53 protein-coding genes and 1 pseudogene (2 of these 54 running past the window's edge) are annotated in these 56,417 nt (G+C 66.4%); 29 read left to right on the top strand and 25 right to left on the bottom strand.

All coding sequences use genetic code 11. The features are described from left to right. On the top strand, positions 1-973 hold the 3' portion of the coding sequence (locus NMQ03_RS00565) for an alpha/beta hydrolase (RefSeq protein ID WP_255173925.1). 2 nt of this gene lie to the left of the window's left edge; only the last 973 of its 975 coding nucleotides appear in the window; the start codon is cut by the window's left edge — 1 of its three bases falls inside, at position 1; the stop codon is at positions 971-973. Between the two features lie 16 nt (positions 974-989). Here the strand turns inward: NMQ03_RS00565 and NMQ03_RS00570 are convergent, their stop codons facing one another. The 3 genes from NMQ03_RS00570 to NMQ03_RS00580 form a co-directional block, all read right to left on the bottom strand. Further along, positions 990-3,359: an excinuclease ABC subunit UvrA gene (locus tag NMQ03_RS00570; protein WP_255175701.1), complete on the bottom strand. Its 2,370-nt coding sequence runs from the start codon at positions 3,357-3,359 to the stop codon at positions 990-992. 111 nt (positions 3,360-3,470) lie between these two features. Continuing rightward, complete coding sequence (locus tag NMQ03_RS00575) at positions 3,471-3,890, bottom strand: VOC family protein (protein ID WP_255173926.1); 420 nt, start codon at positions 3,888-3,890, stop codon at positions 3,471-3,473. After that, positions 3,887-4,336, bottom strand: a complete 450-nt coding sequence (locus tag NMQ03_RS00580; RefSeq protein WP_255173927.1) for a helix-turn-helix transcriptional regulator — start codon at positions 4,334-4,336, stop codon at positions 3,887-3,889. The genes NMQ03_RS00575 and NMQ03_RS00580 overlap by 4 nt, the downstream gene beginning before the upstream one ends. A 256-nt stretch (positions 4,337-4,592) precedes the next feature. On the opposite strand from NMQ03_RS00580, the gene NMQ03_RS00585 reads away from it, so the two are divergent. After that, positions 4,593-4,982, top strand: coding sequence for a YgjV family protein (locus NMQ03_RS00585; RefSeq protein ID WP_255173928.1), 390 nt, complete (start codon positions 4,593-4,595; stop codon positions 4,980-4,982). Between the two features lie 23 nt (positions 4,983-5,005). Here the strand turns inward: NMQ03_RS00585 and NMQ03_RS00590 are convergent, their stop codons facing one another. From NMQ03_RS00590 to NMQ03_RS00615, 6 genes are all read right to left on the bottom strand, one after another. Beyond that, positions 5,006-5,698 (bottom strand): PAS and ANTAR domain-containing protein, encoded by a 693-nt coding sequence (locus NMQ03_RS00590; RefSeq protein ID WP_255173929.1) that lies wholly within the window; start codon positions 5,696-5,698, stop codon positions 5,006-5,008. 74 nt (positions 5,699-5,772) lie between these two features. Beyond that, the gene (locus NMQ03_RS00595; RefSeq protein ID WP_255175702.1) at positions 5,773-6,648 is read right to left on the bottom strand and encodes an NAD(P)-dependent oxidoreductase; all 876 of its coding nucleotides are present in this window, start codon (positions 6,646-6,648) and stop codon (positions 5,773-5,775) included. 65 nt (positions 6,649-6,713) lie between these two features. Further along, positions 6,714-8,063, bottom strand: a complete 1,350-nt coding sequence (locus NMQ03_RS00600; RefSeq protein WP_255173930.1) for an MFS transporter — start codon at positions 8,061-8,063, stop codon at positions 6,714-6,716. Positions 8,064-8,223: 160 nt separating this feature from the next. After that, positions 8,224-9,021, bottom strand: coding sequence for an IclR family transcriptional regulator (locus tag NMQ03_RS00605; RefSeq protein ID WP_255173931.1), 798 nt, complete (start codon positions 9,019-9,021; stop codon positions 8,224-8,226). Positions 9,022-9,112: 91 nt separating this feature from the next. Then, positions 9,113-9,850 carry a fumarylacetoacetate hydrolase family protein gene (locus NMQ03_RS00610; protein ID WP_255173932.1) on the bottom strand — a complete coding sequence of 246 codons (738 nt, stop codon included), beginning with the start codon at positions 9,848-9,850 and terminating at the stop codon, positions 9,113-9,115. 17 nt (positions 9,851-9,867) lie between these two features. Continuing rightward, complete coding sequence (locus tag NMQ03_RS00615) at positions 9,868-10,920, bottom strand: D-2-hydroxyacid dehydrogenase (RefSeq protein ID WP_255173933.1); 1,053 nt, start codon at positions 10,918-10,920, stop codon at positions 9,868-9,870. A gap of 439 nt (positions 10,921-11,359) precedes the next feature. Between NMQ03_RS00615 and NMQ03_RS00620 the strand changes: the two genes are divergently transcribed. After that, the gene (locus NMQ03_RS00620; RefSeq protein WP_255173934.1) at positions 11,360-11,932 is read left to right on the top strand and encodes a hypothetical protein; all 573 of its coding nucleotides are present in this window, start codon (positions 11,360-11,362) and stop codon (positions 11,930-11,932) included. Positions 11,933-12,019: 87 nt separating this feature from the next. Here NMQ03_RS00620 and NMQ03_RS00625 read toward each other — a convergent pair whose 3' ends face one another. Genes NMQ03_RS00625 through NMQ03_RS00635 form a run of 3 tightly spaced genes read right to left on the bottom strand, consistent with a single transcriptional unit; the run spans position 12,020 to position 15,210 of the window. After that, positions 12,020-12,997 (bottom strand): hypothetical protein, encoded by a 978-nt coding sequence (locus tag NMQ03_RS00625; RefSeq protein ID WP_255173935.1) that lies wholly within the window; start codon positions 12,995-12,997, stop codon positions 12,020-12,022. A gap of 9 nt (positions 12,998-13,006) precedes the next feature. Then, positions 13,007-14,113, bottom strand: a complete 1,107-nt coding sequence (locus NMQ03_RS00630; protein WP_255173936.1) for a GTP pyrophosphokinase family protein — start codon at positions 14,111-14,113, stop codon at positions 13,007-13,009. Positions 14,114-14,160: 47 nt separating this feature from the next. Continuing rightward, the gene (locus NMQ03_RS00635) at positions 14,161-15,210 is read right to left on the bottom strand and encodes a LacI family DNA-binding transcriptional regulator (RefSeq protein ID WP_255173937.1); all 1,050 of its coding nucleotides are present in this window, start codon (positions 15,208-15,210) and stop codon (positions 14,161-14,163) included. A 208-nt stretch (positions 15,211-15,418) separates the two neighbouring features. Between NMQ03_RS00635 and NMQ03_RS00640 the strand changes: the two genes are divergently transcribed. From NMQ03_RS00640 to NMQ03_RS00650, 3 genes are read left to right on the top strand one after another with little or no spacing between them, the layout of a single operon-like run. Continuing rightward, the gene (locus tag NMQ03_RS00640; protein ID WP_255173938.1) at positions 15,419-16,540 is read left to right on the top strand and encodes a nucleoside hydrolase; all 1,122 of its coding nucleotides are present in this window, start codon (positions 15,419-15,421) and stop codon (positions 16,538-16,540) included. Continuing rightward, positions 16,541-17,971: an MFS transporter gene (locus NMQ03_RS00645; RefSeq protein WP_255173939.1), complete on the top strand. Its 1,431-nt coding sequence runs from the start codon at positions 16,541-16,543 to the stop codon at positions 17,969-17,971. Then, entirely contained in the window at positions 17,968-18,933 is a 966-nt protein-coding gene (locus NMQ03_RS00650) for a ribokinase (protein ID WP_255173940.1), read from the top strand. Before NMQ03_RS00645 ends, NMQ03_RS00650 begins: the two co-directional genes overlap by 4 nt. A gap of 136 nt (positions 18,934-19,069) precedes the next feature. On the opposite strand, the gene NMQ03_RS00655 is transcribed toward NMQ03_RS00650, so the two are convergent. From NMQ03_RS00655 to NMQ03_RS00675, 5 genes are all read right to left on the bottom strand, one after another. After that, positions 19,070-20,152, bottom strand: coding sequence for a LacI family DNA-binding transcriptional regulator (locus NMQ03_RS00655; RefSeq protein WP_255173941.1), 1,083 nt, complete (start codon positions 20,150-20,152; stop codon positions 19,070-19,072). A gap of 38 nt (positions 20,153-20,190) precedes the next feature. Next, complete coding sequence (locus tag NMQ03_RS00660; protein WP_255173942.1) at positions 20,191-21,096, bottom strand: carbohydrate ABC transporter permease; 906 nt, start codon at positions 21,094-21,096, stop codon at positions 20,191-20,193. Further along, positions 21,093-21,974, bottom strand: a complete 882-nt coding sequence (locus tag NMQ03_RS00665; RefSeq protein WP_255173943.1) for a carbohydrate ABC transporter permease — start codon at positions 21,972-21,974, stop codon at positions 21,093-21,095. The genes NMQ03_RS00660 and NMQ03_RS00665 overlap by 4 nt, the downstream gene beginning before the upstream one ends. A 9-nt stretch (positions 21,975-21,983) precedes the next feature. Further along, positions 21,984-23,318, bottom strand: a complete 1,335-nt coding sequence (locus NMQ03_RS00670) for an ABC transporter substrate-binding protein (RefSeq protein WP_255173944.1) — start codon at positions 23,316-23,318, stop codon at positions 21,984-21,986. 64 nt (positions 23,319-23,382) lie between these two features. Then, entirely contained in the window at positions 23,383-24,834 is a 1,452-nt protein-coding gene (locus NMQ03_RS00675) for a family 43 glycosylhydrolase (protein WP_255173945.1), read from the bottom strand. Between the two features lie 277 nt (positions 24,835-25,111). Between NMQ03_RS00675 and NMQ03_RS00680 the strand changes: the two genes are divergently transcribed. After that, positions 25,112-26,680 carry a glycoside hydrolase family 32 protein gene (locus NMQ03_RS00680; protein WP_255175703.1) on the top strand — a complete coding sequence of 523 codons (1,569 nt, stop codon included), beginning with the start codon at positions 25,112-25,114 and terminating at the stop codon, positions 26,678-26,680. Positions 26,681-26,685: 5 nt separating this feature from the next. Here NMQ03_RS00680 and NMQ03_RS00685 read toward each other — a convergent pair whose 3' ends face one another. From NMQ03_RS00685 to NMQ03_RS00700, 4 genes are all read right to left on the bottom strand, one after another. Then, positions 26,686-27,426: an SDR family NAD(P)-dependent oxidoreductase gene (locus tag NMQ03_RS00685; RefSeq protein ID WP_255173946.1), complete on the bottom strand. Its 741-nt coding sequence runs from the start codon at positions 27,424-27,426 to the stop codon at positions 26,686-26,688. A 43-nt stretch (positions 27,427-27,469) separates the two neighbouring features. After that, positions 27,470-27,820 carry a hypothetical protein gene (locus NMQ03_RS00690; RefSeq protein WP_255173947.1) on the bottom strand — a complete coding sequence of 117 codons (351 nt, stop codon included), beginning with the start codon at positions 27,818-27,820 and terminating at the stop codon, positions 27,470-27,472. Between the two features lie 88 nt (positions 27,821-27,908). Next, a complete protein-coding gene (locus NMQ03_RS00695) occupies positions 27,909-28,874 on the bottom strand; it encodes a hypothetical protein (RefSeq protein ID WP_255173948.1) in 966 nt (321 codons plus the stop codon). 123 nt (positions 28,875-28,997) lie between these two features. Beyond that, entirely contained in the window at positions 28,998-29,654 is a 657-nt protein-coding gene (locus NMQ03_RS00700; RefSeq protein WP_255173949.1) for a cyclodeaminase/cyclohydrolase family protein, read from the bottom strand. Positions 29,655-29,828: 174 nt separating this feature from the next. Between NMQ03_RS00700 and NMQ03_RS00705 the strand changes: the two genes are divergently transcribed. Continuing rightward, complete coding sequence (locus NMQ03_RS00705; RefSeq protein WP_255173950.1) at positions 29,829-30,623, top strand: alpha/beta hydrolase; 795 nt, start codon at positions 29,829-29,831, stop codon at positions 30,621-30,623. A 42-nt stretch (positions 30,624-30,665) separates the two neighbouring features. Then, positions 30,666-31,607: a carbohydrate kinase gene (locus tag NMQ03_RS00710; protein ID WP_255173951.1), complete on the top strand. Its 942-nt coding sequence runs from the start codon at positions 30,666-30,668 to the stop codon at positions 31,605-31,607. A 38-nt stretch (positions 31,608-31,645) separates the two neighbouring features. On the opposite strand, the gene NMQ03_RS00715 is transcribed toward NMQ03_RS00710, so the two are convergent. Then, positions 31,646-32,476 carry a ThuA domain-containing protein gene (locus NMQ03_RS00715; RefSeq protein ID WP_255173952.1) on the bottom strand — a complete coding sequence of 277 codons (831 nt, stop codon included), beginning with the start codon at positions 32,474-32,476 and terminating at the stop codon, positions 31,646-31,648. Between the two features lie 151 nt (positions 32,477-32,627). Between NMQ03_RS00715 and NMQ03_RS00720 the strand changes: the two genes are divergently transcribed. Together NMQ03_RS00720 and NMQ03_RS00725 are read left to right on the top strand one after the other, a co-directional pair. Then, positions 32,628-33,920 (top strand): DUF6379 domain-containing protein, encoded by a 1,293-nt coding sequence (locus NMQ03_RS00720; RefSeq protein ID WP_255173953.1) that lies wholly within the window; start codon positions 32,628-32,630, stop codon positions 33,918-33,920. Between the two features lie 28 nt (positions 33,921-33,948). Then, on the top strand, positions 33,949-35,424 hold the full coding sequence (locus NMQ03_RS00725; RefSeq protein ID WP_255173954.1) for a DUF6379 domain-containing protein: 1,476 nt from the start codon (positions 33,949-33,951) through the stop codon (positions 35,422-35,424). Here NMQ03_RS00725 and NMQ03_RS00730 read toward each other — a convergent pair. Further along, positions 35,421-36,365, bottom strand: coding sequence for a LysR family transcriptional regulator (locus tag NMQ03_RS00730; RefSeq protein ID WP_255173955.1), 945 nt, complete (start codon positions 36,363-36,365; stop codon positions 35,421-35,423). The two genes, NMQ03_RS00725 and NMQ03_RS00730, sit on opposite strands and share 4 nt — an antisense overlap. Before the next feature lie 236 nt (positions 36,366-36,601). Here NMQ03_RS00730 and NMQ03_RS00735 point away from each other — a divergent pair, with 236 nt between their 5' ends. From NMQ03_RS00735 to NMQ03_RS00790, 12 genes are all read left to right on the top strand, one after another. Beyond that, positions 36,602-37,885 (top strand): ABC transporter substrate-binding protein, encoded by a 1,284-nt coding sequence (locus tag NMQ03_RS00735; RefSeq protein WP_255173956.1) that lies wholly within the window; start codon positions 36,602-36,604, stop codon positions 37,883-37,885. 59 nt (positions 37,886-37,944) lie between these two features. Further along, the gene (locus NMQ03_RS00740; RefSeq protein WP_255173957.1) at positions 37,945-38,904 is read left to right on the top strand and encodes a carbohydrate ABC transporter permease; all 960 of its coding nucleotides are present in this window, start codon (positions 37,945-37,947) and stop codon (positions 38,902-38,904) included. A gap of 3 nt (positions 38,905-38,907) precedes the next feature. Next, on the top strand, positions 38,908-39,744 hold the full coding sequence (locus NMQ03_RS00745) for a carbohydrate ABC transporter permease (RefSeq protein WP_255173958.1): 837 nt from the start codon (positions 38,908-38,910) through the stop codon (positions 39,742-39,744). 6 nt (positions 39,745-39,750) lie between these two features. Then, positions 39,751-40,122, top strand: a complete 372-nt coding sequence (locus NMQ03_RS00750) for a nuclear transport factor 2 family protein (protein WP_255173959.1) — start codon at positions 39,751-39,753, stop codon at positions 40,120-40,122. Between the two features lie 67 nt (positions 40,123-40,189). Then, on the top strand, positions 40,190-40,966 hold the full coding sequence (locus tag NMQ03_RS00755; protein WP_255173960.1) for a TIM barrel protein: 777 nt from the start codon (positions 40,190-40,192) through the stop codon (positions 40,964-40,966). Beyond that, positions 40,963-42,543: a GMC oxidoreductase gene (locus NMQ03_RS00760; protein ID WP_255173961.1), complete on the top strand. Its 1,581-nt coding sequence runs from the start codon at positions 40,963-40,965 to the stop codon at positions 42,541-42,543. Before NMQ03_RS00755 ends, NMQ03_RS00760 begins: the two co-directional genes overlap by 4 nt. Before the next feature lie 61 nt (positions 42,544-42,604). Beyond that, positions 42,605-43,000 (top strand): DUF6379 domain-containing protein, encoded by a 396-nt coding sequence (locus NMQ03_RS00765; protein ID WP_255175704.1) that lies wholly within the window; start codon positions 42,605-42,607, stop codon positions 42,998-43,000. Then, positions 42,997-44,100 (top strand): sugar phosphate isomerase/epimerase, encoded by a 1,104-nt coding sequence (locus NMQ03_RS00770; protein ID WP_255173962.1) that lies wholly within the window; start codon positions 42,997-42,999, stop codon positions 44,098-44,100. Before NMQ03_RS00765 ends, NMQ03_RS00770 begins: the two co-directional genes overlap by 4 nt. Positions 44,101-44,119: 19 nt before the next feature. Next, a complete protein-coding gene (locus tag NMQ03_RS00775) occupies positions 44,120-45,184 on the top strand; it encodes a sugar phosphate isomerase/epimerase (RefSeq protein WP_255173963.1) in 1,065 nt (354 codons plus the stop codon). Between the two features lie 9 nt (positions 45,185-45,193). Continuing rightward, positions 45,194-45,592: a DUF6379 domain-containing protein gene (locus NMQ03_RS00780; RefSeq protein WP_255173964.1), complete on the top strand. Its 399-nt coding sequence runs from the start codon at positions 45,194-45,196 to the stop codon at positions 45,590-45,592. Continuing rightward, positions 45,589-46,776 (top strand): Gfo/Idh/MocA family protein, encoded by a 1,188-nt coding sequence (locus NMQ03_RS00785; RefSeq protein ID WP_255173965.1) that lies wholly within the window; start codon positions 45,589-45,591, stop codon positions 46,774-46,776. The genes NMQ03_RS00780 and NMQ03_RS00785 overlap by 4 nt, the downstream gene beginning before the upstream one ends. A gap of 12 nt (positions 46,777-46,788) precedes the next feature. Next, positions 46,789-47,793, top strand: a complete 1,005-nt coding sequence (locus tag NMQ03_RS00790; protein WP_255173966.1) for a sugar phosphate isomerase/epimerase — start codon at positions 46,789-46,791, stop codon at positions 47,791-47,793. An 82-nt stretch (positions 47,794-47,875) separates the two neighbouring features. On the opposite strand, the gene NMQ03_RS00795 is transcribed toward NMQ03_RS00790, so the two are convergent. Next, the gene (locus NMQ03_RS00795) at positions 47,876-48,880 is read right to left on the bottom strand and encodes a restriction endonuclease subunit R (protein ID WP_255173967.1); all 1,005 of its coding nucleotides are present in this window, start codon (positions 48,878-48,880) and stop codon (positions 47,876-47,878) included. Between the two features lie 140 nt (positions 48,881-49,020). Between NMQ03_RS00795 and NMQ03_RS00800 the strand changes: the two are divergent. Continuing rightward, positions 49,021-49,185, top strand: a pseudogene (locus NMQ03_RS00800) (hypothetical protein); the annotation flags it as partial. 25 nt (positions 49,186-49,210) lie between these two features. Here the strand turns inward: NMQ03_RS00800 and NMQ03_RS00805 are convergent. Next, a complete protein-coding gene (locus NMQ03_RS00805) occupies positions 49,211-50,641 on the bottom strand; it encodes an ROK family protein (protein ID WP_255173968.1) in 1,431 nt (476 codons plus the stop codon). 104 nt (positions 50,642-50,745) lie between these two features. Between NMQ03_RS00805 and NMQ03_RS00810 the strand changes: the two genes are divergently transcribed. From NMQ03_RS00810 to NMQ03_RS00830, 5 genes are all read left to right on the top strand, one after another. Continuing rightward, positions 50,746-51,786: a Gfo/Idh/MocA family protein gene (locus NMQ03_RS00810; RefSeq protein WP_255173969.1), complete on the top strand. Its 1,041-nt coding sequence runs from the start codon at positions 50,746-50,748 to the stop codon at positions 51,784-51,786. Continuing rightward, positions 51,783-52,598 carry a hypothetical protein gene (locus NMQ03_RS00815; protein WP_255173970.1) on the top strand — a complete coding sequence of 272 codons (816 nt, stop codon included), beginning with the start codon at positions 51,783-51,785 and terminating at the stop codon, positions 52,596-52,598. Before NMQ03_RS00810 ends, NMQ03_RS00815 begins: the two co-directional genes overlap by 4 nt. A 193-nt stretch (positions 52,599-52,791) precedes the next feature. Continuing rightward, a complete protein-coding gene (locus NMQ03_RS00820) occupies positions 52,792-54,243 on the top strand; it encodes an MFS transporter (RefSeq protein ID WP_255173971.1) in 1,452 nt (483 codons plus the stop codon). A gap of 16 nt (positions 54,244-54,259) precedes the next feature. After that, the gene (locus tag NMQ03_RS00825) at positions 54,260-55,825 is read left to right on the top strand and encodes a GMC oxidoreductase (protein ID WP_255173972.1); all 1,566 of its coding nucleotides are present in this window, start codon (positions 54,260-54,262) and stop codon (positions 55,823-55,825) included. A 74-nt stretch (positions 55,826-55,899) separates the two neighbouring features. Further along, positions 55,900-56,417, top strand: partial view of a LysR family transcriptional regulator gene (locus tag NMQ03_RS00830; protein WP_255173973.1) — the 5' portion only. 439 nt of this gene lie beyond the right edge of the window; 518 of the gene's 957 nt are visible here — the first part of the coding sequence; it begins with the start codon at positions 55,900-55,902; the stop codon falls past the right edge of the window.

Raw genomic sequence — 56,417 nt, forward strand, 5'->3', positions numbered from 1 at the left:
GGAGACCACACCCGCCGGCCAAGCCAGCGCGCCGCCCAGGAAACGGACGGCCCTTTTCTGGGCATCGGCAGGGTGCGCTGCCGCCCTGACCGGGGTTGCGCTGTGGATGCTGGCAGGGAACCCCGCCGTCCTGGGCGGCCACCCGCTGCTGCCGGGCATCCTCCTGGCAGCGGCTGCCGCCGGTGCCGGCTGGGCAGCTCTGCTCTGGCGCCGCCGCGATGTCCCCCGGCCCCGCTCCCGCGTCCGGGCCGTCGCGGCGTGGGCCGGCAGGGTTGCCGTCCTGGCGCTCGCCGCCGGGCTGGCCTGGCTCAGCCCCTTCGCCTACCAGCCGGGCCCGACGGCGGAGGCCGGGCCGGCGTCGGACCTCACCGTCACCGAAACCAGCACCGCCATCACCATGTCCCCCGAGGCAGCCAACACCACCAAGGGACTGGTCTTCTACCCGGGCGCACGCGTGGACGCCCGGGCCTACCAGGACATCCTGGGCCCCGTGGTGGGCGCCGGGTACCGGGTGGTCATCCTGAAGGAGCCGCTCGGGCTGAGCCTGCTGGACGGCAACCAGGCCCGCAGCGCCATCGAGGACAACCCGGACATCACCACGTGGGCGGTGGGCGGCCACTCCCTGGGCGGGGTGTCCGCATCGTCATTCGCCCTGGCGAACACCGACATCAAAGGCCTGGTCCTGTACGCCTCCTACCCGGTGGAATCGCTGCGGGGACGGCCCGGCCTCTCCGTCCTGTCCGTCTCCGGGACCAAGGACGGTCTCAGCACGCCGGACAAGATCCAGGCCTCCCGGGAACTCCTGCCCCCGGACACGGAGTTCGCCGCGGTCCAGGGCGGAGTGCACGCGTTCTTCGGTGACTACGGTGCACAACCGGGCGACGGCGAGCCCGGCATCAGCCGCAGCGCCGCCCAGCAGCAGGTCGCCGCCGCCACCGTCAGCTTCCTGGGTCAGCTGCCGGGCGGACGCTAAGCAGGGTCCAGCGGCTTCAGGCCCCGACGTACGCCGCCAGATGCTGGCCGGTGAGCGTCGCCCGGCTTACCACCAGGTCAGCCGGGGTGCCCTCGAAGACGATCCTGCCGCCGTCGTGCCCTGCTCCCGGGCCGATGTCGATAATCCAGTCACCGTGCGCCATCACCGCCTGATGGTGCTCAATGACGATCACGGACTTTCCGGAATCAACCAGCCGGTCCAGCAGCCCCAGCAGCTGTTCGACGTCCGCCAGGTGCAGCCCCACCGTGGGCTCGTCCAGGATGTAGACGTCCCCGGCCTCCGCCATCTGGGTGGCCAGCTTGAGCCGCTGGCGCTCGCCGCCGGACAGGGTGGTTAGCGGCTGGCCCAAAGAAATGTAGCCCAGGCCCACGTCCGCCAGGCGTTCCAGGACCTTGTGCGCGGCGGGTGTTTTGGCCTCGCCGTCGGCAAAATACGCCAGCGCCGCGTCCACGGACATGTCCAGGACGTCCGCAATGTTCTGGCCGCCCAGAGTGTATTCGAGGACGGCGGGCTGGAAACGGCGCCCCTCGCAGTCCTCGCAGGTGGACTCGACCGTGGCCATGACGCCCAGCTCGGTGAAGATCACGCCGGCGCCGTTGCAGGTGGGGCAGGCACCCTCTGAGTTGGAGCTGAAGAGCGCCGGCTTGACGCCGTTGGCCTTGGCGAACGCCTTGCGGATGGGCTCCAGCAGCCCCGTGTAGGTGGCCGGATTGCTCCGCCGGGACCCCTTGATGGCGCCCTGGTCGATCACGACCACCCCTTCGCGCTTTGCCAGCGAGCCGTGGATCAGGGAGCTCTTGCCGGACCCGGCTACGCCCGTCACCACGCAGAGCACGCCGAGCGGCACATCGACGTCGACGTCCTGCAGATTGTTGGTCGAGGCGGCGCGGACCTCGAGCGCGCCGGCGGCCTTCCGGAAGGAGTCCTTCAGGCGGGCGCGGTCGTCCAGGTGCCGGCCGGTAATGGTGCCGCTGGAACGCAGCCCGTCCACATTGCCCTCGTAGACAATCTCGCCGCCGCCGGTACCGGCCTTGGGACCGAGGTCGACGACGTGGTCGGCGATGGCGATCATCTCCGGCTTGTGCTCCACCACCAGGACCGTGTTGCCTTTGTCGCGCAGCTGCAGCAGGAGCGTGTTCATCCGCTCGATGTCGTGCGGGTGCAGGCCGATGCTCGGTTCATCGAAAACGTAGGTGACATCGGTGAGGGAGGAGCCCAGGTGCCGGATCATCTTGGTCCGCTGCGCTTCACCGCCGGATAGGGTGCCCGCCGGGCGGTCCAGCGACAGGTAGCCCAGGCCGATCTCGGCGAACGAATCCAGCAGGTCCCGCAGCCCGGCGAGCAGCGGCCGGACGGAGGGCTCGTCGAGCCCGCGGATCCACTGGGCCAGGTCGCTGATCTGCATGGTGCACAGGTCCGCGATGTTCTTGCCGTTGATCCGGGAGTTGAGCACCTCCGGGGTCAGGCGGGTCCCGCCGCAGTCCGGGCAGGTGGCGAACGTGACGGCGCGCTCCACGAACCGCTTCACGTGCGGCTGCATCGCCTCCACGTCCTTGGAGAGCATGGACTTCTGGATCTTGGGGATGACCCCTTCGAACGTGAGGTTGACGCCTTCCACCTTGATTTTGGTGGGCTCGGCGTACAGCATCGTGTCCAGCTGCTTCGCCGTGAACTTGGCGATCGGTTTGTCCATGGGCAGGCCCATGCCCTCGAACAGGCGGCCGTACCAGCCATCCATGGAGTAGCCGGGAACGGTCAGCGCGCCTTCGGACAGGGACTTCGACTCGTCGTAGAGGGCGGTCCGGTCGATGTCGCTGATGTTCCCCATGCCCTCGCAGCGCGGGCACATGCCGCCCAGATAGGTCACCTGGCGCACCACGTTCTTCTCCACCCGGCCGCCTTTCTCGGTGCTCATGATGCCGCTGGCCTTGCGGGTGGGCACGTTGAAGGAGAAGGCCGTGGGCGGGCCGACGTAGGGCTTGCCCAGCCTGCTGAACAGGATCCGCAGCATGGCGTTGGCGTCGGTGGCCGTGCCTACGGTGGAGCGCGGGTTGGCGCCCATCCGCTCCTGGTCCACGATGATCGCCGTGGTCAGGCCCTCCAACCGGTCCACGTCCGGCCGGGCCAGGCTGGGCATGAACCCCTGGACAAAGGCGCTGTAGGTTTCGTTGATCATCCGCTGCGACTCGGCGGCGATGGTGGCGAACACCAGCGAGCTCTTGCCGGAGCCGGAAACACCCGTAAACGCGGTCAGCCGGCGCTTGGGCAGCTCCAGGCTCACGTCCTTCAGGTTGTTCTCCCGGGCGCCCTGGACCCGGATCAGGTCGTGGCTGTCGGCAACGTGCGCCGCCTGCCTGGTTTCCATGTCTGCTTCCGTGCTCAAGGTGTCCCCCTCTTCCTGGAGCGGCGCCGAAGCGGAGCTGCGCTGGCAGCCCCGTTCCGGCGTCGTCCGGTATATACGTGTCTGTTTATATGCCTAGGGCTGCTGGTTGATGCGGACCGTGTTGCCGGCGGGGTCGCGGAAGGCGCAGTCGCGGATGCCGTAGGGCTGGTCGATGGGTTCCTGCACGACGTCGGCCCCGGTTGCCTCCACCTTGGCGAACGCGGCGTCCACGTCGGGGGAGGAGAGGACGATGGTGGCGTAGGTGCCTTTGGCCATCATCTCGGTGATGGTGCGGCGCTCGTCCTCGGTGATGCCCGGGTCCACGGCCGGCGGGTGAAGGACGATGGAAACGTCCTTCTGGTAAGCGGGGCCCACGGTGATCCACCGCATGCTGCCGCGGCCTACGTCGTTGCGGATTTCGAAGCCCAGGGCGTCGCGGTAGAACGCCAGGGACGCATCGGGATCGGTGGCGGGAAGGAAGGTTGAGGAAATGTTGATGTCCATGGCAGTCATGCTAGTGACGGCTCACGGGCCGGCGCTTCTCGATTCCTGACCGGTCTGGTGACCTGTTTCGCCACGCAGGCCGGGATTCCCGCCGTCGACTCCGCTGCCTCCTGTTTGTAGACGCTCGGCGGCATGCCCACCAGTTCGCTGAAGCGGGTGCTGAAGGTGCCCAGCGAGGAACAGCCGACGGCGAAGCACACCTCGGTGACGCTGAGGTCGCCCTTGCGGAGCAGCGCCATGGCCCGTTCGATTCGGCGGGTCATGAGGTAGCTATAAGGGGATTCGCCGTAGGCCAGCCTGAAGCGGCGGCTGAAATGGCCGGTCGACATGTGGACGTCCCGGGCGAGGGATTCGACGTCCAGCGGCTGCGCATATTCGCGGTCCATCCGGTCCTTGACACGCCTCAGCTGGGTGAGTTCGCGGAGGTAGGGATCGGAGGCAGGACTGCTGGTCACAGCTTCGATCGTGCTACGCCGCGCGGGCCTTGTCCAGACGTGGGGAGTATCACGTATCGGCAGTAATTTGGGCGTCCGCGCGCGGGATATGATTATGCCGCCGGTCAGCGTAAGAGGTCCTCGCCCGAACAGGGCTCGAGTCAACGCAGAGCTGGATGATGCAGGTTCCCACGGAACGGCATCCGGCGAAACCAACCTTGAACCACCTCTTGAGCCCTGCCCTGATACTGCGCAGGTACCACCTTGGAAGGACGCCATGGAACTGCTGTGGGAAATTGCCGGCTGGGCAGGCGCGGTTGCGATTCTCAGTGCTTACCTGTCTGTTTCCATGGGGTGGCTGAAGGCCGGGAAGGGCTTCCAGACCGCCAATCTGTTCGGTTCGGTCGCCTTCATCATCAACGGAACGCTGCACGGCGCCTGGCCGTCAGTGGTTACCAATATTGCCTGGTTCCTGATCTCTGCCGTGGCGCTGGTCCGCATGCGTTCGGAGGAAGCGGCCGCCGAGCCGGTTGAAGCCGCGTATGTCCAGTATCCGGGTGTTCCGGACTCCACCGGCCAGTTGGCCGTCGTCGAGGCATTCACTGACGCCCTGCCCGTAGTCAGTTCCGCGCCCGTCCTGTCGGACGGGCCCCGGCTGGCCGTCTAGGCCAATGACGGCGGTCCCGGCGGTTACAGCAGGGGATGGCTCTGGCTCTCCGGATCTCCGGCGCGAACGGTGGCGCGGTCAACGATGTCCTGCGCAACAGCGTAGACCTTGCGGTTTGTGTCCTGGCTCAGTTGGTTGATGAGCCCGTAGGCCTGGTCGGCGGTGACTCCGGTGCGGCCCATCAGGACGCCCTTGGCTTGTTCGATGACCGCCCGGTTGAGGGCCGACGCCGCCACCGCCTCGGTGGCAAGCTGGTGCCGGTCCGTATGGATTGACGTGGTGAGGTCCACCACCACGCCCCAGACGCCGATCGGGGTGTCTCCGTCCATGATGTAGTCAGCAGAGTAAAGCAGCTTGTGCTGGCGGTCCTTGCGGTCCCGGATGGACAGGTAGAGGGATGACGGTCCGCCATGGGTGGACACATGGTCCCAGTATGCCTGGACCCTTGGCCGGTCTTCGGGCTCGACGTGGGGAAGAACCATCTCCATGGTCGGGACCACCTCGCCCCGTTCGTACCCGTACATCCGGTACAGCCCGTCTGACCAGCGGAAGACGCCGTCCGCGAAGTAGTACTCGACGAATCCGGTGGGGCAGTTGAGGAAATCGGTGGGCGGGACTTTCCCCTGTATGGAGTCTGGGTGTGCACTGTTGGGAATCACTGAAGGGCCGTTCGACGTGCTGTAGCCCGGCTCCCCTGCGCCCAGGCCTGAAAACACCAGAATATAGCAGCGGGCCCGCGGCTGGGCCCGCAGGCCCGGGCGGCTTAAACAGGGCCGGGCGAACAGCGGACTTAGTGCGGAGACTCCTCGGCGGAGGCGGTGCCCAGATTGGCAATGGCCTGCCGTACCGCGGCCAGGTCCTGGTCGCCCAGGCCCTGCGCCACCAGTTCCGCGTACAGGTCGACGCCAGCGGAAGCCATGGGTGTAGCGGTGCGGGCATTGGCGGCGCTTTCCAGCACGAAGGACAGGTCCTTGTGCATGAACTTCGCCGGTCCCGTCGGCGTGTAATCCTTTGCCGCGAGCCGGGGGCCCACCAGATCCAGCACCCTGCTGGCAGCGAGGCCGCCAGCCAGGACCTCGAAGAGGGCACTGACGTCCAGGCCGGAGCGTTCCGCAAGCTCGGCAGCTTCGGCGAGTGCCGCCGTCGTGGTTCCCACGATCAGCTGGTTGCATGCCTTGGCCAGCGAGCCGGCACCCAGGTCCCCCAGCCGGCGGACGGAGGTCCCCATTGCTTCCAAAGCCGGGAGGGCCCGGTTGAAGTCTTCCGGGGATCCGCTTACCATGATGGCCAGGATCCCCCGTTGCGCTCCGTCCGTTCCGCCGCTGACCGGGGCATCGAGCACTGAGGCGTTCCCGCCGCTGGCATCCGCAACAGCGAGCCCGAAGGCCCGCACCGCGACCGGGGACACGCTGCTCATCACCACAACGAGTGTCCCGGCTGCGGGCGGTTCCGCCCGCCACGCTTCCAGGAGCCCCGCCGCAGCGTCCTCGATGAAGGGGAGGTCGGGGAGCATGAAGATGATGACGGGCTCGTCCCGAAGGTCCGCAACGTGGCTGGCGCCGGTCCCGCCCAGCGACTCGAGGTCGCGGACCGCGGCGGGGGAGCGGTTCCAGCCCGTGACCTGCCACCCTGCCGTGAGCAGGTTGGCGGCCATCGGTGCCCCCATCAGCCCCAGCCCGACGAACCCCGCGCGCTTGGGTGCGGGATCCGCCGGGCCGGCGTTGCCGTTGTTCACCTGGCGTCCTCCACGAGGACCAGGTCGCGGCCGTTGGTTTCCGGGGTGAAGAACGTGGTGGCGAACGAGATTGCCGCCAGGACCAGCGAGTAGATCGCGGGCACCAGCCAGGAATGGTTGGTGGCCGCCAGCAGTGCGACGCCGATCATCGGGGCAAAGCCGCCGGCGAGCACCGCGGAAAGTTCGCGGCTGAGCGCCACGCCGGTGAAGCGGTGCTGGGAGCCGAAGAGTTCCGGGAGCAGGGCGCACTGCGGACCAAGCATGGACTGCACGCCCAGGGCGATGCCCACCACCATGACCGCCCAGACCAAGGCGACGTTGCCGAGCGTGACCAGGTAGAAGGCCGGCAGGGCGATGACGGCCTGGAAGAGCGCGCCGTAGCGGTACACGGGGACCCGGCCGAAGCGGTCGGACAGGGCGCCGAAGGCAACGACCAGCACCGCTGCGAAGCCCGCGGCAATCAGCAGGCCGGTGGGGCCAATGAACTTGTCGCCGGGGAAGACGCCGGCCGGCATGCTGATGAAGGACACCAGCAGCGCGGAGTAGATGGACGAGTTGCCGTTTTCGCCCATGCGGAGGCCAATGCCCACCAGCACGTTCTTCTTGGAGTGCTTCCAGATCTGGCCCACCGGGTTCTTGACGACGGCCTTGTGCTTCTCCAGTTCCTGGAAGACCGGGGTCTCCTTGAGGCGGAGGCGGATGAACACGGCAATCGCGATCAGGATGATGCTGGCCAGGAACGGAACGCGCCAAAGCCAGCCCTGCAGGACCTGCTTGTCCGCCAGGGCCATCAGGGCGAAGGTGCCGGCGCCCAGGAGGGTGCCGAGCTGGATGCCCACGAACGGCAGGGAGGCAAAGAAACCACGACGACGGCGCGGGGCCACCTCGGAGATAAGGGTGGTGGCGCCTGCCTGCTCGGCGCCTGCGCCCAGGCCCTGCAGGATGCGCAGCGTCACCAGGAGCACCGCTCCCAGCATTCCCGCCTGTTCAAAGGTGGGCAGGAGGCCGATGGCGCAGCTGGACAGGCCCATCAGCCCGATGGTCAGGATGAGCACCATCTTGCGGCCGAAGCGGTCCCCGATGTGGCCGAAGACCACGCCGCCGAAGGGCCGCGCCGCGAAGCCGACGCCGTAGGTGGCGAAGGAGGCGATGACGGCTCCGCTCTCGCCGAGCGGCGCGAAGAACAGCGGGCCAAAGATCAGGGCCGAGGCCAGGCCGTAGATGTAGAAGTCGTAGTACTCCAGGGCGGATCCCACGGAGCTGGCAAGTGTTGCCCTTCGCAGCTGGTCCGGATCGACGACGGCGCCGTCCGTGGTGGCCTGCGGTGAGTTAGTACGAGTTGTCACGAGAACTCCCTCTAATGCACTCCAGGCCCCCGTTGGCCTGGTGGGATAGCGACAACACCTGTTGTGTCGGTCACTATGCTGAACACAATACAGCAAGCTGAACAACGAGCAACAGTTTTTGGTTTTGATTTACGAAAAGCCCCGTCCGGTTGGCGCGTCCCTAGCCCATCGGGTTGCCCAAAGAGTGGGCGAGTTCCTGCAGTTCCTTGACCATTTGGGACCCCTGCTCCGGCGTGTAGGTGGCCTTGAGGGCTGTCACGGAAAGGCCCAGGCTGGGACCGTGGGCGCCGCGGGTGGGGACGGAGACGGCGAGGCACACCACGCCGGTGGTGGATTCTTCGTCCTCGAAGGCAAAGCCCTGCTCGCGGATCTCCTTCAGCTGCGCCTTCAATTCCGCACCCGTGCGCAGGGATTTGGGTGTGAGCACCGGCAATTCAGCATCGTCCGGGAACATTTCCTCCAAGTCATGGTCACGCAGCCGCGCAATCAGCGCCTTGCCCACGGCGCACAGGGACACCGGCATCTTGTCGCCGATGTTGGACGTGAGCCGCACCGCGGGATGACCTTCGTACCGGGCCAAGTAGATGACGTTGGTGCCGTCCAGCATGGCAATCCGCACCGTCTCGCGGGAAAGGACGGAGGCCTGTTCGCAGTAGCGGTAGAACTCCTGCACCTCATCCATCCGGCCAAGGTAGGCGGCGCCCAGTTCCACCAGCTTGCGGCCCAGGGTGAACTCCGAGCCCTGCCGGCTGATCAGCCGGGCCTCCTCCAGTGCCAGCAGGAGGTTGGAAGTGGAGGACTTGGGGATGCCCACTTCGCGCGAGAGGTCGCTCAGGGTCAGGCGGCCGGTGGCCGAGGCGGCGAGGGCATCCAGGACGGCTGCTGCCCGGGTGACAGCCGGAGCCGACGAGGTGGCTCCCGCTTTGTCGGATGAAGCGGGGGCATGGGAATCGGCCATGATTCTCCTTTGGGTCGCCAGGGCAGACGTCGGTGTCGTTCAGTCAACTGAACGCAATCCATCATAAATGCCGCAACGGCCCACGACGCCGTCAGGCCACCGGGCTGCTCAGGGTGCCGATGCCCTCCACCACAATCTCCACCCGGTCCCCGGGCTCGACGGGTACCACTGTGGCGGGCGCTCCGGTCATCACCACGTCGCCGGGTTCCAGAATCAGCCATGATGTGACGTAGATGAGGCATTCCACTACCGAGGAGGGGAGGTTGAAGGTCCCGGAGGTGGCCTTGGCTGTCCCGTTGACATAGACGTCGATGGCCACCTTTTCGGGGTCCGGGAGTCTGGTTTCTATCCAGGGGCCGATGGGTGTGTAGTTGACGCCGGCCTTGCCTTGGAAGTTCCGCTCGTCCACCGCGTTCTGGTCCACGTTGGTGACGTCGTTGACGCAGGTGTAGCCGAGGACGTGATCCAGGGCGTTTTCTGAAGTCAGGTTGGCGGCTGTCCTGCCGATCACGACGGCGAGTTCACCCTCGGCATTGACCGTGCCTTGGCCGCGGACTGCGGTGATGGCGTCGCCCGGCCCGGCGACGGTGTGGACGGACTTGTGCCACGCCTGGATGGGCAGGGGATGGTCATTCAAGGTCCGGTTGTGGCCAATGCCCAGGACGACGGCGGGCGTCACCGGGGCGAGGAACGTCGCCTCGCTGTGTGCGGTGGCGCCGCCGGTGTAGCGGAGGGTTTCCTCAAACGGGTCGATGACGTGGTGCCATTCCCCGTCCCGTTCGATTGCGTGCTGCGGGCCTGCTGCTGTTTTTAGTCTTGCGATGCGCACCGGTTCTCCGCCCAGTCCTAGTAGAAGTGGACCGTGTCCACGAGGTGGGGGAGGTCCCCGCCGTCGAGGAACGTCCGGAGATTGCTGCAGAACCGCTCCGTGATGAGGCGGTTCTCGGCGGCGCTGAGGGCCGAGGTGTGGGGTGAGACCATGACCTTGGGGTGGTTCCACAGGGGGCTGTCCTGCGGCAGTGGTTCCACGGCGAAGACGTCCAGGCAGGCGTAGCCCACCTGGCCGTTGTCCAGTGCCTCCAGCAGCGCATCCTCGTCCACGACCGTTCCGCGGCCCACGTTGACGAACGTGGTCCCGGGCTTCATGGCGGCGAACATCTCCCGGTTGAACAGCTTTTCCGTGTAGGCGGTGCCGGGCAGAGTGTTGACGACGGCGTCTGCCGTGGCCAGGAGGGCGGGGAGGCCTTCGTTGTCCACGACGTGGTCGATCCCGTCGATGGGTTCCACGCTTCGTTTGCTGCCGCTGACCTTCATTCCCAGGGCCCTTGCGATCCGGGCCGTTTCCAGTCCAATTTCCCCGAGGCCGGCGACTACCAGGGTTGATCCGCTGACCAGCCGGGTGGGGACCCGGAGGCTGGGCCACGCCTTCGCGGCCTGGTCCTGGGCAAGTTCGGCGCTGCGCTTGAAGCCGTTGAGGATTCCCATCGCTGCGAACTCTGCGAGGGGCAGGGCGTGCACCCCGGCGGAGGTAGTGATCTTGAACTTTTGCAGGACATCCTGGCTCAGCCCCGATGCCTTCACGGCTCCGCCTGCGCCGGCCGCCATCGCGTGGACCCACTCGAGCCTTGGGTTCTCGCGGGCGATACGCGCCAGGCCGTCAGGGCCCTCGTTGGGGAAGCCGTACAGCACCTCGGCGCAGTTGAGCATTGCCCAGTAGCGCTCTTCCTGTTCGTCCGTGCGTTTGAAGGCCGGATCCCCCGCGTGGTCGGCCGGGAAGCGTTCCGGCGGCAGGAGGTCCGGCTGGTAGAGGACGGTAATGAAGGGGTCAACGGCTCGGATCCGGTCCACAAGCTCTGCTTCGAGCGGGACGGCGATGGCCACGGTCTTGGTGGAAGTCATGCGTACAGCATACTGGGTGGTGTTCTAGATAGTGAACAACCAGGGGTTGGGAAAGTGCCGGGATCTCCAACTGACAGAGGTGGTTTAGATAGGCTCAGTTGCCCACTACTGGGGCCACAGCCCTAAGGGGAACCGTCGGGATGGCGCCGTGAGCGCCCACGGCCTGCATCCGCCTCCTCGGCAGGGCCTGATTACCCCTTCGAGGGAGTTCACAAAGGGCGCCCCTAATAGTCGAAGAATGAAAGAAGGGGAGTATTACCCCTAGTTGCTGGGTGAAAACACGTGGAGGATGGGCGAATTACGTCCACTCTGGAGGTCCGGATGCGTCATTTTCGATCCGCTTGCATTCCTGGAAATCTTCTGAGGGGTTTTCGTTTAGGCGGCGGTATCAATGCGGGTTCTTATCCGCACGCCCGGCCAGCTGGGACCGGGGTGCACCATGCCTGACGTCGCAGGAGGTTCTGAATTGGAACCAGCCGGAAGGCGCTCGTCGGGTCAATCCTTCCCGACTCGGGAAATCGATCACCGGCATGACCAGTTGACTTATGAAATGCTGACTGCCCGATTCCTTGCGCACGACGAATTGCTGTGGCAAACGCCTGTTCTTGCCCTCACCGCGCAGTCATTCCTCATGACAATCTCACTGAGCCGCGACGTCGCCAACCTGGCGGCAGCCACATCGGCAGGGCTGGCAGCAGTTCTCATACTCATGTCGATGCATTTACTCGGGAGGCATCGCTTTCTAGAACTCATCGAAAAGCACAAGCTTATGGAACTGGAAAAATCCATGGGTATTGAGCCTCTGTCCACGCACTCTTGGGCGTGGAAATATGAGGAGGCCCCGCGCTTGGGGCGTGCGTACCGGCCTGGAGACTATGGTTTGGAAAGCCCCCGGTATCTGCGCGTGTTTTCCTGGCCAAGCTATGTCATTTGGCAAATCGGACTGACCCTGTTCGCCCTGGCCAATATCGGCATTTGCATATACAGGTTGTGGGCAATCGGCAGCGATTGAAGGGCATTTTCGGCTGGAAGCAATGACTGTTGAGTTGGATGCGGACGGTGCGCAATCGGACTGCCAAGAGGCAGGCCCCGGACGTCTCTAGCGGAACCCCGCGCTAAATAACCCACCCAAGTCAAGTACGTCCTTCAGCATCGCCAACGCCGCCCCCTTCGGGCTGGAGCGGCCGCCCTGGACGGTGATGTCCCCGGCGTCCGGGCACCTGAAAACCATCGCCTTTTCCGGTCCAGCAGTGGAGAAAAGAGGGTCTCCCGGGGCCACGGCCTCCAAACGAACCGTCACCACCATGGGCCGCTCCAGGGACGCGGACGCCACAGCGCGCAAACGCAATCCTCGCTTGGAGGCCTCCAGCGCCCTGGCAGCCGTGGAAGAGCCGATGGGCTCCGCCTCCACCGCAATCCGCGAGACGTCCCAGTTCCAGAGAAGCCCGGCGATGAGCCGCACCTTCGTGGCCGCATCTTTCCCGGACAGGTCCGCGGAAGGGTCTGCCTCCGCAATACCCCTGCGCTGCGCCTCCAGGACCGCGGACTCCAACCCGGCGCCGCGGGAAAGCTCATCGAGAATGAACGTGGACGTGCCGTTGGGGCAGGCCCGGACAGCGTTGCAGCCCATGCCCCGCAGCGCGACACGGGCCATGTCCGCAGCGGGAAGCGCGGCGCCGGTGGCCCCTGAAATGCGGATGCGGCTCCCGCCATCGAGGGCCGCACGCTCAAGGTCCCGCCAATGGCTCAGCACGTGGCTCTTGGTTGCTGTCACCACGTCCACGCCACTCCGGAGGGCGGCAACCGCCTCCTCCAGCGCACGCGCGTGGGCCTCCGGCGAGGAAGGCAGTGCCTGGACCAGGACGGAGGCGCCGGTCCGGGCCAGTGTCTCTTCGATGGACCGAATCGGCCCCCAAGAGGAGCGATCCGGAACCGGCGAACCGGGCGCAAGGAAGGCTTCCGTCCCGTGACCCCGGACGGCGGCAATCTGCAGCAGGGAACCCTGCTCCAGGACAACCTCGGCAAAAGCGCGGCCCACGGCACCGAAGCCGGACAGCACCAGCCGCACGGGTTTCACCAACGGCCCTTACTTCTTCGTCATCCTGTACCGCTCAATCTGCCGCAACCGCCGCAGGAGGCTGTCGCGCCGCGGGTGCGGGACGGCGTCGGGATCTTCCGCGGTGAGGTCGATGTGCTTGGTGCCGTACTGCCAGAGGAGAAGGTCGTCCAGGAGCCGGTCCGGGCCGGGGGAGTAGCGGTGGTCCAGGGCCTTGCGGACCTCCGTGATCTGGTTGGCGCTGAGCAGCCCGGCCAGCTGCATGGTCTGGTTGAGCCCGTGCGCGGCGAGGAGCTCGGCCGCCCAGCCCCAGTCATCGTCCACCTTGCGGTCCACGTGCGGGAGCAGGGTCCGCCAGACGTCCCGGATCCGGTTGGGCGTCAGCGGGGCCGCACCCTCGCCGTCCATGTCCCAGTAGCCGCGGACTTCCTCGTAGCTTTCGTGAAGGTCAGAGAAGGCAGTTTCCACGGTTTCCAGCATGGCGGCGGTGGCGGTGAACTGCCGGTCGAAGTGCGGCGTCCAGGCGCGCGGGTCCTCGGCTTTGAAGCGGATGTCGTGCTCAATCTCGCTCCATGCGTGGGCGAAGATGGTGCGGATCTGGCACTCGAAGAAGTAGCTGCCGTTGGGCTGCAGATCCGGGTTGAAGACCTGCTGGTACTCTTTGACGGCTTCATTCTGGATGGTGCGCAGGATCAGGTGCCGTCTCGAATACCCGTAGGTTCCTGACTCGATGGAGCCGATGTCCTTTTCCCGGTCGCCGCGGCAGTCGAAAAGCTGCCGCTGGCGCTTGATGACATTGGCCACCGCGGCATTCTCCGCCGGCAGCTTGGTGATCACCCGGATGCCCACCATGTCATTGAGCGTGCGGAAAGGGTCCGGAAACTTCAGGAGCCTCCGCCCGCCCGGTTCAAGCGGCTCCTCGGTACGCGAGATCTTTTCCTTGAAGGATTCCACTGTCTTGGTGCGGCCGGTAACGAACAGCGGCGTGACCTCACTGTCCTTCAGCATGTCCCGCAAAACCAGCAGGACATCACGGGTAACCAGCTTCAGGGCAGGCCGGACGCGCTCATAGATCTCCACGTTGTGCTGCACCGACTCACGCAGCGGCTCGTCCAGGCTTTCCCAGTTACTCGGCATGATCCCAGCTTACGGCCGGGGTCCGACAGGAAGCCTTTTAGCGGTCTTTACGTTGCGGCTGCTGACGTGGACCCGCGCACCACCAGCGATGTCTCCAGGGTGACGCCGCCGGACCCCAGCGACTTCCCCTCCATGAGGCCGCGAAGCTGCTCCCCGGCCTTCTGACCCAGGGCGGTGGCCGTCAGGTGCACACTGGTCAGGCCCGGATTGCTCGTAGCCGAATAGGGCAGGTCGTCGAACCCGGCCACGGCCAGCTCCCCGGGGATCCGGATTCCGGCAACGCGCGCTTCCTGCAGCACCCCGTACGCGTGGGTGTCGGTGGCGCAGGCGACGGCGGTTACCCCCGCGCGCTGCCAGTCCGGCCACGCTTCGGCGAACGCGCCCGCCGCCGCGCCGACGTCGATGGTGGTGCTGATAATGCGTTCCGGGCTTACGGTGACGCCACGGGAGGCGGCTTCCGCCAGGAACGCTGCGCGCCGGACCGCAAAGGTCCCGGTGCCGGTCACGCTGTCCACATAGGCAGCTTCCCTGTGCCCGGCGTCGGCCAGGTGCGCCGCCAGCTGGCGTGCCCCGCTGGCCACATCCAGGTTCACAGAGGGCGCGTAGGATTCCAGCCCCGGCGCATCAAGCAGGACAAGGGGCGACGGCGACGCCAGGTCTTCGAGGAACCCTGCGTTGGGTGCGTCCACCAGCAGCCCCGCCGGCCGCAGGGACATCAGGCGCCGGACGTCGTCGGCCTCCGGAAACTCGCCGGCCTCGGTGACGGACAGCAGCAGCTGGTACTGCGGGCCCAGCGATTCCCGCACCCCGGCGATCACCTTGGCAAAGAACGGGTTGGAGATGTCCGGCGCCACCAGGATCACAATCGAGCTGACCCCCTTGGCCAGGGAACTGCCGATCCCGTCCACCACGTACCCCAGCTCCGCAATGGCCTCCCGTACCCGGGAAATGTTGTCCTCGGCCACGCGGCCGGCCGTCTTGCCATTGGCCACCAGCGACACCGTGGCCACCGAAACGCCGGCCCGCGCAGCGACCATCGCCGCCGTCACCCGCCGCGGCCGTGGCCGTTGCTGCTGCACCTGTTCCCCGGAATCCATACTTTGATCGTAGTAGGCGCGGCCGGGCGCCGGTCCCGCCTCAAAAAGATGGGCACGATGAGAGTGGTGAACTTCTATGCCCGCCAACGCATCAAGCGTTTGACGTGCTGCAATGCCGAGGCAACGTTAAGCGTTTGACGTACACCACAAAACCCTGCCATGATCACTCCCGGAATACTCAAGACCCCTGCCTCCCCGGCAGGCCCCAATGACGTGGAGCACCATCGTGGAACCTAATCCCCAAGAGAATCAGTCCCGGACGGGTTCAACAGAACCCCGGAAGATCATCCTGGACTGCGACCCCGGCCACGATGACGCCGTGGCCCTGCTGCTGGCACACGGCAACGCCAACATCGAACTGCTGGCCGTCACCACAGTGGTAGGCAACCAGACCCTCGAAAAAGTCACGCGCAACGCCCTTGCCGTCGGGACCATCGCCGGCATCACCGGCGTCCCCTTCGCGGCCGGCTGCCCCCGCCCGCTGGTCCGCAGCATCGAAACCGCACCGGACATCCACGGCGAGTCCGGCATGGACGGCCCCGCCCTGCCCGAGTCCGCCATCGAGCTGGACCCGCGCCACGCCGTCGACCTCATCATCGACACCGTGATGGCGCACGAGCCCGGCACCGTCACCCTGGTGCCCACCGCCGGCCTGACCAACATCGCCCTGGCCGCCCGCAAGGAACCGCGCATCGTGGAACGCGTCAAGGAAGTGGTCCTCATGGGCGGCGGCTACCACGTGGGCAACTGGAGCGCCGTGGCCGAGTTCAACATCATCATCGACCCCGAGGCCGCCCACATCGTCTTCAACGAGAAGTGGCCCGTGGTCATGGTGGGCCTGGACCTCACCCACCAGGCGCTGGCCACCCCGGAGGTCGTGGAGAAAATCGCCGCGATCGGCACCGGGCCCGCCAAGTTCGTCACCGAACTGATGGACTTCTTTGCCCACACCTACAAGGACGCACAGGGCTTCGACTACCCGCCGGTCCACGATCCCTGCGCCGTCGCGTACGTCATCGACCCCAGCATCGTCAGCACCCGCAAGGTTCCCGTGAACATTGAACTCCAGGGCACGCTGACCTTGGGCATGACCGTGGCGGACTTCCGCGCCCCGGCCCCCGCCGACTGCCACACCAGCGTGGCCGTGGACCTGGACCACGCACGATTCTGGGACCTGGTCACCGACGCGCTGGAACGCATCGGCGAGCCAATTACCACCGGCAACACGGACGACGGCGGACGCAGCGAAGGTGCGTCGCCCACCAGCGGCAACGCGGCCGACGTCGTACGTCCGGGCGCTGCCTCCCTCACCACCGGAGGGGTCAAGTAAATGACGACCGCAACCATAACTGAAACCAAGACCGGCCGCGGCAACATCGCCGCCCTCATGACCGCCCTGCTGGCAGCCTGCGTGGCGTTCCAGCTCAACGCCTCCATGCTCAGCCCCGCCTTGGTAACCATGGGCCAGGAACTCAAGGCGGACCAGGCCCTGATCGGCCTCTCCCAGACCTGGTTCTTCACCGCTGCCGCGCTGTTCTCCCTGTTCCTTCCCCGCTTGAGCGACATCGTGGGCCGCAAGAAGGTCCTGGTGGGCATGATGCTGCTCATGGCCGTGGGCTCCGTCATCGCAGCGCTGGCCCCGGACATCACGTGGCTCTTTGTGGGCCGCATCATCCAGGGCGTCAGCGGCCCCACCGTCCCGCTCTGCCTGATCATGCTGCGCTCCGCCGTCAGCAACCCGCGCAAGTACGGCACCCTCATGGGCCTCATCACCGCAGTCAACGGCGGTGTGGCCGTCGTGGACTCCTTCGTGGGCGGCTACTTCGCCGAGCACTTCGGCTTCCGCAGCATCTTCTGGCTGATGGTGGTCCTGGCCCTCGCGGCCACCGCCCTCATCATGTTCCTCGCATCCGAAAGCAAGCCCGGCGCCGGCACCCGGATGGACTGGCGCGGCGTGTTCTTCATTGTGGTGGCCGTGGGCGCCCTGCTCACCGCGCTCAACGAAGCAGCCAAGCTCGTGGCCGGCTTCAACTCCGGCACGCTGCTGCTGAGCCTGGCGCTGGTCCTGGTATCCGCCGTCGCGTTCTTCGCCTTCTGGCGCACCGAACAGCGCACCGCCCAGCCCATGGTGGAAACCGTGCACCTGCGCCAGCGCGCCACCTGGGCGCCGCTGCTCACCACCACCCTGACCATGACCGGCATCTTCGCCGTCATCAACGGCATCGTGCCCGCCTACGTCCAGGCCGCCGACCCGGGCTTTGGCGTGGGCCCCACCGAAATGTCACTGATCATCCTCACCCCGTACGCCCTGCTGGGCTGGCTGGTGGGCCCGCTCAGCGGCAAGCTTGCACCCGTCCTCGGGTACACCAAGGTGCTGCGGATCGGGCTCCTGGGCAGCATCGCCGCGCTCGCCGTCATCGCCTTCCTGGGCCTGCACAGCCTGCCGATGATGATCGCCGGAACGGTCTTGCTGGGCATCATGTACGCCGGTACGGTCAACATCATGCTCAACGGACTCGGCGTTGTCCTCTCGCCTGCCGGTAACCCCGGCTTCCTCCCCGGCATGAACGCCGGCGCCTTTAACCTGGGCGCGGGCCTGAGCTTCCTCATCCTGCCCGCCGTGCTGGTGGCGACCTCCGCACTCGGGGATGCGACCGCGTCGTACCTGACCGTCGTACTCGTCGGGCTGGCGCTGACCGTGGCCGCGTTCGCGGCGTCGCTGCTCATCCCCAAGCCGGTTGAGGCCGAGGTGGCCCCATGAGCAGCGCGGGCGTTGGGCACCCAGGCCGGATCGTCGTCGTCGGCTCCCTGAACGCCGACCTCACCATCTACTGCGAGCGGCTCCCGCAGCCCGGCGAAACCGTGCAGGGCAACGGCTTCGCCGTGAACCCCGGTGGCAAGAGCGCCAACCAGGCCGTGGCCGCGGCCCGGCTGGGCGGCCACGTCAGCCTGGTGGGTGCCGTGGGGGAGGACGCCAACGGCAACATGCTCGAGGCCTCGGTGGCCGGCGCAGGCGTGGACGTCAGCCATGTCCGCACGTCCAGCGAGCCCACAGGTGTCGCCGTGATCGCCGTGGACGCCCGCGGCGAGAACAACATCATCATCTCGGCCGGTGCCAACGGCACGTTGTCCCCGGCGGACGTGGCCGGCGCCGGGGACGTGCTGGAGGGGGCTGCCGTGGTGAGCCTGTGCCTGGAGGTCAGCACGGACACCGTGCTCGCCGCCGCACAGGCAGGGCACGACGCCGACGCAACAGTTTTGCTGAATCTCTCGCCGTATGCGGAGATCCCGTCAGCCCTGGCCGGGTTGGCGGATGTCCTGCTGGTCAACGCGCATGAGGCCGCGCTGTTCCTGGCTTCTGAAATCCCGGGGGCGGACGCTCCTGCTGAGGAGTGGGACGCGGTGCGGGAGCGGTTCGCCGGTCACGGAATCCGGCAGGTCCTGGTGACGCTGGGCTCGCAGGGGTCCGTGGTGCTGGACTCGCTCGCCGCGCCCGGCGCCCGGGTGACCCGTGTGCAGCCCACGACGGTTGGTGCCGTGGACACCACCGGGGCCGGGGATGCCTTCACGGGTGCCGTTGCGGTCCGGCTGGCGGCGGGCGATGCACTCGCGGATGCCGCAGCATTCGCCTCCGTTGCCGCGGCGCTGGCCACCACCCGCAAAGGGACGCAGGCGGCGTACCCGGAAGCGGCCGACGTCGAACGCCGCCTCCGCACGTCCTAGCCCACGCACCTTCTAAAACCCATTCATTGCTCCCCACCGGCACCCTAGCCTCGCAAGCTCGGCCAGGGAACCCTGCCGGCGTGGGCCCAACGCCCTTTTCGTGCGTCAAAACGGCGTTTGCGGAGCAACCGATGGGCTACGCGTGGGCCTGGGCCTGGGCGGACGCGCGTTCCACGGCGGGGCAGTGGATCTTTGCCGGGCCGCCGGGGGCGGGATCGATTCCCAGCAACACCCGCACGCCGGCGGCACCGAGTTCGTAGTGCGGGAGGGCCACGGTGGACAGCGGTGGCCGGAGGTGTGCGGCAATGACTTCCTGGTTGTCGAAGCCCACCACGGCGATGTCGCCGGGGATGGACAGCCCGTGTTCGCGCAGGCCGTCGTAGAGGCCCATGGCCATCCGGTCGTTGTAGCAGAACACGGCCGGTGCCCCGCGCTCGAGCAGCCCGGCCGTGGCCAGGTAGCCGCCCTCCTGGTCCGGATAGGCCTCCATCACCAGGTCCGGGTCGAACGGAATGCCGGCATTCTCCAATGCCTGCCGGTAACCGGCCAGCCGCCCGTCCTTGGCCGGTGCCGGGATGGTGGCGTTAATGAACGCGATCCGCCGGTGGCCGTGCGCCAACAGGAGTTCTGTCGCTGAGCGGCCGCCCTGGACCTCGTCCGGAACCACGGCCCGGGCGCCCTGTTCGTTGGAGAAGCAGTTCACCAGGACGAAGTCCGCTTCCCGCAGCGGGGCCGGAATGTCCGTCTGGCGGTGGAACCAGGTGGAATAGAGGATGCCGCGCACCTTGTACTCCAGCATCATGGCGATGGCGTCCTGCTCCAGTTCACTGTTGCCCTCGGTGTTGGCGATGAGCAGCGCGTACCCGTGCTTCCACGCCTCATCCTGCGCCCCGTGGATGATCTGGTAAGCAAAGGGCGTGGTGGCCACGCCGTCGGCCACCAACCCGATGAACTTGGACGTCCCGCTGACCAGTGTCTTTGCCATCGCGTTGGGCCGGTAGCCCAGCGCGCGGATGGCGTCCTTGACCCGTTGGCGGGTTTCCTCCGCGATCCGGGCATCCTTTTTCTTGTTGACCACCAGCGAGACCGTGGCGGTGGAAACACCGGCTGCTTCGGCCACGTCCCGGAGGGTAACGGGATGCGGCCGTTCCGGCGCTTTCGGCGAGGGGCGCTGTGGTCCGCGTGCGGATGCCTCCGCGCCATTCTCCATTGAACTCATCTGCCCTCCTTCAGGAGTATAACCATCGGCAGTGGCGGTCATCCCTTGGTCGCCCCGCTTTCGAGTCCCTGGATCATGGCCTTGTTGAGCACCAGGAACACCAGCAGCAGCGGGGTGATGGTGACGCAGACGGCGGCGAACGTGGCCGTCCAGTCCACCTTGCCCATGGCCCCGATGTAATTCTGCAGCCCCAGCGGAATGGTCTTCAAATCCTCCGACAGGACGAACGTGTTGGCGAAGATGAAGTCGTTCCAGATGAAGATGCTGTTGACCAGCACCACGGTGACCACGGTGTTTACGGACAGTGGAAGGGTGATCAGCCCGAAGATCCGGTAGGGCCCCGCGCCGTCCAGGGACGCCGCCTCGTACGTCTCCTTCGGGATGTACTCGTAAAACGAGGAGAACAGGTACACGGACATCGGCAGCGAAAAACCAGCCAGCGGGATGATCATCGACTGGTAGGTGTCCAATAGGTTCACCTGCGAATAGTCGATGAACAGCGGGACCAGCGCGATCTGGACAGGGACGATGATCCCGATCAGGAACAGCCCGCGGACCAGTTTGCTGAGCCGGAACCCCAGCACCTGGATGGCGTAGGCGGCCATCATCCCCAGCAGGACGATCAGGACGTTGGCGCCCATGGTCACCACGAAGCTGTTCAGGATGTTCCGGCCCAGGTCCCCCGTTTCGAAGGCCCTTGCGTAGTTCTCCCAGGTCAACGAGCCGGGCAGCGCGAACGGGTCCCCGGTGGCGAAGTCCTGTTCGGTGCGCAGGCTGGTGAGGAACAGCCAGGCCAGCGGGTACACCTGCACGATCACGATCAGCATGATCAGTACGCGGGACAAGGTGCGGAACAAGTCCGGCCGGCGCTTGCGGCGCTGCAGTGGCCGCCTTGGAGGTTCGACGGCGGTTGGCCGGGTTGGCGGGGCTGCCTGGGTGATCATGCGTCTGCCTTCCGCTTGAGCAGGAACAGGATGAGGCCGACGGCGACGAGGCACTCGACCACAATGAACACCGAGATGGTGCTGGCATAGCCGAAGTCCGTGCTGGTGAAGGCCGTCTTGTACATGTAGGTGGTGAGCAGTTCAGAGGACTGGCCCGGGCCCCCGTTGGTCATCAGGTAGGGGATGTCGAAGCCGCGCAGGCCGTAGGTGGTGGCCATGATGGTGGTGGTGATCCACACCGGCCGGATGTACGGGAACCGGATCCTGGTGAACAGGGTCCACCGGGAGGCCCCGTCCAGGACCGCGGCCTCTTCGAGCTCCTTGGGGACCGCGAGCAGCGCCGCGTAGATGATCAGCATGTAAAGCCCCGTGAAGCGCCAGCCTTCCGGAGCGGAGACGGCGGCCAGGACCGTGCCCACGTCAGAGAGCCAGGGCCGTTCCAGGCTGCCCAGGCCAACCCAGGCGAACAGCTGGTTGAGCAGGCCCACCGGTTCCAGGGAGTAGATCCGGACGAACAGGAAGGCGATGGCCACGGTGGAGATCACGGCCGGGAGCAGGTACAGGGTCTTGATCAGCTCCCGTCCGCGGCGGAGGGAGGTGAGCAGGCTGGCCACCAGCAGGGCGCCACCGAGTTGCAGGACCAGGCAGATGGCCAGGTAGACCAAAGCGTTCCCAAAGGCACGCCAGAAGATGTCATCACCGGTGAACATCCTGAGGTAGTTGTCCAGGCCGACGAATTCCATGTCGCTGATGCCGTTCCAGGAGAAGAAGCTCAGGACCAGCGACTGGAGGATGGGGAAGAGGACCGCTGCGCCGTAAAGCAGGAGCGGGGGGAGCAGGAAGACCAGGACCGAAGTCCGTGACCTGTTGGGCAGCATGGCGGACCTTTACTTGAAGAACTTGGGGGCGTTCTGGGCGATGGTGCTGTCCAGGGTGTCCGTGAACTGTTGCGGCGTGATTTCGCCCTGTACCAGGAGGACAAGCTCCTGCTGCAGCCGGCCGTTGGTGGTGGGGTCCAGCTGGGTGTCCCATGGCATGGCCTGCTTGTCGCCGAGGGCCTTGGCCTGGTCAAGGGCTTTCCGGTACAACGGGGTGGCGTTGGCCGGGATGGTGGTTTCGACGTCGGTGGTGGGGGAGAGCGCGCCGGTGGCCGCATATTCGGCGGGGTACTTCTGCAGGGCGAACTTCAGGAAGTCGCTCACCAGCGGATCGTAGGTCTTGGCGTTGACGGCCATGCCGATGCCCGACGGCGACACGAACTCGTTCGCGGCTGTCACCGACCCGGCGGTGGTGGGCAGGGTGAAGAAGTCGATGTCGTTGCGCACGGCGGGGTCCAGCTTGTCCGTGGCCAGGCTGGGCAGCTCCCAGGTGCCGATGTTATACATGGCAGCCTGCCCGGATGTGAACTGGTTCTGCGCGTCGGAGTAGCCCTGGGCGGAGAAGCCGTCCTGGAAGCACTTGGCCTTGCCCAGTTCCGCCATCCAGTTGACCGTCTTCTGCCCTGCGGCGTCGGTGAACCTGGCGTCGCCCTTCTTCAGTTTCTGGACGAAGTCAGGCCCGGCTGCCCGGAAGGGCTGGTAGGCGACATACCGCTCCAGCGGCCACTGGTCCTGCCCGTCGATGGCGATGGGCGTGATGCCCTTGCTGCGCAGCGCCGTGCACATTGCGGGGATGTCGTCCAGGGACGTGGGCACCGCTACCCCGGCCTTCGCCAGCAGCGCCTTGTTGTACCACATGAACTCCAGTTCGAACTGGAACGGGATCATGTACAGCGACCCGTCGTCGAACCGCTGGTAGTCCAGGGCTCCGGGGCGGTAGTTGTCGTAGACCCCCAGGGTCTTCAGGAGCTTTCCGGCATCCAGCATCTTGCCCTGCTTCGCCAGCTGCTGGGCGAAGGGCGTGGCGTCGGTGTCGAACAGTTCGGGCAGCTTGTTCACCGCCGCCAGGGTTTCGAGCTTCTGGATGTAGGACGGCCGGTCCGGGGTGGTGATGAGGTTCAGCTTGAAGCCCGGGTGGTCCTTGCCGTAATCGTCGGCCAGTTTCTTCATGATGTTGATGACTGCGCCATCGGCCGGGCGGGACAGCAACCACGATATTTCGCGGGGCTTGATCTCTCCCGTGGGGGCGACGTTGGCGGTGTTGGTGGCGCCTCCGCCTCCGCAGCCTGTCAGGGCAAGGGCGGTAACTGCTGCCACGGCGGCAGCGCGGAACAGGGTCTTCATTGCGGCAATCTCCTTTGATTGGAGTGGATCTTCCTAAAACGGGTCGGGTGGAACGGAGGGGTATTCAGTTGTTGGTGCGCTTGCGTACTTCAAACTGGGTGACGGTGGCCGAGCCTTCGCCGGTGAACACACCAATGGCACCGCCGGGGAGGTCGTAAATGCGGGTGCTGAGGGCCACCTGGCGGTCCACGACGGCGACACACAGGTCTTGGTCCACCACTACTTCCAGCGTGTGCCGGCCTGGCGGGAGGTGGCACGGGCGTTCCAGTTCGATGGCGAACGGGACGTCCCCGGAGACATGCCACTGGGCGTCCCCGTGGGCGGCCCGGGGCCAGCGGTCGAAGACCATGCGTCCGCGTTTGGGCTCGAGGCGGAGGATGTAGGAGTGGTCGCCGTCCGGGGTGGAGCGCAGCAGTAGTCCGCATTCAGTGGTGCCGGGGCCGATGTCCAGTACCGCCCTGGCGTAGAACTGGCTGGGAAGTTCAGTGGTGGCAACGGCGGCGCTGTAGCCGTCCGGGACATCGAGCCGGAGGGGCAGCCTGCGGTCAACCGGCTGGCCCTCCAGTTCCAGGGGCACCTCGTCCCAGAAGCTGTCCACCAGCTCGTCGGCGAACCCGAAGGCCAAGGTCCCGTCGGCGTTCTGCCGTGCCTCCAGGACCGCCATGGTGCCCGCCCACTGCCAGGCGCCGTCGTCGGAATTTCCTTCCTTGCTGGCGATCCAGCCGAAGAAGAACCGGCGGCCGTCCCGCTCCGCGGTTTTGGAGGCGTAAAAGGCGCGCCCGTCGATGCTGTCGCGGGCCGGGACCGTCCAGGGGCCGGTGGGGCTTTTGGCCATGCGGTAGCGGGTTGTGAACGTTTCGGAAAACTCGGAGTAGACCATGTACCACCAGCCGCCCCACTCGAACACGTCCGGGCATTCGTGGGTGACGTAGCGGTGGGGATCCCAGAACGGGTCGGTGTGGGTCCAGGTCATCAGGTCGGTGGACACGCATTGTGCGATGACGCCGCGCCGGCGCTCTGGGCCGTCGGCATGCCTGGCGGCCAGGAGCATCCGCCACAGCCCCGCGTCCTCGTCACGGAAGACGAAGGGATCGCGCCAGTCGGCTGACCCGTAGCCGTCCGGTGCGCCGAAGGCGAGCTCGGGGTGTTTCGACCACGTGCCCGTCCCGTCGGTGCTGGTGGCGTGCATGACCAGCTGCAGCGGCAGGCCGTCCGGTCCCAGGTTGTCGGGGTTCTGCCCTGTGTAGAACAGGTGGTGCACGCCGGACTCATCGGCCACGATGCTGCCGGTGTAGCAGTTGAAGTCCGGGTCCTCCACAGACCCGTGGGGAAGCGCCACGCCGTGGTCCTGGAACTGGATGAGGTCCTTGGTGGTCACCAGGTTCCAGGCGGTTCCCGGCTTGGGCTCGCTGCGGACCTCGTGAAGGTAGAAGAGCTGGAACTCGCCGTCCTTCTGGAAGGGGATCAGGTCCCCAACCCAGGCATCGGCGGGCTGGAAGAAGACTGGATAGCTCATCGGCGGTGATGTCCATTTCTGCTAAAGCGTTTGATCACCCTGAAGGTAGCGTCTATTTGGTGGCTGATCAAGCGTTTTAGCAAAAATACTCTCCACGGTGGCTCAGGCGGGAAATGTGACGGGCGCTCCTTCGGCCCAGACCCTTGACCGCTTGGGTTCCCTGTCGCTAGCCTCTCTTGCTTAAGCGCTTAATCAACGTGGATCCATGGGCTCACTACGGTTCGGTCCCCCTTGAGCGCTCTCCGGCAAAGCGCCGCCCCACGAGAGGAAGTCAATGATGACCTACGCCATCTCCCGCCGCCATGTCCTGCAGGGGACCGGAGCCGGGGCCCTCGCCCTGCTCGGTAACAGTACCCGGCGCGGGACCCCTGCCAAGGCGCAGCGGTCCCTGCGTGCGCATTTCCACATGACCCCGCCGTCGGGCTGGCTGTGCGATCCGCAAAGGCCCGTTTTCCTCGACGGCACCTACCACCTCTACTACCTGCATTCCGCGCAGAACAACGGTCCCGGCGGCTGGGACCACGCCACCACCGCGGACGGCGTCGCCTACGCACACCATGGCGCAGCATTGCCGCTGCAGCCGGACTTTCCCGTCTGGTCCGGCTCGGCCGTCGTGGACAGCGACAATACGGCCGGCTTCGGGGCGGGCGCCCTGGTTGTCCTGGCGACACAGCCCACCGATGGAATCCGCAAGTACCAGGAGCAGTATTTGTATTGGTCAACCGACGGCGGCTACACCTTCACTGCCCTGCCTGCTCCCGTGGTCCCCAATGCCGACGGCCGGACCGCCACCACGCAGGCGGAGATCGATAATGCGGAATGGTTCCGTGACCCGAAGATCCATTGGGACAAAGCCCGCGGGGAGTGGGTATGCGTCATCGGCAGGGCCAGGTACGCGGCCTTTTACACCTCGCCGAATCTCCGCGACTGGCAGTTGAAACGGAACTTCGACTACCCCAACCACGTGCTGGGCGGCATCGAATGCCCGGACCTTTTCGAGATGACCGCCGGCGACGGCACCCGGCACTGGGTGCTTGGCGCCAGCATGGATGCCTACAGCATCGGACTGCCCATGACGTACGCCTACTGGACGGGAACGTGGGACGGGCAGCAGTTCCTTGCCGATGACGTGGCCAACCCGCAGTGGCTGGACTGGGGCTGGGACTGGTACGCGGCGGTGACGTGGCCGGTCGTGGAAGCACCGGACGCACGGCGGTATGCCGTGGCGTGGATGAACGACTGGAAGTACGCGGGCCGGGATGTCCCCACGGATGCGACAGACGGCTACAACGGGCAGAACTCCATCGTCCGGGAGCTGCGGCTGGAGCGCCAGGGCGGAGGCTGGTACACCCTGCTGAGCAGCCCGGTTGCCGCGCTCACCGGCTACGCCACCTCCGCCACAGTGCTTCCTGACCGGACAGTGGATGGCAGCACCGTCCTGCCGTGGCATGGCAGCGCCTACGAGTTGGAGCTGGACATCTCCTGGGACACGGCGGCAAACGTGGGGGTATCGGTTGGCCGCTCTGCGGACGGCAGCCGCCATACGAACATTGGCAAGTACGGGGCCGAGGTGTATGTCGATCGTGCACCGTCGGACCGGGCAGAGTGCCCGCTGGTGCCCTACACGCGCGCAGCGGCACCCATAGATGCCGCTGCGCGGTCGGTCCACCTTCGCGTCTTCGTGGACACCCAAAGCGTGGAAGTATTCGTGAACGCCGGCCACACGGTGCTCTCCCAGCAGGTGTATTTTGCCGACGGCGACACCGGCATATCGTTGTACACCGACGGCGGTCCGGCAACCTTTTCCGGGATCACCATCCGCGAATTCGCGGCCACGGTCGCCTGATTACCTCAGCCCAGGCCCTCCAGCGTGACGCCGGTGTGCTCCGCGAGCCGGGACAGCAGGGCGTCCTGGAACCGCGGATCATTGGCGGCCGGGTGCGGGGCCTGGAGGTGCTGGTGGTACCAGTAGCCCCCGCTGGCCAGGGCGGCCGGGTCATTACTGGTGGCCAGCCATTCCTGGGTGCGGTGGCCCAGTTCCAGGCTGTCCGGGGCCGACCGCCCGCCCATCCGGGTGGGCACCCAGCCGGGATCCACCGCGTTGCTGGCGACGTTCGGCACCAGCCGGGCCACTGCTGCCGACAGCGCAGTGACGTGCAGCTTGGTGGTGGAGTAGGAAGCCGTCGTCGTGCGTCCTGCCCAGTCCAGGCCGTCCAGGCCGGTGTCGCCGCCCCGGTGCATGCCGCTGCTCAAGTAGATGAGCCGGCGGGGGCCGGGAATGAGTGCTGTCAGGAGGTACGGGGCCACCACGTTCACCGGCAGCAGCGCCGCGCCGCTGAGGACGCCGGCATTGTGGATGACGGCGTCGATGCCGCCGATTCCGTTGACGTTCTCCGCGATCTTCCGGACGTCCGCCAGCATGGCCAGGTCCCCGACAACGCTCTGCGCCCCGCGGTCCAGCAGGTGCTGGACTGCGGGGATCCGTTCCGGGGACCGTGCGTGCACGATGACCTCGTGGCCGTCCCGCAACAGCGTGTCCGCGGCCGCGTGGCCAAGTCCGTCGGTGGATCCGGTGATGAAGACGCGTGCCATGCTGGGCCCTTCCTCTGCCTGGGTTTTCCTTACGCTACCCGGATCAGCCGCGCTTCCGGCCCAGGATCAGTGCCAGCAGTCCTCCGAAGACCAGAAACAGCAGGCCCGCCACCAGCAGTCCAGTGTTGACGCCGGTGTCGGCCGGAGGCTTGGACTCGGAATCGCTGGCCACTGCCGGTACGGCGGCGCCGGTGGCTGCTGCGGTGTGGGTGGTGCGGCCGGAGGGCTGGACCACGGAAGAAACCGTGCCGCCCAGGAAGGAGGTGGCGGCGTGGGTGGCGGAAATCGTGGCCGGCGTGGTGCCGGCGGCATGGGCGGCTGCGCCGTTGGAGGCTAGAAGGCCGCCTGCGATCACGGCGCTGAGCAGGCATCCACGGATAGTGCGGTGCATCATTTGGGGTTCTCCTGAAAGTTGGATCGGGCCTACTGCTTAGCCCGGGACTGGCTCATTCCGCGTTGGGGCGCAGAGGGGCCTCAATCAGTCAGGAAAGGATCCGGGGTAGAAGGACACGGGGGCCGGGGCAGGGGGCAGGCTGCCTTGGACGGCGGTTGGTCGCCGGCATGTGCAGGTTTTGGCCGTCCAGCCAAGCGGGCATGGCGCTGCCATTGCGGGACAAATTGCTTCCGCCGGTGGCACCTGGGACGCCGGGCAGCAGATCATCCGGCCCGCGGGACGGCGGGCTCTGCGGATCCGCCCCCGTCAGGAGGGGCCTCCCGGCGGACGGCTTCATCCCCGGGCCGCACGGCAGGCTATTGCTGTGAAACTTCCCATGGGACAGCGGGATCTCGTGGAGGGGCGGGGCGGAGGCCGGCGCTGTGCCGGGGATCCCAACTTCCAACCCGGCTGCCCCAACTTCCAGTCCGGCCAGCCCGGCAGGCGCGGCACCGGCCTGCGGATTGTCGACACCCGCAGGGAGGGGTGCCGTGGTCGTGGGCGGGGGTGCAATGGGTGCCGGCAAAGGAACGGCGCTGATGACCGGTTCGAGGACCGGAGCAAGCGGCTCCAGGACCGCGCCTGCCACGGGAACAACGGCTCCCACCGTTTCGCCGTCAACGCCGTCCACAGTGCCAATGGCGGGATCAACCACTGCGGACACGGCTCCTGCCGGTACCACGGTGCTGACCACCGGAACAGCCTGCACAACGTCGTCGGCCACGGCGGTGACGTCCTCCACGGCCGGGCGGAGGGGAGGCAACGCTACAGGTGACGGGGCGTCTGGGGCGCTTGCCGGTCCGGATTCCACTGGTTCCAGGACGACTCCGGCCTGGTGAGTGAGGGTGGCGGTGGCCGATGCCAGCGTGGACGGTCCGGCACCCGGAAGCGGGTCGCCGGGAGCGGAGGTATCAGCGGATGCACCCGCGGCGGACAAAGCGATCCACGATGCGGCTGCCGCCACCGCGAGCAAGAGGGGGCGCAGGAACGTCCAGGCAGCCAGTCTTGACTTCACCTAGTACGCCTCCCCCCAGAGTTACCTGCAAACAATGCTGCCCACCATAAGCACAGCCGTGCAGCAGAGTCCAACCACCTTCGGGAACGCAATCAAAACCAGGCGGTCACATGTTTGCCCTGCTCAGGCGGCGTCGGTTGGGGCGGCACGGTGGTCAATGTCTGCGGTCAGGGTGTCAATGCGGTCCATGGCTTCGCTGAGTTTCTGGACGGCGGCCCACAGGTCCGGCTGCTGCTGACGGACCTGCTCCAAGGTGGCCCCGGTGGAGCGGAGGGATCCGAGGTCGAAACTGACATTGGTGCGGGCGCCGGTCACTGCCGCGCGGAGGGCGCCGAACGCGACCACGACGTCCGCGACCAGTGACCGGTTGCCGTCGGTGGCCAGCCAGGTGAGGTCGTCAATGGCTTCGATGGCCCGTTCGCCCAGGACAGCGGATGCGGCCGCAGCCTCCACGGATGCCCGGCGGATGGCTTCGTCCCGTTCCGGGCCCGGCTCGCGCCGGAAGGCGGCACCGAAGGCTTTGGAAGCGGACGCGTCGTCATCTGCCAGCTGCAGGGCTTCCCGGCGCAGCGCCCTGGCGCGTGTCCGTATCCCGGCCGGCTCCCCGCCGTCGTCCTCCCCGTTGCCGCTGTAGCCGGCGACCATCGACGTCAGCGACGCCGCCACCGCCAGCATCAGACCGGTCCCCGCGCCCCCGCCCGGCGAACCCGTGGACTCCGCCAGAGCGCGTGTCCACTCCTCAACAGTCGAATCCTGGGTGGTTACTTCAGCCTCTTCCATGCCAGGAACCGTGCCCACAAGGGCCACCGGCTAAACGGAAACAGCCGCAATGCCCGCGCTGGCCCAGTTATGGCTGCGGGACCCTGGGAAGTCCAAGGTCCCGCAGCCCATGCCAGGGGCAAAAGTGGGCCAGTCTGACGCCGTCCCGCGACGGGCGCCTGTAGTCTCGGCAAGGTGCAGCGGCATAGTTACCAGTACGGCCAGGACCCCAGCCAGTGGGGTGAGCTTTTCCTCCCGGATCTCCCTGTGGGCAGCAAGCATCGGGGTGTGGTGGTGGTGATCCACGGCGGCTACTGGCGCTCCACCTACGGCGCCGAACTGGGGGAGCCGCTGGCGAAGGACCTGGCGGAGCACGGGATGGCCGCCTGGAACCTGGAGTACCGCCGCGCGGGCAACGGCGGGGGCTGGCCGGGCACCTTCCAGGACATCCTTGCGGGCATCGACAAGCTTGCCGCGCTCGCAGGGCCGCACTCGCTGGACTTGGGCAAAGTAGTGGCGCTGGGACATTCTGCCGGCGGCCACTTGGCGGTGTGGGCTGCGGGCAGGGATCGACTGGACGGGCTTGGGGCGGCGGAGGCCCGCCAGATGGAGAACACGAACGACGCCGTCCGCCTCACCGGGGTGGTCAGCCAGTCCGGCGTGCTCAACCTGGCCGAAGCCGAAAGGCTGGGCCTCAGCAACGGCGCCGTGGGCAACCTGTTGGGCGGACCGTCGTCGGACTTCCCCGGGCGACACCGCGTGGCCGACCCGATGGCCGCGCTGCCGCTGGGCGTTCCGGTCTACGCCGTCCACACGACGGAAGATGAGGATGTTCCCCTGGGCATGTCCACGACGTATGTGGACGCCAGCCGTTCCGGACCCGTTCCTGCGCGGCTGATTACGGTGCCGGGGGACCACTTCGCGCTCATCGATCCCGCCGCGGAGGCCTATGTGACGTGCCGGGAACTGGTTGAAGAGCTGCTCGGCTGACACGAACTGCTGACGCAGGCCTCTTTCTGGCAGAGTATGACCATGCTCACAGTGATCGGCGAAGGCCTTGTTGACGTTGTCCAGCGCGCTTCCGGGATCGAGGCCCACGTGGGTGGCAGTCCGCTGAATGTCGCCGTGGGCCTGGCCCGGCTGGACCACCCGGTGCAGTTTATTGGCCGTTACGGCCGCGACGCGTATGGGGACTCCGTGGCTGCGCACCTGCGCGCCAGCTCCGTCATGCTGCCGATGCCCCCGGACGAGCTGCCCACCAGCGTGGCCACCGCACTGATTGACGACGACGGCGCCGCCACCTACACCTTCGACCTCGCCTGGGAGCTGCCGCACCTGGCAGACCGGCTTGGCTTCATGCTGCAGGGAACCACCCTGCTGCACACCGGTTCCATTGCCACCATGCTGGCGCCCGGTGCAACCGAAGTGCTGGCCGCCGTCGAATACGCCCATCCGTCCGCCACCATCAGCTTCGATCCCAACTGCCGGCCCAGCATCATCACGGACGTGGACTTTGCGCGGCGGCAGGCGGAAAAGTTCGTGACGTTGTCCGACGTGGTCAAGGCCTCGGATGAAGACCTGGCCTGGCTTTATCCGGAACAGGATGTGCTGGATTCGGCCCGCAAGTGGCTGGCGCTCGGCGGCGAGGAAGGTCCGGCGATGGTGGTGGTCACCCGCGGTGCGGACGGGCCATGGGGCGTGTGCCGTGCTGGTGAAGCCGCCATTCCTGCGCCCAGGGTGGAGGTGGCGGACACCGTGGGGGCGGGGGATTCCTTCATGGCGGCGCTGCTGTCCGGCCTGGTGGACCGGGAGCTGGACGGCGCCCAGAACCGGCAGGACCTGCGCGACCTTCCCGTCGAAGGACTCTCCGAACTCCTGGAACATGCCGCCCGCGCCGCTGCTGTCACCGTGTCCCGCCCCGGTGCCAACCCGCCGACCCGGGAGGAACTCCACGGGGCTGAAACGGAAGCCTGAGGGAGCACCCCGAGCCGGCGGGGCGATGGGGCCGGTCACTACCCCTCGTGGTTGTAGTAGGGCCAGGGCAGGAAGCGGCGCTCGCCGCGGCGGTCCGGCCCGTCGAGGGTGACTTTTCCGGTGGCGGCCCACTCCACACCGCGCGGGAACATCCGGATGAACTCGATGCGCCGGAACGTGTCGATGTCGTGGCCGATGGTAATCGTGAAGCTGCGGCCGCTGCCATAGTCGTTGATCCAGGCGAGTGGCTGCTGCGTATTGATCCCGGGAAGGTTGGCGAGGCCTCCCTCGGGGATATCCACCGGGTAATGCGGCATGGGCCACATGGGCGCATTCTCGTAGGACTCCAGGTCATCGAATACTGACAGCAGCATTTCCGCGCCGTCGTACAGCTGCACGCCGGTCAGGATGTCGTCACCGGTGACGGTCCATGTCCCGCTGACGCCCTCGGTGATGGGATGGCGGGGCCCGGCGGTTTGCAGCCGGGCCTCACCCCAGGGCCGCGGCCGCAGCCCGGTGGGCACACTGAGTTTCGCGCCCCGCATGACGTTGTACTCCTCGGGGTAGCCCCAGTCGTCCTCCTGGACGGCCGAGCCGTGAAACCATACGATGCCCTTCCCGTCCTCATGGACAAACTTCAGCAGCGCGGCATCGGTTTCGGCACCGAAGCCCACCGCCTTTTCGTGGTACCCGTCCCGCCCCTCGAACACCACCAGGACCACGTCGTACTTATCGATGACGCCGGCTCCCAGTCCGCGCGGATCCTCCACGACGCGCACGTGGAACCTGCCCGTGTCCTCCAGGACAGCGGTAAGCCATTGGTTGTGCGCCCGGAAGCTGCGGAATTCGTTGTCATGCTCCCGGGTCATGTGCCCCGACAGGATAAGTGCCTTCAACTTTTCGGCCACTGCTGCCCGCTCCCTCGCTCCTCGACAGTTTTGGCGAAAGCCTACATACTTTAGTTTGAAAAAGACATAATGGTTGCTACGATCGGCATGCCCCTACAGAGAGTGAGCAACGATGCTTCTCGAAAGAGACCTCATCCAGTCCGCAGGCTTCCGCAACGTCACGGAAGGAGGGCGGGTAACCGGCTTCCAGTTCCGCGTCCGGATGCCCTCCTACCGGGGCATGGCGGCTTCCCTGGTCGATGGCGTCGCTGTGCGCGTCGGCAACCTGGTGGACGTGGGTCCGGACATTCCGTTGTGGACCTTTGGCGGACGGACCTTTTCCCTGCCGGAGCTGTGGGGCAGCGAAGGGGTCCGCTGGCCGCTTGAGGAAGCGGCGGTGATAACGGTTCCGTTCGACGGCGGCCTTCCGCAAGGTGTCCATGAACTGAGCATCGAGCTGCGGTTACGGATGTCCTACATACCTGTGGAGCACCAGCCCACCATCCACCGGGTCAGCCGCAAGGTCACGCTGGCGCCCGAAGGCGGCGACGGGACGTTCCGCTATGGAGTTTCCCTCTATAGCTACATGGGCGATTACGGCACAGTCCTGGACCTGGAAAGTGCCCTGGCCCACGTGGCCGATGTGGGCGCAACGGGGGTAGAGATCCTCGGCGAGGGGCACGTTCCCGGCTATCCTGAGCCCTCGCCGGCCTGGATCGACACATGGTTCAACCTGCTGGAAAAGTACTCCCTGGAGCCCACCAACTACGGTTCCTGGATTGATACCAGGCTCCACCCGGGCCGATCGATGACGGCCGCCGAAGGCGCGCAGGCCCTGCAGAGGGACCTGAAACTCGCCCACCGGCTGGGCTTCAGCTTTGTCCGGCCAAAAATCGGCGTGGTCTCCAGCGACCTCGTGCCGGACCCCATCTGGACTGAATCGGTGGAACGCTCCCTTGACCTGGCCCACGAGCTGGGAGTGGTCATCTGCCCCGAGATTCACTCTCCCACGCCCATCAAGCACCCGGTGGTGGATGACTACATTGGGCTCATTGAGCGGACGGGAACCAAGAACTTCGGCCTGCTCATCGACACCGGAATTTTCCAGGACCGGCCCATACCGCTGCGTGAAGGTGAGACCCGGGAAAGCCGTCCGGCGTTCCTTGACGGCATCGGCGTAAACCCCGCGGACTTCAAGGACATTGCCCAATATGTGGTGTTCATCCAGGCGAAATTCCACGACATTAACGACCGGCTGGAAGACCAGCAGATTCCCTGGCGTCGCGTGCTCCAGGCACTGAAGGACTCCGGCTATACCGGCTACCTCTCCAGCGAATACGAAGGCGAACGCACTCCTTGGCGGGCAATCGAGCAGGTGCGCCGCCAGCATGCCCTGATCCGCCGCATCACCTCCGAACTCGACTGACCATCACCATCCCAGTAAAGAGAACATCATGCCCAACGGACTTCTTGACGAATCCAGCCTCCGCGCCCACCCGGACGGACTTGCCCTTTCCCTCACCCTGCCGTGGTACCGGAGCCTCTGGCTCTCCTCGGTCACCAGCCTCCGGCTCACCATCGACGGCCAGGACGTCCCCCAAGGGGATCTGTCCCTGGAGGTCGGCGGCACCCGTTACGCGCTGCCCGACCTTCCGGCGCAGAGTGAAACCCTCTGGTACCTGCAGGAACACCCGCTGCTCATTGTCCGCCGTGACCGGCCCGCTGCTCCCGGGGACCACCACACCGTCCAGCTCATCGGCGAGCTCCGCCTGCCGTACATGCAGATTGCCCCGGGGCAGGACGGGGCCCCGGGCATGTATGTCCCCAACTTCGTGAACCAGGCACTTGAACTGGCCGTCACCGATGGACCTGCGCCCGCACCCCTACTCACGACGGCGACACCCCCTCCGCCGGCAACCGGGGAAGACCCCTTTGCCCTTGGGCTCACGCTGTATTCGGCAAGCGCCGAGTTCCGCGCCGGCTGGTACGACTTCGACGGGCTGCTGAACCGGGTTGCCGATCTTGGCATCGGCCCGGGCATCGAGATTGTGGCCTCCCAAGTGCTGCCCACCTACCCCCGCGTAACGGATGACTTCGCCCGGGCCTGGCAGACTGCGTTCGACAAGCACGGCTTCTCCGCCAGTTCGTTCGGCGCAAACCTGGACATGGGCAGGCGCCGTGACCGGGACATGACGCCGGACGAGGAGTATGAGTTCACGGAGACCCTGTTCCATGGTGCGAAGAAGCTGGGATTCCCCCTGGTCCGCATCCAGAGCGCCAAGCCGGGCCTTCTCCGCCGCCTCCTGCCGCTGGCCGAGAAGCTGGAACTCAAGATGGCCTACGAAATCCACGCGCCGATGGGACCCAACTCGCCGGAAATCATGAAGGTTCGGGACGTCTACGCAGAACTCGATTCGCCGTTGCTGGGGTTCGTGGCTGACTTTTCGTCCACCATGCACAGCATGTCGCCCACGCTCCTCCGTGCCGTGCGCCGGGCGGGCCTGGACGACGACTCCGTCGACACCCTCCAGGCAATCTGGGCCACCGATGCGCCTATGCGGGCCCGGCAGGAGGAATTCATCGGCTACCTCAAGGGCCGGGACTTCGACCCTGCCCGGCTGGGTTCCTTTGCGCACCTGGCCTTCAATATGCACGGCCACGTCAGCCCCGCGGAGTGGGCGGACATCATGCCCCAGATCCTGCACGTCCACGCAAAGTTCTATGACATCGACGAGCATGGCGACGAGCCCGCCATCGACTACCCGGAGCTGGTTCGCGTCTTCGTGGAGGGCGGCTACCGCGGCTACTGGTCCAGCGAGTGGGAAGGCCACGCGTTCGCTGAACTGGGCGAAGTGGACCCGCTGGTGCTGGTCCGCAGGCAGCATGACCTCATCCGCAAGAGCATACGGTCCGTGCCGGCCACTGCCTAGCGGGGTTCCCCTGGAGCGGAGGCGGCGACAATGTCCGCCGCCTCCTTGAAGAGGGCGCGCATCCACTCATGTTCGGAGTCCCGGTCATGCGCGGGATGCCACCACAGGGCATTGACCAGCGGAGTGGCATCGAAGGGCAGCGGCAGGACACGCACGCCGTCCAGCTGCAGGGCAACCGGTGCCAGCGCTGCCTGGATCAGGCCGATCCGGTGCGTGCCCAGCACGAAATGGGGGAGGGCGAGGAAACTCTCAACCGTGACCTCCACCCGCGGTTCAATCCCCAGCTGCTGGATCTGGCGCTGGGCGGACGTAAATGCTGACCGGGACTGGTATGTCATCACCCACGGCAGCTCTGCGATGTTCTCCATGGTGATCTTTTCGCCGACAGCGCCGTTGGAGGAGGAAACGATGGCCACCCAGTCATCGCGCCACAGGTCCTGGTACGGCAACCCGTTAAGGAAGCCGTGCGGGATGACCATGCCGTCCACCGAACGAAGACGGTTGGCGGCATCCTCCACCACCAGCGGATTGTGCAGCATGAACCGGAACCGGACTCCCGGGGCGCGCTGGGCCGCGAGTTCGGAAACAACGCGGCCGATGGTACTGAAGCCGTAATCGGAACCATAGATGGAAAACTCGCGTTCGGAGTCTGCCGGTTCCCATGATGCCTGGCTTTCAAAGACACGGCGGGCAGCCTCAAGGGCGGCTGTGGTGTGTTCGGCCAGGCGCAGCGCGAAAGGTGTCAGCTCATAGGCGTTGCCGCGGCGGGCCAGGATGGGATCGCCAAAATGGGACCGCAGCCGTGCAAGGGAAGCGCTCAGTGCCGGCTGGCTCAAATGGAGGCGCTCCGCCGCCCTGGTAACGCTCCGTTCGGTGATGAGCGCGTCCAATGAGATCAGCAGGTTCAGGTCAAGCCGCGCGAGCGAAGCGTAGTTGGTCACGGAGCAGTCTTTCGATCGTGAAGCACGTCACGGAAGTTTATCAGCGCCCTCGATATCACCGGCAGGTTCCATCAATAGCTCCAATGGACCATGGACCTTTTGCATGACCCCGGCCAGACTTATGTCTGCCATAGCAAAGACTTATGTGCTTTTCCTACACATCTCACCCATACTGGTGAGTGACCGGGATCACCGCTCCCGGATGTTCTTCGACAACGAAGTCTGAAAGGCTGAACATGACACAGCACCGACGCTCCCTGGCACTCAAAGCTGCCGGCGCCCTTGCCGTCCCCACCCTGGCTGCCCTGGCCCTCACCGGCTGCTCATCCTCCGCTGAAAGCGCCAGCTCCTCCGGCAGCAAGGAATTCTCGCTCTCCTTCGCCACCTCCAACACCATCGAAAGCCCGTTCCAGAAGCTGGGCGAGGACTACATGAAGGCGCACCCGGACGTGAAGATCACGTTCAACCCGCAGCCCAACGACTCCTACGACCAGACCCTCCGGACGCAGCTGCAGGCCGGCAACGCCTCCGACGTAGTGGTCACGACCCCGGGTTCAGGCCAGGGCCGCAGCATCCTGCCGCTGGCCGAGGCCGGCTTCCTTGAGCCGCTGGATGACGCGGCCAGGAAACTCCTGCCGGCTGGAAGCGACAGCACCTTCGGCAAGGACGGCAAGGTCTACGGCCAGGCAACGGAAATCACCGTTGCTGCCCTTGTCTCCAACGAGGCAGCGGTCAAGGCCGCGGGACAGTTCCCCGCGGACTTCGCAGCCCTGGAAGACCAGTGCAAGACCCTTGAATCGTCCGGCAAATCGCTCTTTGCCATCGCCGGTTCGGCCCCTCCCAACACGGGCCTGATGGCCATGTCCCTGGCAGCCACCCGGGTGTACGCCGAAGACCCCAAGTGGAATGACAAACGCGCCGCCAAGGAAGTGACGTTCGCGGGTTCGGACGGGTGGAAGTCGGCACTGGAAGCGGTCAACACCCTCAAGGACGCCGGCTGCTTCCAAAAGGGCGCTGCCGGTGCCGGCTTTGACGCCATCACCAAGGGCCTTGCAGGCGGCACCGCCGTGGCCGGCTTCATCCCGGCTCCCAGCTGGAAGCAGCTGGCGTCGGCCGCGTCCGGTACCGATTTCGCCGTCCGCGCGCTTCCCGCCGACAAGGGCGGCAAGGATTATGTCTACGCCAGCGCCAACTACGCCTTCTCCGTCAACGCGGCCTCAAAGAACAAGGACGCTGCCAAGGCCTTCCTCGACTGGGCCGCGGAGCCGGAGCAGACCAAGGCATTTGCCGAGATCGACGGCGCCCTCCCCGTCAGCGGACTGGACAAGTACGACTTCGAAGGCGGCGCCTACAAGAACGTGGGTGAGCTGATCAAGAACGGAAACTACAGCCCCCTGCCCAACATCCAGTGGCCCAACTCCGCCGTGTACGACGCGCTGGCCACCGGTGTCCAGGGAATCATCACGGGCCAGAAGAGCCCTGACCAGGTGCTGCAGGCCATGGACGCAGCCTGGGGCTAGGCAAAGCGTTCTTCACCACCGACGGTCCAACAACTCAAAGGGACAAGCAAGGAAATACCATGACTGCGACGATGCAACCGAAAAGCGAAGCAGCTGAAGCACCCCGGAGAGGCAGGCGTACCCCGGGGGCGGGCCAAAGCACCCGCTCCCGGGGCCACGGCCTGGAGTTCGGACACTGGTGGTGGGCGCTGCCCGGGATAGCCCTGGTGTTTGCCATCCACTACGTGGCAACCGGCATCGGCGGATTTTTTGCCTTCACCAACTGGACGGGCATCGGCGCGTTCAAGATCACGGGCTGGGCCAACTTTGAAGCGATCTTCAAGGACCCCACCAAAGTCGGGGCTCTCTCAAACACGCTTTTCCTGGCCTTCGGCTCGGTCTTCCTGGGCAATATCGCCGGACTGATCATTGCCCTGGGGCTGAACCGGGTGATCAAGACGCGCTACATCCTCCGCACCCTGTTCTTCATGCCGGTAGTGCTCAGCCCGCTGGCCACGGCCTACATCTGGAAGTACATCTTCGACTTCGACGGCCCGCTCAATGCATTCCTCACGGCGATCGGCGCCGGGGACCAGGCCAAGCCCTGGCTTGCGGATCCGCAATGGGCCATCTGGACCGTCCTGGTGGTCCTGGTCTGGTCATCCACCGGCTTTGCCATGGTCATCTTCATGGCCGGCCTGGCGGGCGTTGCAGTGGAAGTGGAAGAAGCGGCAGCCATAGACGGCGCCAACCTGTGGCAGCGTTTCCGCAACGTCACCCTTCCCGCGATCCGCCCCGCCGTCGCCATTGCCACCACGCTTGGCATCGTCCAGGGACTGCGCGTCTTCGACCCCATCATGGCGCTCACCGGCGGGGGACCCGCAGGGGCCACGGAAACGTTGGCCACCCAGGTCTACAAGCAGGCCTTCGCGCTGGGTAACTTCGGCGGCGGCGCTGCCCTTGCCCTGGTGCTGGCCGCCATTATCTTGTTCTTCGCCGTAATCCAGCAGCGGCTGACGCGTTCGAACCCCGAGGACTAAGCCATGTTCCGCTACACCAAGCTCACCCTGCTCCGCGAGATCGGCCTCTGGGCCCTCGCCCTGCTGTTCCTCGCACCGTTCTACTTCCTGGTCACTACGGCCCTGAAGCCCGCCAACGAACTGTTCACCACGTCAGCCCTGGTCCCGCCAGTCCATCCGGATTTCAGCAACTTCGTTGCCGTCCTGTCCGCCAAGGGGAACTCCAACGTGGTGATGGGCCTGGCCAACAGTGCCATCATCACCGCCGGCAGCATCCTGGGGCTGGTGGCCCTCGGGTCCGTCACCGGCTATGTGATCTCCCGCAGCACCAGGCGGTGGAGCAAAGCCGCCTACTACCTGTTCCTGGTGGCCATCATCCTTCCGGGCCAGCTCGGGGCGGTGCCGCTGTACATGGGCGCCCGCGCGCTGGGCCTTACCGGCTCGGCCTGGGGCCTGATCGTGCTGTACACGGGCATGCTCCTGCCGCTCTCGATCTTCCTCTACTCCAATTTCTTCCGCGGCCTGGGCACGGACTATGAGGAGGCAGCAACAATCGACGGCGCCAGCAGGTCCCAGGTCTTCTCCAAGGTGGTGTTCCCCATGATGGCCCCGGCCACGGGTACGGTCACCATTTTCGCCGGGCTGATTGTGTGGAACGACTTCTTCACGTCCCTGATCTTCCTGGGCGGCTCCGCCAACCAGACCCTGCCGGTGGCGATGTACTACTACATCGGTTCCCTGGTGTCCCAGTGGAACTCGATCTTCGCCATCGTGATCGTGTCCATGATCCCCATCCTGGTCCTGTTCCTCTTCGCCCAGAAACGCTTCATCCAGGGCTTCTCCGGCGGCCTGAAGGGCTGATCACCCATGACAGCCAACCGCGCAGCGTTCGAACGCTTCGTGGAACTCTTCTACACCCAAAAACGGGTCCGCGAAGCGTTCAACTACCTCGTCGCCGAGCAATACATCCAGCACAACCCCACCATCGAGGACGGGCCGGAGCCGGCCATCGCGGCCCTCACGCCAAAGTTCGACGACGCACCGGAGAACCGTTTCGACGTCCAGCGGATCCTGGTGGACGGCGACCTCGCCATGGTCCATGTCCGTGCATCGGGGCCGGGCCGGCCCGATGCTGCAGTGGTGGATCTCTACCGCTTCGAGGACGGCCGGATCGCGGAGCACTGGGACGTGCTTCAGCCCGTCCCGGACCGTGCCGTCCATGACCATCCCATGTTTTAGCGCCCTCCCATAGCCCCGCCATGCATGGCCCAAATTTCAGCAGAATCCACTTCTTCAGGAGACACCCATGTACCAGCTCGCACCCAACATCGACCTCTTGTTCTCGGAAGCCGGCGACAGCGCGGCCGACCGCGTCCGGGCTGCAGCCGCTGCCGGCTTCGACGCCGTCGAGATGTGGGGCCCCACCGGCAAGGACATCCCGGCCCTCAAGGAGGCACTTGAGGAAACCGGTGTCCAGCTCACCGCCCAGCTGGCCGAGCCCCGTATGCAGTTCATGATCCCGCCGAAGAACCATGAACCCTTCTACGAGGGCCTCGACGCCGGCGTCAAAGTGGCACAGGAACTGGGCTGCCCGCGGATCGTCGTGGGCAGCGGCACCGGGTTCGGTGGCCGGAAACGGCAGGACCAGCTGGACGAACTGATTGAAATCTTTGCCAAGGGCGTGGCCCACATCGAAGGCTCCGGCATCACCTTGGTCCTGGAGCCGGTCAACGTGCGGGTAGACCACCCCGGAGCCCTGCTCGACCGGACATCGGAGGCTGTCTACATCGCCAAGGGCGTCAACTCGCCCAGCTTCGGTGTCCTGTACGACCTCTACCACTCCACGGTGGAAGGCGAGGACGTCGCCGCCGAGCTCGCGAATGCCGGCGGCGTGATCAAGTACGTCCAGATTGCCGATGCGCCGGGCCGCGGGGAACCGGGCTCCGGGTCCATCGACTGGGCCGCGCGGCTCGCCGATCTGCAGGCCAGCGGCTATGCCGGTCCCGTTGGGCTCGAGTACTACCCCACCATCGAGTCCGCAAAGTCCGTCCGGCGGATCCAGGAATTGGTGGCAGGGCGGTGAGCGGCAGCCGCTACCCCGCCGCCGTTGATGTGGCAATCGTCGGCAGCGGTCCCACCGCATCCGCGTATGCCCGCATCCTCAGCGAACGGGCACCGGAGGCCACCCTTGCCATGTTCGAGGTGGGCCCCACTGTGAGCAGCCCGCCCGGCTCCCACGTCAAGAACATTGAGGACCAGGAGCGACGCACGCTCGCCCAGCGGGCATCGGAAGGTCCTGGCGCTGGAGCCGAGACCGTGAGTTCCCCGGGAGCCGTCAAGAGCGGCGAACGCCGTGCCCGCCCGGGCACCTATCTACTGCAGGACGGCTACGCCTTCCCTGGCGAGGACGGTATGCCTGTTGCTGCCATGTCCAGCAACGTGGGCGGAATGGCCGCCCACTGGACGGCCGCGTGCCCCCGGCCCGGAGGCAAGGAGCGCATCGGTTTCCTTCAGGACCTGGAACAGCTGCTCCAGGAGGCCGACCGCCTCCTGGGTGTCACCACCACCGCCTTCGAGGGCGCGCCGTTCTCCGGCCTGGTCCATGACCGCCTTTCCGCAGCCATTGATGACGGACGCAGGCCGGAATTCCGCGTCCAGCCCATGCCGCTCGCCGTGCACCGGCGGGACGACGGTCGGCTCGTATGGTCGGGATCCGACGTCGTCATGGGGGATGCCACACGGGAGAACCCGCGGTTCGACCTGTTTGACGAGTCCCTGGTCCGGCGCGTGCTGGTGGACGGCGGCCGGGCCGCAGGCATCGAGGTGGAGGACCGCCGCACCGGCGAAACACACCGCATCGCCGCGCGGTACGTGGTGGTCGGCGGCGATGCCCTCCGCACCCCGCAGCTCCTGTGGGCCTCCGGGATCCGTCCCGATGCCCTGGGCCGGTACCTCAACGACCAGCCGCAGGTGGTCTTTGCCAGCAGGCTCCGCAACGTCGCCCCGGGCGAGGCGCAGCACCGCGCGGCCGGCGCCCTCAGTGAGCAGAGCGGCGTCACCTGGGTGCCCTACACGGACGACATGCCCTTCCACGGACAGATCATGCAGCTGGACGCCTCGCCCATCCCGTTGGCTGACGACGACCCCGTGGTTCCCGGCTCGATCGTGGGACTGGGCCTGTTCTGCGCCAAGGACCTCCAGCGGGAGGACAGGGTGGCGTTCGACGACGGCACCCTGGACAGCTACGGCATGCCCGCCCTGCGCATCCACTACCGCCTTACGGACAAGGACCGGGACGTGCTGGAGCGGGCCAAGCGGGAGATCCTCCGGCTGGGAAAGGCAGTGGGGGAGCCGCTTGACGATCGGCCCTTCGTCCTCCCGCCGGGCGCCTCGCTGCACTACCAGGGCACGACCCGCATGGGGGAGTATAACGACGGCACGAGCGTGTGTTCCCCGGACAGCGAGGTCTGGGATGTCCCCGGCCTTTTTGTGGCCGGCAATGGCGTCATTCCCACCGCCACAGCATGCAACCCCACCCTTACGGCCGTGGCGCTCGCTGTACGGGGGGCCCGGCGAATCGCTGTGGAACTGGACGGGACATCGGAAATGGCCAGCGCTTTACTTCTGTCAGATTCTGACAATAGAATGACTAAACAATGAAAAAGTGGTTCACGCCGCTTTCGGTAAGCAGGCAAGGCATGCCGCAGACAAGGAGGTCTCGATGATCGCCGACCGCATGATCGAGCAAGGAACACTCACCAGCACCGATGGCCGCACCGCCGTCGAGGTCCGCATCCCCTGGTACCGCGCGTTGCCCGGCTCGTGCATCGCCGGTGCCGCGCTCTCGGTGGACGGGGTTGCTGCACCCGCCGATTCATTGAGGTGGACCATGAACAACCGCACCTTCAGCTTCGATGAGCTGGTGGACGAGACCGGCGAGTGGTGGTTCCCGCTGGACTCGGCTGTCCTTTCCGGTGAGCTTCCCGTCGATGACCCCCAGGCCGAGCATGAAGTGCGGGTAGACCTGAAGCTCTACATCCCGTACATCATCACCGACCGCGGCGTGCTGCATATCGAAGAGCACGACACCAAGACCATGAAGGTGGCACAGCGATGACCAACCTTGGCACGCCCATCCAGGGCGTCACCCTCTACAGCTTCACCCGGGCCTTCCATGGCCGGCAGTACGACCTCGACGGCCTGATCCGCAAGGTGGCTGCGGAGGGCTTCGGCCCGGGGCTGGAAGTTATCGGCTTCTCGAGCCTCCGCGGCTTTCCGGACCACATCGACGACACTTTCGTGGGCCACTTCCGGGACCTCGTGGCCGAGGTGGACCTGGTGCCCACCTCGCTCGCCGTCAACGTTGACACCGGCCTGCGCCGCGACCGTCTCATGAACCATGACGAACTGGTCGAATACATGCGCACGCAGATCGAGGTGGCCGCCCGCCTGGGCTTCCCGATCGCCCGGGTCCAGATTTCCCTGACGCCGGATGCCATGGAAAGCCTGCTCCCGGTCGCGGAGCAGTACGGCGTCACCCTCGCCCTTGAGGTCCACGCGGACCAGCACGGCGCCCACGAACGCATCCTGGCCCTGCGGGACCGGTACGAGAAGCTGAACTCGCCGCTGCTCGGGTTCACCGCCGACTGGGGTGCCACCGTCACCGGGTTCGCCCCATCGCTCCTGGAGGCCTACCGGCGCCGCGGTGCCTCCGAGGAACTGCTGCAGCAGGTCGTGGAGATGTGGAACGGCTTCTACGCGGAAGGGCCGCCGAACACCCAAAAGGTACACGGCGAACGGTTCGGTGCTTTCATCGGCCTCGCAGCGCGGAACGGCCGCCCGGACCTCGGCATCGATTTCGGCATCAACGGCACCGGGCTCTTCGGTCCGGCGCCACTGGACACCTGGCTGGAAATCATGCCGTGGGTCCGCCACGTCCACGGCAAGTTCTTCGGGATTGACGAGAACGGCGAAGAGCCCTCGGTACCGGTCCGTGGCCTTGTCCGCCAACTGGTGGAAAACGGGTACTCCGGTGCGATCTCCAGCGAATACGAAGGTTGGCACTGGAACAACTGGGAGGACCCGTTCGACATCATCCGCGGCGAGCAGGCCGTCCAGCGGTCCGCCGCCGAAGACGCCGGCTCCGCCATGATTACGGACGCCGCCGAAGCCCGCCGCATCCTCAACAGCCACCTCGCCCAGCCCGTCCGCGGCTGACAGGAAAGGAACAGAAGACATGCCAGAAGGAATCGCCGGCTCGGGCATCGAGCTGGGCATCACCCTCTACTCACTCACCTCTGAATTCGCAGCCGGGCTCTACACGCCCGAGACCTTGATCAAGGCTGTGGCCGACGAAGGCCTCGGCCCCGGCGTGGAGTTCAACATCGCCCAGATGCTGCGCACCTACCCGGACGTGGACAACGACTTCGTGAAACTGTGGCGCGACAGCATGGACCGCTACGGCCTCACCCCCAGCGCCGTGGGCACCAACCTGGATATGGGCCGCCGCAAGGACCGGGACATGACCCCGGACGAGGAATACGACTTCTTTGCGCGCCAGCTCAAGACTGCGAACACGTTGGGCTTCCACAAAATCGTCATCCGTTCCGCCGGCAAGGAACTCCTCCGCCGGCTCCTTCCGCTGGCCGAGCAGTACGACCAGAAGCTCGGATACGAGATCCATGCGCCACAGGGCCCCAACGATCCGAAGATCCTGCAGATCCGCGAGATGTACGAGGAACTGGGCAGCGACCGCCTGGGCTTCACGGCGGACTTCAGCTCCACCATGCACAGCCTCTCGCCCACCCTGTTCCGCACGCTGACACAGATGGGCCTGCCGGAGGAACACTTCGCCGTCATGCAGGACATCTGGCGGAAGCCCCTGCCCATGCAGGAACGCAACCAGGAGTTCGAGGACTACCTGCGGGAGAACAACTTTGACCCCGCCCGGCTGGGCCCGTTCACCAGGTTGGCGTTCAACATGCACGGACTGGTTCCGCCGGAGGAATGGCTGGACATCATGCCGCAGATGTTCCACGTGCACGCCAAGTTCTACGACATCGACGCCGAGGGCAATGAACCCGCCATGGACATCCCGCGGATTGTGCGCCAGTTCGTCAAGGGCGGCTACCAGGGCTTCCTGTCCAGCGAATGGGAGGGACACGCTTTCGCCGACCTCGGCGAATCCGATCCGATCGACCTGGTCAAGAAGCAGCACGCCCTGATGCGCCAGGCCATCGAAGATTCCGCCGGCGCTGACGAAATTGACTCCCACCCGACCCTGGTCCAGACCTCCAAGTAAGGAAAGCCCATGGCAACACACAATTCCCTGTTCCAGGACACCGACGTCCGCAGGCACCCCGATGGCATCGCCGTGTCGGTGCAGCTGCCCTGGTACCGCAGCCTCTGGCTGTCCGCTGTTGATGACGTCGCGGCGACCGTCAACGGGACAGCCATTCCCAAGGAATCCCTCCGGTTCGAGCTGCAGGGGACCTCCTACTCCATCGCGGAGCTTCCGGAGCAATGGGAGACGCTGTGGTTCGTCGCGGACAAGCCGGAGATCATCATTCCGCTGGACCGCGTCCCCGGGGCCGGCGAGGAGATCGACGTCGAGGTTATCCTGACGCTCCGCCTGCTCTACATGCAGATCGCCCCCATGCATTACGTGGGGAACCGGGTGGCCGTGGACCGGAAGGTAGTGCTGGCATGAAACGCCTGCGCGTGGCCATGATCGGCTACGGCTTCATGGGCGCGGCGCATTCCCAGGGCTGGCGTACCGCGCCCCGCGTCTTCGACCTGCCGGTGGAGCCGGAGATGGCCGTGGTGGTGGGCAGGAACGCCGACGCCGTCGCTGCCGCCGCCAGGAAGTGGGGGTGGGCGGAGTCCGCCACCGACTGGCGGGACGTGATCGCACGGGAAGACATCGACGTCGTCGACATTGTCACCCCCGGCGACTCGCACGCCGAAATAGCGATCGCCGCGCTGGAGGCCGGCAAGCACGTCCTGTGCGAGAAGCCGCTGGCAAATACGGTGGCCGAGGCCGAAGCGATGGCAGAGGCTGCGGAGCGTGCCGCGGTCCGCGGGATCCGCGCGATGGTGGGCTTCACCTACCGCCGCGTTCCGGCCGTGACCCTCCTCCGGAACCTCATCGCCGAAGGGGCCGTGGGCGCGGTCAACCAGGTGCGTGCCTCCTACCGCCAGGACTGGCTGGTCGACCCGAAGATGCCACTGGCCTGGCGGCTGCAGAAGGAACATGCCGGGTCAGGGGCCCTGGGCGACATCGGTGCGCATGCGATCGACCTGGCCCAGTTCGTCACCGGGCTGGCACTGGAAAAGGTCTCCGGCACCGTCGGCACCATCGTCAAGGAGCGCCCGCTGCTGGATTCCGGCTCCGGCCTTTCCGGCGCGGCCGTCGCCGGGTACGGCACAGTGACCGTTGACGACATCGCCATCTTCACCGGCCGGTTCGAGACCGGGGCGCTCGCGTCCTTCGAAGCGTCCCGGTTCGCCACCGGGCGGAAGAACGCACTCCAGATCGAGGTCTCCGGGGACAAGGGCGCGCTCGCCTTCGACCTTGAAGACCTCAACAGCCTCGACTTCTACGACCGCACCGCACCCGCTGACCGGCAGGGTTTCCGGAAGGTCCTGGTCACCGAGGCCGGGCACCCGTATCTTTCGGGCTGGTGGCCCGCCGGCCACATGCTCGGGTATGAGCACGGGTTCTCCCACCAGGTGAAGGACCTCGTGGAGGGCATTGCGGACGGCATCGACCCGCATCCGACGTTCGCCGACGGGCTTCAGATCCAGCGGGTGCTCGAGGCCGTGGAGCGCAGTTCCCACAATGATTCCGCCTGGACGCGGGTCGCCGCCGGCGTCACCGCCGCGGCGCTATAGGAGGAGATGTACGTGGCACGACCAATCACCCTGTTCACCGGCCAGTGGGCCGACCTGCCGTTCGAGGAGGTGGCCCGGCTGGCCGGAGAATGGGGCTACGACGGACTCGAGATCGCCTGCTGGGGCGACCACCTTGACCCGTGGCGCTGGGATGACGACGCCTATGTGCAGGGCAGGCTGGACATCCTGGAGCGCAACGGACTCAAAGCCTGGACCATCTCCAACCACCTCAAGGGCCAGGCAGTCTGCGACGATCCGATCGACGAACGGCACCGCGGCATCCTTCCGGATGCGGTGTGGGGTGACGGCGACCCTGAGGGCGTCCGCCGCCGTGCGGCCGAGGAACTGAAGAACACCGCCCGGCTTGCGGCCAGGCTTGGGGTGAAGACGGTGACGGGCTTCACGGGCTCGTCCATCTGGAAGTACGTCGCGATGTTCCCGCCTGCAACGGAAAAGATGGTCGACGCCGGCTACCAGGACTTCGCGGACCGCTGGAACCCGATCCTTGACGTCTTCGACGAGGTGGGTGTCCGGTTCGCCCATGAAGTCCACCCCTCTGAGATCGCCTACGACTACTGGACAACCCAGCGCACGCTTGAAGCCATCGGGCACCGGGAAGCCTTCGGGCTGAACTGGGACCCCAGCCACATGGTGTGGCAGGACATCGACCCCGTCGGCTTCCTGTGGGACTTCAAGGACCGCATCTACCACGTGCACTGCAAGGACACGAAGAAGCGCCTCACCAACGGCCGCAACGGGCGCCTCTCGTCCCACCTGCCGTGGGCGGATCCGCGCCGGGGCTGGGACTTCATCTCCACCGGCCACGGTGACGTGCCCTGGGAGGACGCCTTCCGGATGCTCAACTCCATCGGCTACCGCGGACCCCTGTCCGTGGAGTGGGAGGACGCCGGCATGGACCGCCTTGACGGCGCTCCCGAAGCGCTGGAGTTTGTCCGCCGGCTCTCCGGATACGAGCCCTCGGCGGCCGCCTTCGATGCCGCCTTCAGCACCAAGTAGCAGCAACACGCAGGAATTGCCGGCCCGGGACATCCCAGGCCGGCAATTCTGGTTAACAGTCCGGCAGCTCTGGTTGGCCGGACTACCCGCCCGCCAACGCATTCTCCGCCAGCGCCAAGTGCCGCCGCGTCATGTCAGTGGGGTCATCACCCAGCCATTCGTGGCCACCCCACTCGCTGGTCAGTGTGCCCGTGAACCCGTTCCGGCTGAGGAGGCCCCCGAGATCCCGCAACGGCTGCGAAACCCGCCCGCCGTCGTCGTCCAGGTCCCAGAATTTCAGGTGGAAGGCACCCGCCAGTGGCAGGATCCCCTGAAGGTCGCCGGCTTCGCTCCGGCCAAAGCGGATGAGCAGGTTCATAAAGAGGGTGTGGATTCGCGGCGGTACCCCGCCTGCCCGGAGCAGTGCGTGTATTGCCCCGGCGGTGGCCGGATCCCGCCACTCTTCGGCCAGGCGCTTCAGAAGGTCCGGACCGACGCCGCCCTTCCCCAGTTCCTCGAGGTAGCTGACAGGAAGTGCCGGCATCAGCATGCTGATGTCCACCAGGACACGGATGCGCCTATCTCCGAGCGCCGCGATCGCCTCGAGGGCCGGAGCAACTGCTGGGCTGTCCGGAGCCTGCTGGCCCTGGACCTCCTCATACAGCACCAGATCCAGGTCGTGAAGAAGCGGCTGCACCAATGCCAGGAGCTGCGGGCCGGCCTGCCCGAGGGGAAGCCGAACCCCGCCGGCACCCACCCGGCGGGCCGCCACCAGCTGCGGCACCAGGAAGTCCAGCCGCTCCTGCAGCGTGCGGCGCCGGGTGGGCGACATGAAGTCGTCCAGGCTCGCACCCACGATGCTGATACGCCCGCCCTCCCCAGCCAGGGCATCCCGCAGCGCGTCCACCTCGGCGTGCTCGGGATCAGGGAACGAGCGCCACACGAGGCCGGGCTCAAGTTCCACCGTGCCAGCCGTACTGGCAGCGATCCCCGTGACAATGTCGGCGGCAGTGCGCCGGGCAGCGATGATTTCGGGGGTCCAATTGAACGAACTGGCGCAGAGGGTCCAACTGCTGGGTATCTTGGCAGCCATAAGGAGCCTTCCCATTTATGTATCCTACTGGCAAACTTATGTCAGATTCAGGATAAAGGATTGAAGCCATGATGGAAACAGCATTTCGCCCTGACGCCCTTACTGCTGTTGCGGGCGGCTTTGAGTTGCGGCTCGGCCTGCCCTGGATCCGCTCCATGCCGCTTTCGAGCATCATTGGCCTGGCGGTGGAGGTCGACGGCGGCACTGTTCCGCCAGGAGGGCTGGCGGTGGTTTTGGGGGCGCGGCGCGTGCCGCCGGCTGCGCTGCAGGAGGAAGCCGGATGGTGGTTTGTCCAGGACCGGCTGGTGGTGCATTGCGGGCACGGGCTCGCCGGCGGCAGCCATCTCATTGCCGTTGATTTCCAGCTTTTGGTGCCCTACCTGCAGGCCGCTCCCGGCCGTCCGCTGGTGCTGCCATTCCATGTCGAAGCCCGGCTGGACCCACTCCACGCGGTGCTGCCTGGCGCCTCGCGCGACGTGGCCTGACCGGAGCCCCTGCTGCCGCCCTTGCGGGGCTAGGCGGCACTGCCTCACGTTCCGGTGAGGGGTGCCCGTCGGCGAACCAGCGGGGGAAGGTGATGTCGAACAGTTGCTCACGGGCCAGTTCCGCTCCGCCGCGCAGCGGTTCCCGCTCATCGTTCACGGACAGCGTGATGGTGAGGTCCCGTGTGGCCAGGGGCAGTGACAGTTCATAGACGCGCTGGCGGACCTCGGCAAGGAATACCTCTCCCGCAGAGGCAATGGCGCCGCCGATGACGATGACGCCTGGATTGAACATATTCACCAGGGCGGAAATGGTCTCGCCTGCAACGTGCGCTGACTTCTGGATGAGCCCGATGGCCAGCGGGTCGCCCGCCTGCGCCGCGAGGGTAATGTCCTCCAGGTTGAGGGGACCCTTCTTTGCCCGGCCTGCCAGGGATGTGGCGACGCCGTCCTTGATGGCCTGTTCGGCATCCCGCACCAACGCCCAGCCGCCGGCGACCGCCTCCAGGCAGCCGACTTTTCCGCAGCGGCACGGCACGTCGGAGTCGGATACCCGGACGTGGCCGATATCCCCGGCTGCCCCGTTGGCGCCACGGTGGATCCTGCCTTTCGACAGGAGGCCCGCGCCCACCCCGGAGCCGATCTTGCAGTAGATGAGGTCCGTCAGGGAGTCGCGTCGGCGGGCGCGCTCGCCGAGGGCCAGCAGGTTGGAGTCGTTATCCACCCAGACGGGGGCGTTGAAGCGCTCCTCGAACGGCGTGCGGACATCGAAGCCGTTCCAGCCGGGCATGATGGGCGGCGCTACGGGTTGCCCGGTGGCGAAGTCGACGGGGCCCGGGAGGCCCACCACCACTCCCCATACAGGTACTTCCGGATGTTTCCTGAGGACGTCGTCAACGAGGGACATGACGGCATTGATGGTTTTTACCGGCCCCTGGGCGATGTCCCACGTGCGGTGGGCATGGTCTATCACGTCGCCGTCGAGGGCGGTGATGCCCACCCTGATGTGTGCCGCTCCAAGGGCGCAGATGATGATGCGACCCTGCTCGGAGCGGAAGCGCAGGGTCCGCGGGGCGCGGCCCCCGGATGAGGCGCCGAAGTCGCCATCCCCAAGGAACCCGATCGAGATGGCCTGGTCCACGCGCTGGCTGACGACGCCTCTTCCCAGGCCGGTGACCTTGCCGATTTCCGGCCGGGTGGTGGCTTCCCCCGTCCGCACAAGGTTGACGATGCGCAGCAGGCTGGTCACTTCATCCGTCTGTGCCCCAAAGCGGAGGGTGGAGTCTGTCGTCATGGCACCAATTCTCACACATGGAGGCCGACTAAAGTACGCATTGCCATAAGAATGGTGCAAATTGACCATACTTATGAATAATAAGAACAAAAGAGGAGGTTGCCATGCCCTGGAATATCGGGATCCTGGGGGCTGGCCCAGGCGTTTCCGCGCTGCATCTGCCCGTCCTGGGACAGCTGCAGGAGCTCTTCACGGTGGTGCACATTGCCGACTCCGGAAGCGGCCGCGCCCGGGCCCTGGCCGAACGGACCGGTGCCCGTTGCTCAACAGGGGAGCAGGACCTGCTCGAGGACCAGCGCGTGGACGTGGTGGCCATCTGCAGTCCGCCGGCCCAGCATTCCCGTCAGATCCTGGCGTCAGTGGCCGCTGGAAAACGCGCCATCTTTTGCGAGAAGCCGCTGGCTACCACCCGCCAGGAGGCCGAGGCGGTAATCGAGGCCTGCCGGGCCGCCGGTGCCATCCTGATGGTGGGGACGAACCACCTCTTCGACCCCGCATGGGGGCGTGCCAGGCACCGGCTGGTGGCACTGGAAGGCAGGGTGCAGGCAGTTTCCGTTACGTTGGCGCTTCCGCCCAACGACAGGTACCACCAACTCGTGGCGGAGGGCGGTCCGTTCCAGGCCGCCCGCCGCGACGCTCCCGATGTCCGGGACCCCGCAGTCTCGGCCGGTGTCCTGCGGCAACTGCTGACCGGCCTGGCCATCCATGACCTGCCCGCGGTGCGGGACATTGCGCCCGGAATCGACGAGGTTGTCTACGCGCGGCTGGTGCCGCCGATCGGATACCTGGTGGGATACCGCGCAGGCGACGTGCTGGTCCAGCTGGCACTCACCATGCTGCCGGACGGGCCGGATGCCCTCTGGCGGATGGCCATCACCACCTCCCATGACCGCATCGAGGTGGACTTTCCGCCGGCTTTCGTGCACGCCGGAAGCGCCGCTGTCCGGGTGCGCAGCGTGGACGGACGGTGGACTTCTTATCGGCGCCAGCCCGTGGACGGGTACGTGGCGGAGTGGCGCCTGCTGGCATCCCTCCTTGAGGGGGATGTGCCCGTGGAATACGACGAAGTGCTGGCCGATTCGCACTATGCCGTGGACCTCGCCAACGCTGCTGCCGCCAGGATCCTGGAAGGTGCAGGGCAATGACGGCGACCGGCCGCAGGCTCGGCGTTTTCACCCGCCTGCCGTCCTACCTGGGTGCGGCTGCCGGGCTTTCGGCCGCTCTCATTCCCGCTGGGGAACCTGACGGCGCGGTGGTGGTGGTCCCTGGATCGGGCGACTGGTTGCAGGGCATGCTTGCCGCCCGGAACCAGGGGGCGGCGGCGGTAATCATTGCCGATCCCAGGGTGCTTCCACGCGAAAATCCCGACGCCGGATGCTGGCCCGGGGACATCCCTGTGGTGGTCGACCGTCCACGCCTGCGCCCCGACGTCGTCGCGGACGCCGTGCAGGCAAGGCGTGGGCACCAGGCCCGGGCCATCACGGTGGAATGCGCCGCGCCTGCGGCCGAACTGGAAGCGGTGGTCAGCGATGGCTTCGGTTGGGTCCGCTCCCTCGGGGAGGGGCCTTTGGCGCTCCGGGCGGCCGGCGGCGCCTCGCTTGGCCTGATTGCACTGATGGACGTGCAGTCCGCGGGCGCAAGCCTTCCAGCAACTCTTGCGGGAACTGCCCTGGGCGGGGGACGTGGCCCCGGGGGCCTCCTCCAGGTGCTCGCCCTTGGTGAGGTGCGGACGGAGGTGGTTGTGGACCAGCCTGCCGGGTCAGTCCGGGTGGAAACCTCCACGGCGGACGGAATCCTGAAGGCGGCTGAACGCTACGAGTCCCCGGCCCGCCTTGCGCTGCGCCGCGCTCTTGATTCCTGGCGGTCCGGGGACCCCGCGGCGGATCTGGAGGAGTTGCTGGCGGACCAGGCGCTGGCCCGGGAAGTCCTCCAGGCGCCGCGGAACCAAGATGTCTAAACCAAGCAATCTTTTGTTGCTTTCCAACCTAAGTGGCGGTAGGCTCATCAATGGCGCCGGGGTTCCCCGCGGACCCGTTCTCCGTCGTGATGGTGCGCCGGAGGCACACCACGTCGCGCCGACGGCCCGATCGTTCGGGCAGACCACTATGCCACTCTCTCCCGTAAGACTCCGTCTCCTGGTCGCTTCGCTGTTGACCGTTTCCTTCCTCGGTGCGCTGGACCACACCGTGGTTTCCACTTCCCTGGCAACCATTTCCGGCGAACTGGGCGCGCTGCAGCTCATGAGCTGGGTGGTGGTCGGCTACACCCTGGCCAGCACCGTCCTGCTCCCCGTGCTCGGCAAGCTGGGCGACGTGCTCGGCGCCCGGCGGATCTTCCTGGTCTCCCTGGTGATCTTCCTTGCCGCTTCCCTTGCCTGCGGTTTCGCCACGGACATCGCGTGGCTGATTGCAGCCCGCGTGCTGCAGGGCATGAGCTCAGCGGGCCTGCAGCTGATGTCGCAGACCATCATTGCGCGGGTCACCACGCAGCGGGAACGGCCCCGCCATATGGCCATCATCGGCGCAGCATTTCCTATCGCCATCCTGGTGGGCCCCGTCCTGGGCGGTGCCATCACTGATTACTGGGGCTGGCAATGGGTCTTTTGGATCAACATCCCTGTGGGCGCGGCCGCCTTTGCCTTCGCGCTGGTTGCCGTTCCCCGCCTGGAACCAGGGCCGGCGCCCCGGAGCTTTGACATCGCCGGCGCCGCCGTCTTCACCACCGCACTGGTAGCCCTGGTGCTGGCCGCCTCCTGGGCCGCTGACCAGAGCGGCTGGGCGACGGCCCTGACCGCGCTGGCGGTCAGTGTCGCCGGTTTCATCGCTTTCTTCCTGATCGAACGGCGTGCTCCTGAGCCCATCATTCCGCTGTACTTCTTCGCCAACCGCACCATCGCCGCCGGTACGGCGCTCTCGGCGATCATCGGCGTCGGACTCTTCTCCATCACCGCCTACCTGCCCACGTACTTCCAAATGGCGTACCGGACCACCGCTACGGTGTCCGGCCTGGTCCCCATCGCCACCGTCTTCGGGATGCTTGCCAGCAACCTGCTGACCGGATGGCTGGCAAGCCGCACCGGGCGGTACCGGATCTTTCCCATCGTTGGCACCATCCTGGGAGCGGCCGGCCTGCTGGTCATGGCGCTGCTGCCCGCGGGCCTTCCGCTCTGGGCACCCATGATGGTGATGGCGGGTGTGGGCATGGGCACTGGCGCGTTCATGAGCCTGATCGTCGCCGTCGTCCAAGGAGCCGCGCCGGTCAGCCAGACCGGCACCATCACGGCCACCATCAACCTGGTGCGGCAGGTGGGATCGACAGTGGCGACGGCGGTCATCGGCGGTGTGGTCGGCTCAGGTGTCGCCGCCCTCCTGCCGGCGGGGCTGGACGCGTCAACGCTGACGCCGAACCAGGTGCACGGGGCGTCCGCGGCAGTCCAGGCCAGCGTCGCGCAGATCTACGGCACCGTCTTCACCCCCATCTTCATCGCGCTGGCCGCCGCCTACGCCCTGGGGATTGTGGCGGCTGTCCTGCTCCCGCACGGCCGCCTCTCCGACGAACCTGTCCCCGCAACCCGCACGCCTTCCGAAACCCTTCCGGCCTGATCTCAAAGGAGACATCATGTCCAATCCCACCATTGCCGTTGTCGGCAGCGGCCCCATCGGATCCACCTACGCCCGTGTGCTGCTGGAGCAGGCCCCGAACGCTCGCGTGATCATGTTTGAAGCCGGACCCCAGCTGACCGCCGTGCCCGGGGAGAGCGTCCGGAACATCCCGGACCCGGCCGAAAAGGCGCGGGCCCGGGAGATGTCCCAGGGCCCCCAGGCCGGCGCGTACCGGGAGTCGCTCGGCATCCCCGCCGCAACCGTCACCGAGGGCATGTTCACCGCACGCCAAGGCACTCACCTACTGGACTTCGGTGGAGAAGGCTCCGCCCACGCACCATCCTTCCCGGCCGCGGCTGCCGCCACCAACGTGGGCGGCCAGGGTGCCCACTGGACCTGCGCGACGCCGTCCCCCGCTTTCAGCGAAAAGGTGGCCTTCATCGGGGATGACGAGTGGGACAGCCTGATCGAGGAAGCCAAGGGGCTGCTGCACGTCCACAGCGCCGCGTTCGCGGATTCCAAGGTCGGGGAAGCCATCCGCCGCCTGCTGGACGGGGAGTTCGGGGCGGAACTGCCCGAAGGCTACGGCGTGGGCACGCTCCCGGTGGCCGGGGACCCGCAGCCGGACGGGTCCGTGCGCTGGGCAGGGGCCGACGTCGTCCTCGGGCCCCTGGCGGATAAAACCAGCCCGCTCTCCCAACGGTTCGAACTCCGCGACCTGACCCTGGTGCGCCGCGTGGAACTGGACGGGCACCGCGTCACCGGCGTCACCGTCCACGACCTGCGCACGGGCGATGAGTCATTCGTACCCGCCGACGTGGTGGTGGTGGCGGCGGACGCCTTCCGCTCCCCGCAGCTCCTGTGGGCCTCCGGCGTCAGGCCCAAGGCGCTGGGCCACTACCTGACTGAACACCCGGTGGTGATCTCCACTGTTGCCCTGGACGCCGACAAGATGAAGCAGTTCGCCACTGAGGAGGACCTCGACGCGGAACTGGCCCGGCGTGCCCAGAACCCGGCGGACCCGGTGGCGGCCGTGAACCGTATCCCGTTCTCCGAGCCGGAGCACCCCTTCTCCGTCCAGGTGATGTACTCCGAGTCGACACCCTTCCCCATGGAGCCTGGTACGCCCTACTCCGACAACCGGTGGGGGTACGTCAACATGGGCTACGGCATGCGCAAGCATCCCCGCTACGAGGACGCGGTCACCTTCGATGAGGACGAACAAGACTACCGCGGCTTCCCGAACATGACCATCGAGTACGCCCTCACCGAGCGGGAGGAAAAGGAAATCGCGGAGGCCACCGAGCGGCTCCGGCGTGCCGGCAAGGCGCTGGGGGTATTCGTGGCGGAGCCCCGGCTCATGCCCAACGGCTCCAGCCTGCATTACCAGGGCACCATGCGGATGGGGGAGGCCGACGACGGGAGCTCGGTGGCTGATCCATGGTCACGGGTGTGGGGCTACGAGAACCTGGTGGTGGGCGGAAACGCGCTCATCCCGACGGCCACCGCCATGAACCCCACCCTGATGAGCGTGGCCATCGCCGTCCGCGGGGCACGGAAGATCGCCAAGGAGCTCTCGTAAACCAGCGGCGCCCACCGTGCGGCGGCGTGCCAGCCGGCGCCGCCGCACCGGCGGGGCACGGATAACCTGTGGGTATGAAGAACCTGGACCTGAACCTGCTGCCCCACCTGCAGGTCCTGCTGGAGCTGCGGAACATCACCAGGGCCGCGGAGCGGCTGCAGTTGAGCCAGCCTGCCACTAGTGCCGCGATGGCCAGGCTGAGGCGCCACTTCGACGACGAGCTCCTGGTCCGCAACGGCCGCACCTACGACCTCACGCCCTTCGCGCAGTCCCTGGTGCCCCTGGTCGACGAGGCGATGCTGCACATCCAGCGCGCCACCCGGATCCGGTCCGGCTTTGACGCTGCCACCAGTGAGCGTGAGTTCGTCATCGCGGCATCCGACTACGCAGCAGCGCTGATTGTGGGTCCGCTGCGCGGGATCCTTCAGGATGAGGCCCCGGGTGTGTCCGTCGATTTCGTTCCCACCACAGGCTTCCAGGGCCAGCTGGCGGACTATGCAAAGATCGACCTGCTCGTGGGACCTACCGGGTACCGGATGCAGGGCCTGAGCAAGCAGGTGTTCCGGGACAGCTTCGTGGCGGTCGTCGACGC

This window comes from Arthrobacter sp. DNA4, assembly GCF_024362385.1.
Taxonomy (GTDB): Bacteria; Actinomycetota; Actinomycetes; order Actinomycetales; family Micrococcaceae; genus Arthrobacter.

Excerpts from the sequence above, each read along its gene's own strand:
- NMQ03_RS00670 (WP_255173944.1), bottom strand. The coding sequence starts at position 23,318 with ATGAAGACCCTGTTCCGCGCTGCCGCCGTGGCAGCAGTTACCGCCCTT.
- NMQ03_RS00815 (WP_255173970.1), top strand. The coding sequence starts at position 51,783 with ATGACGGCGACCGGCCGCAGGCTCGGCGTTTTCACCCGCCTGCCGTCC.
- NMQ03_RS00755 (WP_255173960.1), top strand. The coding sequence starts at position 40,190 with ATGTACCAGCTCGCACCCAACATCGACCTCTTGTTCTCGGAAGCCGGC.
- NMQ03_RS00810 (WP_255173969.1), top strand. The coding sequence starts at position 50,746 with ATGCCCTGGAATATCGGGATCCTGGGGGCTGGCCCAGGCGTTTCCGCG.
- NMQ03_RS00825 (WP_255173972.1), top strand. The coding sequence starts at position 54,260 with ATGTCCAATCCCACCATTGCCGTTGTCGGCAGCGGCCCCATCGGATCC.
- NMQ03_RS00785 (WP_255173965.1), top strand. The coding sequence starts at position 45,589 with ATGAAACGCCTGCGCGTGGCCATGATCGGCTACGGCTTCATGGGCGCG.
- NMQ03_RS00615 (WP_255173933.1), bottom strand. The coding sequence starts at position 10,920 with ATGACTTCCACCAAGACCGTGGCCATCGCCGTCCCGCTCGAAGCAGAG.
- NMQ03_RS00635 (WP_255173937.1), bottom strand. The coding sequence starts at position 15,210 with ATGGATTCCGGGGAACAGGTGCAGCAGCAACGGCCACGGCCGCGGCGG.
- NMQ03_RS00655 (WP_255173941.1), bottom strand. The coding sequence starts at position 20,152 with ATGAGTTCAATGGAGAATGGCGCGGAGGCATCCGCACGCGGACCACAG.
- NMQ03_RS00660 (WP_255173942.1), bottom strand. The coding sequence starts at position 21,096 with ATGATCACCCAGGCAGCCCCGCCAACCCGGCCAACCGCCGTCGAACCT.
- NMQ03_RS00640 (WP_255173938.1), top strand. The coding sequence starts at position 15,419 with ATGACGTGGAGCACCATCGTGGAACCTAATCCCCAAGAGAATCAGTCC.
- NMQ03_RS00595 (WP_255175702.1), bottom strand. The coding sequence starts at position 6,648 with ATGGGGGCACCGATGGCCGCCAACCTGCTCACGGCAGGGTGGCAGGTC.
- NMQ03_RS00795 (WP_255173967.1), bottom strand. The coding sequence starts at position 48,880 with ATGGGAAGGCTCCTTATGGCTGCCAAGATACCCAGCAGTTGGACCCTC.
- NMQ03_RS00780 (WP_255173964.1), top strand. The coding sequence starts at position 45,194 with ATGGCAACACACAATTCCCTGTTCCAGGACACCGACGTCCGCAGGCAC.
- NMQ03_RS00770 (WP_255173962.1), top strand. The coding sequence starts at position 42,997 with ATGACCAACCTTGGCACGCCCATCCAGGGCGTCACCCTCTACAGCTTC.
- NMQ03_RS00745 (WP_255173958.1), top strand. The coding sequence starts at position 38,908 with ATGTTCCGCTACACCAAGCTCACCCTGCTCCGCGAGATCGGCCTCTGG.
- NMQ03_RS00585 (WP_255173928.1), top strand. The coding sequence starts at position 4,593 with ATGGAACTGCTGTGGGAAATTGCCGGCTGGGCAGGCGCGGTTGCGATT.
- NMQ03_RS00630 (WP_255173936.1), bottom strand. The coding sequence starts at position 14,113 with ATGCCGAGTAACTGGGAAAGCCTGGACGAGCCGCTGCGTGAGTCGGTG.
- NMQ03_RS00740 (WP_255173957.1), top strand. The coding sequence starts at position 37,945 with ATGACTGCGACGATGCAACCGAAAAGCGAAGCAGCTGAAGCACCCCGG.
- NMQ03_RS00680 (WP_255175703.1), top strand. The coding sequence starts at position 25,112 with ATGACCTACGCCATCTCCCGCCGCCATGTCCTGCAGGGGACCGGAGCC.
- NMQ03_RS00710 (WP_255173951.1), top strand. The coding sequence starts at position 30,666 with ATGCTCACAGTGATCGGCGAAGGCCTTGTTGACGTTGTCCAGCGCGCT.
- NMQ03_RS00675 (WP_255173945.1), bottom strand. The coding sequence starts at position 24,834 with ATGAGCTATCCAGTCTTCTTCCAGCCCGCCGATGCCTGGGTTGGGGAC.
- NMQ03_RS00685 (WP_255173946.1), bottom strand. The coding sequence starts at position 27,426 with ATGGCACGCGTCTTCATCACCGGATCCACCGACGGACTTGGCCACGCG.
- NMQ03_RS00575 (WP_255173926.1), bottom strand. The coding sequence starts at position 3,890 with ATGACTGCCATGGACATCAACATTTCCTCAACCTTCCTTCCCGCCACC.
- NMQ03_RS00700 (WP_255173949.1), bottom strand. The coding sequence starts at position 29,654 with ATGGAAGAGGCTGAAGTAACCACCCAGGATTCGACTGTTGAGGAGTGG.
- NMQ03_RS00690 (WP_255173947.1), bottom strand. The coding sequence starts at position 27,820 with ATGATGCACCGCACTATCCGTGGATGCCTGCTCAGCGCCGTGATCGCA.
- NMQ03_RS00735 (WP_255173956.1), top strand. The coding sequence starts at position 36,602 with ATGACACAGCACCGACGCTCCCTGGCACTCAAAGCTGCCGGCGCCCTT.
- NMQ03_RS00665 (WP_255173943.1), bottom strand. The coding sequence starts at position 21,974 with ATGCTGCCCAACAGGTCACGGACTTCGGTCCTGGTCTTCCTGCTCCCC.
- NMQ03_RS00775 (WP_255173963.1), top strand. The coding sequence starts at position 44,120 with ATGCCAGAAGGAATCGCCGGCTCGGGCATCGAGCTGGGCATCACCCTC.
- NMQ03_RS00650 (WP_255173940.1), top strand. The coding sequence starts at position 17,968 with ATGAGCAGCGCGGGCGTTGGGCACCCAGGCCGGATCGTCGTCGTCGGC.
- NMQ03_RS00605 (WP_255173931.1), bottom strand. The coding sequence starts at position 9,021 with ATGGCCGATTCCCATGCCCCCGCTTCATCCGACAAAGCGGGAGCCACC.
- NMQ03_RS00570 (WP_255175701.1), bottom strand. The coding sequence starts at position 3,359 with ATGGAAACCAGGCAGGCGGCGCACGTTGCCGACAGCCACGACCTGATC.
- NMQ03_RS00715 (WP_255173952.1), bottom strand. The coding sequence starts at position 32,476 with ATGACCCGGGAGCATGACAACGAATTCCGCAGCTTCCGGGCGCACAAC.
- NMQ03_RS00765 (WP_255175704.1), top strand. The coding sequence starts at position 42,605 with ATGATCGCCGACCGCATGATCGAGCAAGGAACACTCACCAGCACCGAT.
- NMQ03_RS00645 (WP_255173939.1), top strand. The coding sequence starts at position 16,541 with ATGACGACCGCAACCATAACTGAAACCAAGACCGGCCGCGGCAACATC.
- NMQ03_RS00805 (WP_255173968.1), bottom strand. The coding sequence starts at position 50,641 with ATGACGACAGACTCCACCCTCCGCTTTGGGGCACAGACGGATGAAGTG.
- NMQ03_RS00620 (WP_255173934.1), top strand. The coding sequence starts at position 11,360 with ATGCCTGACGTCGCAGGAGGTTCTGAATTGGAACCAGCCGGAAGGCGC.
- NMQ03_RS00750 (WP_255173959.1), top strand. The coding sequence starts at position 39,751 with ATGACAGCCAACCGCGCAGCGTTCGAACGCTTCGTGGAACTCTTCTAC.
- NMQ03_RS00720 (WP_255173953.1), top strand. The coding sequence starts at position 32,628 with ATGCTTCTCGAAAGAGACCTCATCCAGTCCGCAGGCTTCCGCAACGTC.
- NMQ03_RS00725 (WP_255173954.1), top strand. The coding sequence starts at position 33,949 with ATGCCCAACGGACTTCTTGACGAATCCAGCCTCCGCGCCCACCCGGAC.